The organism is Polaromonas sp. YR568, assembly GCF_943369415.1.
Classification (GTDB): Bacteria; Pseudomonadota; Gammaproteobacteria; order Burkholderiales; family Burkholderiaceae_C; genus Polaromonas.
Genome location: NZ_CALRNF020000011.1, coordinates 53,985 through 110,587, shown reverse-complemented (window position 1 = coordinate 110,587; position 56,603 = coordinate 53,985). Strand labels below are relative to the sequence as shown.

Here is a 56,603-nt window from a genome sequence, read left to right as displayed (position 1 = left end):
CCGCCGCGAAGATCTACCGGGATGCCGTGGAGGTGTATATCGCCACGTTTGAGGCGGACCATCGCCTGTGGCGCAGCGCGCGAAAAAACAGGCGCAATACATCCGGAACGGTAGGCGTGGCGCGTTACGTGCACCCTCCCAAAAAACCCGGCGGCCAACCCTTTCCCTTCTGGCAGGCTTTCTGGGTGGACATGCACGGCAAACGCCAGAGCAAAAGCTTTCTGGTCGGCGCACATGGAGAGCACGGAGCCAGGCGCCTTGCCCTGCAAGCCCATGCCCGGGGCCTGGCCGACGTGCACGCCGAACTCCAGCGCGCGGCCCCGGTCGGGTATGCGGACATCAAGCCCTGCAAAGAACTTGAGTCCATCCTTTTCGCCGCCGCATTTGTCGCCGAATCACTGCGGCCTTGAGACCCGGCATCTGGAATCACCCGCAAGGAAAATGCCTGGCGCGCATCGCGCTAGCGCCTTTGCGCGCTCCTTGAGCTGTTGCCCGCATGAACGCGCTTCGGGAGCGCCGTGGTTTTCCATCGCCCCTATTTGTACCAATAGGGTGCCTTCTGCGCCCACTCGCTCTTTTTATACAGAAGGTGCAGCTTGGCATGCGCCGTGCGTGAGAGCGTCTCGTTGTCACGGCCCACGCAGCCACCGCGCGTGGATTGCACAGTGACGTAAAGCAACCACGGCAAGTCGGGATCCGCGGGCCGCAGCTCCAGTCGTTTGAGCACGTGGGCCCCCACAAAACTGGTGGCCGGTGGAATTTTTCGAAGGGTGGCCATCTCGGCCGCCACTTCCTGCGCGCTGTCGGCTTGCGGCTGGGGGCCGTTCGGCTCACGCAGCGACCGGGCTGCCGCGTTGCCCGAAGCCTGCGGGCCGATGCCGCACCAGGCGCTGGCCGTAACGTCGTCCCGGGGCTGCGCCGAATTGCTCCTTGCCACCATGGGCATCGCGGACACCAGCGGCGACAGCGAATCCGTGAGAGACGCCATCACCAGCAGGTGGCGCTTGTCCTGTGGATCGGCCTCAGCCACGTAGTTTTTTGCCAGGCTGCCCAGGCGCGGCAGCAAGGCCGCGCTGCGCTCGGCGGCCGTATTGGCCAATGCGGGTTTTCCCAGCAAGTCCGCGCGCCACCAGGCGGCCGTCGCCAGGCTGATACGCAAAGGCCGCGAAAGCGTGCCGAGCTCGCTGAGCTTGAGCAACTCCGCCGCGCTCAGGCGTTCATTGAGCCAGCGGTCGCCGTCCTCGTCGATCTGGGCGAATGGCTCCTCAGCCGCGGATGACGGACGCGTTTGCCCGGTGTCGGGGTTGCTTTGGCCTGTCACGCGGCGCTCCACAAACCGGGCGGCATCTTCCAGCCCTGTCGCCATGGCGAAGCGCTCGCGGCGCAGCAGATTGACGGCGCTGGTGCTTTGCGGCGCCTTGGCCAGCAGGCTCTCCGCACGGCTGCGCGCCGGATCGGTTTGGCCGGCCGTTCGCTGCAGGCGAACCAGATGGTATTGCACCGTCAGGTACTCGGGCGCCGTCTGCGCAACACGTTCGGCTGCCTGCACGAGTTCGGGCGTGGGTTCGGCGGCGGTGGCCAGCGCGGCGACCAGCCACGCCGCGGCCTCGCCGCGCGCCGCCTTTCCCGCGGCCTCCCAGCGCGCCACCGCGTGCCCGTTCTCGACCTGGCAATTGACGGTGTCGCTGCGGACCAGCGTACCTTCACAACCCTGCAAGGTGCGCATCCAGTCAAACCACACATGCTTTGCCCGCATCGCTTCGATGGGCGGGGCGACGCCGTCCAGCAGGTCATTGGCCAGCCGCCGCCAATCCGCCAATGCGTCGTTGGCGTGCGGATCGGCCTGCACATCGTCAAGCTGGTCGCTGAGCTGGTCAAATCGCTGCACCGGCGTCAGCAGGAAGGCGGCGCGGCGCAGCGTGGCACGGACGGGCTCATGCACGGGCCGCAGCGCCGGCTTTGCCAGTATGCGGTTGCCGCGCGCGGTGAGCACGGCCAGTTGCACCTGCTGCCAGGCGTCCCGGTGGCTCTTGAAGACTTCATGGGCGATCTTCTTCTGCTCCGGCGTGCCCTGCCCGTCCAGCAGTTTGCGCAGCGCGGCGTCCCAGACCGTGTCGAGCGTCAAGCGGCGCAGGCTGGTGCGCAAGGCCAGGTATTCGCCCCAAGCCTGCATGGGATGGCCGGTTTGTGCGCCTATCTTCGTGAACAGCGCTTCCGCCTCTTCAAGGCGCCCGCCGTAGAAGTGGGCGGACGCGATCTGGTACTCGCGCCATTGACGCCACACGGGCGCTTCACTATCGGGCAGGGAGGCCGGAATCTCGGGCGGCGGAACAGGCGCTTTGGCGAACTTCGGCGCGGCGCCCGGCACATAGTCGCAAAACTCGAACACCGCGTCCTGCGCGGCGACCCAGGCCTGCAGCCGGGCCGGCGTGGCATCGCCGCGCGATTGCAGGGCCTTCAAGGTAGAGGCCGCGGCGGCCCACGCCGGATCAGGGCAGTTGCGGTAGCTGGTCCATGGGCTGCTGTATTCGGTACGCCAGATCGCGGGCGCCACGCGCGGCGGTGCGCCGGCAAGGGCAAGGCGCGCCGCCAGCCACTGGTTGGGGCCCGATGCCGGACTGGTGAGGCTCAGGTATTCTTCGGAGCTGTTGTCGCAGCAGGCTTTGTCCAGCGGGCCCATGGCAGAGGTGTCGGGCGAGGAAGCAGGCGTGGCGACCACCGGCGTGCCGCGGACAATGGCACGCCAGGCGGGATACAGAAACACGCGGGGATAGCTTGTGAGCACCACCCCCAGTGAACCCGCCTCATAGCGCTCCAGCCGGACGTCAGGTTGCGCGCGCGAAACAAAATAGTCGATTGGGTTTTCGGCGCCGCTGGCATGCGCGGCTGGCAGCATAAAACCCGACACGGCAATTGCCGCCAGGCCGCGTGCAACCGGTCTCATCAAGGTAGTTCCATGGGCCATAAATCGGTGTCTTTCCATCCTTTGTAATCAAACCAGTAGCGCCGGGCATAGCGCTGCGAGATGTCGTTCAGCTGCGGCTCCTGCCGCGCCAATCCTACCGCCGGCCCCCGGCAGCGCGGGTGGAGTTTCCCGGGCTGCTCACGCACCAAGGTGCGCAAACGCTGCGCATCGGGACCCATGCGAAACATCATGGGCACAACTTCATCGGCGGCGAGGGTGTCCAGCCAGGCACCGCCCTGGCACCACCAGGCCAGCGCCGTGACGCTCAAACGCATTTTTGCGGGCAAGGCCCGACGGATGTCGCGAACCAGCTGCAAATAGGCTTCGCGCCCGCGCGGCCTGGCTTCGTAGTCCAACTGCACCCAACCCGAAGTGGACATTTGCGCCGCCGACACCACTGCATCCCGGATCGCATCGTTGAAGGCAGCCGGCTGCACGGGAGTCTCCAGCAGGTTGAACTCCACGTGCACAACGGGCGTCACCCGCGTGGAAAGCGCCAGCACGGGGACCTGCAAACGCGGCCTTTCGCGCAAAGAGCTTCCGCGCAATTCGATGTTGTGCACCAACACGGCCAGCTCGGCAGACTGGAACCGGCTGGGCCAGGTCCTGTCCCACAGCCAGGGGATGTCGGTTCCTGTCGCGGAAAACGCGTTTGCGGACAAGCCGAATATAAAAATCCACACCCACCGGCTCATCATGAAAACCTTATTGGGTAAAACGGATGTAACGCAAGGTGCCCGCTGATGTATCGCGGCCAGGCCTTGAATACTCACCAAAGAGAGCCTCACATCGCGTCCAGCGCCCGGTCCCAGGCTTCGAGTTGGGCGGGCTTGGCGGCAAAATCTTGGTTGATGAGTTCAGCGGGCCGCACCGTGAGCGAACCCTTCTTGAATTTCATCTTGACCAGCACCTCCGCGTGCTCTTCAGCGCCCACAAACATCGCATGTGAAAACCAGGCGCATTTTTCATCGGCAAAGATGATGGCGGTTTCCACGCGCACGCGCTTGAACATCGCGATGGGCCGGCTGAACTTGACCAGTTGGGAGGCATTCACAAAACTCAGGCGGCGGCGCAGCAGCGTGCCCATCAGCCTTGTCCTGACCAGGTAGTCCAATTGAGCCGCCTCGGCAAGCTGCAGGTAGCGGTCGCTCTTGAGCACATGGGTTCCGGCATCAAAGGGCGTGACCCAAAACCAGCTTGTGACCCGCGCGCCCGTACCGGCCGCGCCCGCCGAAAAAAGCGCGCGCAGCAGCGTCAGAAAATTCCTCAAAAGGCCGGACATCGGGGCAAGCGCTAGGTGCTGACCGCGCTGGTAAACGTCAGCCGGTTGCCAAAGGGGTCGCTGATGGACATGTCCCGGCTGCCCCAGGGCATGTCCTCTATGCCGGGCCGCGCGTATTTGTACTGCCTGGCCAAAAGCTCCCGCTGGAAGGCCTCCAGTTCGTCCGTCTCGATCCGCATCGCCGCGCCCGGGCTGCAGTCGCCATGGTGGCCTGACAAATGCAGGACGCAGCCGCCTTTGGAGACCTGCATGTACAGCGGCATGCCTTCGCCGAAGCGGTGTTCCCAATCGACCTTGAAGTCCAGGAAGTCGACGTAGAACTCCCTGGCCTTGGCTTCGTCGAAGATGCGGAGTATGGGGGTGGTTTTTCCGAAGCTCATGAGTGCTATTTCCTCATCGGCGGAGCCATCCCTATTCATCACTGAGATGTGGAATGCGGCAATCTGTCATGACCACATACAGGTTTGACCGTTTTCCCTGGTTCGACTTCAGACGATCGATGCGGACCGGAGGATGCATAGGTCAGTACGACGTTGAAGTTTTTGGTTTTATCCCTGTTTGCCTCAAAAATTCGCTCATCAATTGTTCAATGCCTGGGTTCAGGCCTGACACATCCAGCTTGAACTTCCTTCGGCGATTTCCACTGCCGTCTTTCAGCCTGATGTGCAAGAACAGGAATGGGGAATTGCCACCATACCCCAACCAGTATGAATCGATATCTGCCCATTCTGTGCGAACAACCCCGAAAGGGCCCTTGTAAATAAACCCGCGGGGATAGGTCGTGATCCGCCGGCTCGAACCGAATATCCTGCGCAGGCAAAGAAAAACGATATAGCCGGAAAGGCCCAGAACCGGTCCTGAAATCAGCTTTATCGACCATGGCAAGGGTTGCTGAGGTGCGGGAGGATCAAGCAGAAACGGGAGTGCCACCATTGCGAACATGAACGACCCGGCAACTGCCATCGTCAAATACCCGAACCTGCCATACCAGGACGTTCGATATTCGGAAATTACGTGGGTTGTAGTCATTGATGGCGAAGCTATTGCTCTCCAGTTAGTGATCATGGTCAGGCCAACCTTCCGATGCCTCATCTGCTGGCGAAGGTGCGCTCAATAACAGCCCTCATGCGTGAGCCGCATGTGCAGCTGATCAGGCCGCGTTTTCTCGTCCGGTTCTTGCAGGCGAAAGTTGACGGACACGGATGTCTCCTGGCGCGATATTGGAAGGCACTGCGAAATTGGAGATTACCATCACCTTCTGCCTCCAGACCAACCAGGGCCGCCCCATCAAACACTCCGCCGTACTCACCGTCGAAGGCCTCAACTTCCATTACAGGGATCCGAGGGTCGAACTCTTCGCCAACCTGTCCCTCGCCATCCAGCCGGGCGTCACGCTGGTGCAAGGCGGCGACGGGCGCGGCAAGAGCAGCCTGCTTCGCCTGTTCGCGGGCGCCTTGCCCGCCGATGCGGGGGAGTTGCATCTGAACGGCGTATCGCTGAAAGCGCAGCCCGAGGCCTACCGCCGGCAGCTGTCCTGGATAGAGCCGCGTAGCACCAGCTTCGACCAGCTCACGTCGCTGCAATATTTCGAATCGCTGCGCGCCGGGTATGCGGGTTTTGATGCGGCCATGGCCAGGCAGCTGGCCGAAGGCATGGGCCTGGAGCCGCATCTGCACAAACAGCTCTTCATGCTGTCCACCGGGTCGAAGCGCAAGGTCTGGCTGGCTGCGGCGTTTGCCTCGGGCGCGCAGTTGTTGCTGCTCGATGAACCATTTGCCGCGCTGGATGCGCCCTCCATCGCCTTTATCAACCAGCTGCTTCAGGGCAGTTCAGCGCATCCCGGCCGGGCCGTGGTGATCGCGGACTATGAGGCGCCCGAGCATGTGGTGCTGGCAGGTTTGGTCGACCTGGGCAACTGAGGCGCCGGGTCTTGCTCCGGCTTGCGCGCTCTCTCTGTTATCTCTGCTGAAGGCTGCTGGCCGGGGGTAGCCCGGCCCCGGAACTCAAACCAACATCAACCCTCAACCCCCCAAAGAAGCTTGACCCCGCAGAGAGTCAAAGCGTCAAAAACTCATGCCGGGTAGAAAACGCCAACTGCTGCGCCACAAACCCGTCAAAAGCATTCCGAAGCGGCTGGTATTTTTCGGCATCGCCTTCCAGCTGCCCCAGCGCCGTGCAGGTAGCCTCAAGCGTGGACAGCTGGCCGGGCCTGGGGGCCTTGCGGATCACGTAGCGCGACGGAGACATGTCTTCCAGCGTCAGGCGCGGCAGTTGCCCCAGAAAAGGGTTGAGCTGCAGCATCTTGCGGCTCTTGCGCCAGGTGGCGTCCAGCACCACCATGCGCACGCCCACCGGGTCACTCAGCCGCTCCATGTCGATGGCCGGTGCCGGTTCGCGCAAGGTTTCGGGATAGAGCAAGACCGTGTACTGCGGCGCACGGCCCGCGGCCGCGCGCAGGTCGGGTTCTTCAAATGTTTCGCCGGTCAGCATGCGGCTGCCCGGCAGGCTCAGGTGCAGCAGGCGGCCGGTGTTTTTTGCATGGTCCATTTCCAGGGGGTGCTGCAGGATGAGCACGTCGACCTGGTGCACCACGGGCGTGACCCAGCGGCAGATGCAGGCGTTTTTCGGTCTCAGGCAAATGGTGCAGCAACTGCGTCTGGCGGCTGGGTCTTTATCACTCACGGGGCATGCCCGTCACCCTTTTTCGCTGCCGTGGTGGTTTTCCCGTCCGCAACGGCCGGCTTTCGCCGCATGCGGATGTTGAGCATCTCCACCGTGACCGAGAAGGCCATGGCGAAATACACATAACCCTTGGGCACATGGTGGTCCAGCCCTTCGGCGATCAGCACCACGCCGACCACCACCAGGAAGGACAGGGCCAGCATCTTGATGGTCGGGTGGTCGGACACGAAGCGGCCTATGGCCGGCGCGAACAGCATCATGAGGCCGACCGAGGCGATGACCGCGGCGATCATGACCACGAGGTTGTCGACCATGCCGACGGCGGTGATGATGGAGTCCAGCGAGAAGACCATGTCGACGACCATGATCTGCAGGATCACGGCGGTGAAGGTGGCCTTGACGGCGGTGGAGGCATGGCCTTCCTCGCCTTCCATGGACTGGTGGATTTCACCGGTGCTTTTCCAGATCAGGAACAGGCCGCCCGAAATCAGGATCAGGTCGCGCCCCGAGATTTCCTGCTTGAGCACGGTGAACAGCGGCTCCACCAGCCCGATGATCCACGACAGCACCAGCAAGAGGCCTATGCGCATGAACATGGCCATGAACAGGCCCAGACGGCGCGCCAGTTCCTGCTTCTCCTTGGGCAGTTTGTCGACCAGGATGGAGATGAAGATGATGTTGTCGATGCCCAGCACCAGTTCCAGCGCGGTCAGCGTGGCAAAGGCTATCCAGGCTTGCGGGTCGGTGAGCAGTTCCATCATGGCCTTACCTCTTTCTCTTTTTCATTGATCCAGCACGGCGATAGTAGCGCCCACAGGAGTTCTACACCAGCAGGGGCCGAGGAACCGGCTTTGCCGGGCCTCAGGCGCAGCGGCCCCCTCGGGGGGCAGGAAGCTACACGAAGTGAGCGACCGTGGGGGCCCTTCAAGACCCGAGGAATTCACCGACCGGCTTCAAGTCATCCACCCGGTCGCAGATCGCCTTGACGATCATCAGGATGGGAATGCCCAGCAGCAGGCCCCAGACGCCCCACAGCCAGCCCCAGGCCAGCAGGCCGACAAACACCGCCACCGGGTTCATGCGGCTGGCGCGGCTGGTGAGCCAAGGTGTCAGCAGGTTGCCCACCAGGGTGTGGATGACCAGCGAGGCGCCGCCCACGACCAGGGCCATGTTGAGCGAGCCGAACTGCATGAAACCCACCAGGGCCGAACCGGCCGCCGTGACCAGCGAACCGACATAAGGCACCATGTTCAGCACGGCGGCCGCGACGCCCCAGACGGCGGCGTTGTCCAGCCCGATGGCCAGCAGGGCCAGCCAGGTCAACACGCCCACCAGCGCGCTGGTCAGCAGCTGCACCTGCAGGTAGCGCTGGATCTGGCCGGTGATTTCGTTGAGCGCCTGCAGCGTGATCTTCTTGCTGCTGAGGCTGTCGCCCGCCAGCTTGAGCAGCTTGCGCCTGAATGTGTCGCCCGAGATCATCAGGAAATAGGTGAGGAAGACCACCACCGTGACCTGCCCGATCAATGCGATCAGGCCTATGGTGCCGGACCACAGGTAATGCCGGATGTCGAAGCGCGCGGGCTCTACCACCACGCGCATGGCGCCGCGCGTAGTGCCGGGCACGCTGTTGTCCTGCGCGGCCTGCTCGATCTGCGCGGCGGCTTTCTGCACGGTTTCCAGCGCGCTGTCGGAGCGCCCGCTGCGCGCCTTCATGGCCTCGCGGAATTTCTGCGCCGCCGCCGGCAAGGCCTGCACCAGTTGCGTGGCCTCATCGCTGAGCGACCAGGCGGTGGTGCCGATGCCGCCCAGGATGGCCAGCAGCAGCACGGCCGCGCTCAGCGCGCGCGGAATGCGCCGCGTCTCCAGCCAGTTGACCACCGGCGAGAGCGCATAACTGAACAGCACCCCCACCATCACCGGGATAAACACGGCCTTGGCCCAATGCAGCACGAAGAGGAAGGCCAGGCCGGCCAGCACCACCAGCGACATGTTGCGGATGTCGACCGGCATGTGAAGAAGCACGCGCTGCGCGTCGGCATTCGTATCGGCCGGCGGCGGCGGGGCTTCTTCTTGCGTCATGTATCCCTCGTGTGCGTGTTGGAGGCCGGGCGCGAATAGCGGAATTTTCGCGCCGGAAGGCCGAGATAGTACTTACGTAGATATTCGAACCGGGCTGCCCAGGAAAACGTGTAGGACGCTTTCGCCGGAACGTACCAGCTGTTCAAGCCGGTTCGCAGCAGCAGCTGCTAGCCGTTGACGCGCATCAAGTCGTGCTTGTGGTGATGGGTGACGTGGTCTTCGATCAGCACCAGGCGGGGCTGCCAGTGGCCGAAGTCAAAGCCCGACAGCGCGACCAGCTCGTGCCCCTCGATGTCGATGGACAGCAAATCAAAGCCCCGGGGCGCGCTGGCGTCCCGCAGCATGGCGTCCAGCGTCTCGCAGCGCACCAGCACCGTGGAGCGCACCACCGCGCCCAGCGCGATGGGCCGGTCTTCCAGTGTCGAATGCGGCCCGGCGCGGTTCAGCTGCAGCTGTTTGCCGGCGTTGCCGGGGCTGGAGCAGGCCATCTCTATCACCCTTCCCGTGCGGTTTTGGCGAAGCAGCTCGCAGCAATCCGGGTCGGGCTCGACCAGCAGGCCCGTCCAGCCCAGCGCCTCCAGGTGCTGGGACTGCGAATCGAGCACGGGGTCGTTGGCGCCCACGTCCACATAGAAGCCGGCTTTGCCGCCGAAAAAATCGCGCACCATCTGCTGCTCGACGGCGGGTTCGTTGCTGAAACGGCGGACGTGGCGCTGGGTGAAATCGGCGTGTTTGGGCATGGGAGAGTGGGTGAAGGGGAAAAAGAAAATGCAAGAGCGGGCCGGCCGGGCGGGGCCCGGGTCAGCCCGCGATGGCTTCGCGCACCGCGCTGAGCTGGCGGCGCGACACCGCCAGCAACTCGTCGATGCCGTTGAGCCGCACCGCCCAGCCTTCGCCTTCCTCGGGGTCGAAGTGTTTCTCCAGCGTGCGCACCGCGCGCCGAGCGATCAGCGCGTTGCGGTGTATGCGCATGAAGCGTCCGGCGTGGCGCTCTTCCAGCTCGCTCAGCGAGCCGTCCAGGATGTAACTGCGGCTGGCCGTGCGCACGGTGACGTACTTGAGCTCCGCCTTGAAGTACAGCACCTCAGCCAGCGGCACGCGCTCGGTGCGGCCGCGGTCCTGGATGATGAGCATCTCTTCGGCGGCCGGGGCCTGCGGGCTGCGCGCGGCCTGCTGCAGGCGTTCCACCTTCTGCAGCGCCTGCTGCAGGCGCTCCAGGCGAACCGGCTTGGTCAGGTAGTCGGCGGCTTCCAGCTCGAAGGCTTGCACGGCATGCTCGGTATGGGCCGTGACGAACACCACGGCCGGCCGCCGTGGCAGCGCGGCCATCATCTGGGCCAGCGCGATGCCGTCGGGGCCCGGCATGCGGATGTCGAGCAGCACCGCGTCAAAGGCTTCACGCTGCAGCGCCTTCATCGCCTGCGCGGCATCGGCGGCTTCCGCGCCCACCGCCGCCGCCGGCGCCGTGCAGTCGCCCAGCAGGGTGCGCAGGCGGGAACGCGCCAGCGCTTCGTCGTCAACCACCAGTATCTTGAGCGTCATACGGGAACCTCCAGCCGCACCTGAAACACACCGTCCTTGAACACGGTCTTGAATTTCGCCTCGACATCATGCAGCAGGGCCAGGCGCTCGCGCACGTTGGCCAGGGCCAGGCCGTGGCCGCGCTCACCTACGCCCGCGGGCGTGGAATTGGTGACCTTGACCACCACGCTGCTGCCGCGCCTGAGCGTGGAAATCTTCAGCTGCGCGCCGCTGGCGCTGGGCTCCACGCCGTGCTTGACGGCGTTTTCCACCAGCGGCTGCAGCAGCAGCGGCGGCAGCTTGGCGAGGTTGGCCGCCGGGTCCAGGCTCCACTGCACCTGAAGGCGCTCGCCGAAGCGCACCTGTTCTATGGCCAGGTAGTGCTGGGCCAGCGCGATTTCCTGCCCCAGCGTGACCGACTCGGCCGGGTCGGCCAGCGCATGGCGAAACAGCTCGCTGAGGTCTTCCAGCACGGCCTCGGCCTTGGCCGGCTCGGCGCGCACCAGGGCGATGGCGCTGTTGAGGGTGTTGAACAGGAAGTGGGGGCGGATGCGCGACTGCAGTTCGGCCAGGCGCGCCGCCGTGGCTGCCGGCGTGCGCGCCTTGGCACGCCAGAAGAGGCCGGCCAGCATCATGGCCGACAGCAGCGCGCCGGCCGCCGCGCTGGACCACAGGGGCGCCGGCTGCAACAGCCCCATCAGGACCAGCAGGCCGCAGCCGTACAGGCCCGACACCGCGCCCAGCGCCATGCCGCACAACCATTGGCGCGAGGCCTCAAGCCGGTTCAGGCGCGACTTGAGCACGCACACGACGACCAGCCAGGCCAGCACGGCCGGCAGCACCCCGCCGGTCAGCAGCGAAAACCGCAGCAGCCACTCGATGGGCCGGTTGGCGCTGAACATGGCGACCACGCCCACCACAGCCTCCACAAACAGCACCGCCCGCAGCACGACGCCGACATGGCAGGCGTCAAACATGTTGGTGCGTGTGCTGCTTCTGTACGCGAGCTCCTCGTCGCCGGGCATGAAGCTGCCCAGCGAAGTGGATTCACCGAAGTGCGACAGGTCAGGCGAAGGCTTCATGGTGTGCATTCATGGCTGAAAACAGGGCGGCGGGGATCATGGGGAAGGGTCCGGCACATGGATAAAATCACCGTGATGCCGAGTATTGCACCGGTCGCGCCCCGCGGCGACGGCCTGGACGACAATTAAAGCCATCGCCGGCCCCGGATTTGCCCAGAATAGCGCATACGGGGCCCTGAATCCACGGCCTGCCCACCGGCAGCGTGACCGCCTCCCAGAAGAAAGCCCGACGTGAACCAATTCGACAAAAAGTCCCAAGCCTGGTCTGCCCTCTTTTCCGAGCCCATGAGCGACCTGGTCAAACGCTACACGTCCAGCGTGTTCTTCGACAAGCGCCTGTGGCAGGCCGACATCGCCGGCTCCCTGGCCCACGCCGAAATGCTGGCCGCGCAAAAAATCATCCCCGCCGCCGATTACGCCGACATCCAGAAGGGCATGGCGCAGATCACCTCCGAGATCGAATCCGGCGCCTTCGAATGGAAGCTGGACCTCGAAGACGTGCACTTCAACATCGAAGCCCGCCTGACCCAGCTGGTGGGCGACGCCGGCAAGCGCCTGCACACCGGCCGCAGCCGCAACGACCAGGTCGCCACCGACGTGCGCCTGTGGCTGCGCGGCGAGATCGACCTGATAGACGGCCTGCTGACCGACCTGCAAAAAGCGCTGGTCGACATCGCCGAGAAAAACGTGGAAGTCATACTGCCGGGCTTCACCCACCTGCAGGTGGCCCAGCCCGTGAGCTTCGGCCACCACATGCTGGCCTATGTGGAGATGTTCAGCCGCGACGCCGAGCGCATGCAGGAGATCAGGAAACGCGTGAACCGCCTGCCGCTGGGCGCCGCCGCGCTGGCCGGCACCAGCTACCCGCTGGACCGCGAACGCGCGGCCACAACCCTGGGCATGGTCGACGAAAACGGCAAGCCGCAGGTCTGCCAGAACAGCCTGGACGCGGTCAGCGACCGCGACTTCGCGATTGAATTCACGGCGGCCGCCTCGCTGGCCATGGTGCACATCAGCCGCATGAGCGAGGAGCTGATTTTGTGGATGAGCCAGAACTTCAGCTTCATCCACATCCCCGACCGCTTCACCACCGGCTCGTCCATCATGCCGCAGAAGAAAAACCCCGACGTGCCGGAACTGGCGCGCGGCAAGACCGGCCGCGTGGTCGGCCACCTGATGGGCCTGATCACCCTGATGAAGGGCCAGCCCCTGGCCTACAACAAGGACAACCAGGAAGACAAGGAGCCGCTGTTCGACACCGTCGACACGCTCAAAGACACGCTGCGCATCTTTGCCGAGATGGTCGCCGGTATCACCGTGAAGCCCGAAGCCATGGAAAAAGCCGCCCTGCGCGGCTACGCCACCGCCACCGACCTGGCCGACTACCTGGTCAAAAAAGGCCTGCCCTTCCGCGACGCCCACGAAACCGTGGCCCACGCCGTGAAGGCCGCCACCACGCACGCGGTGGACCTGTCCGAGCTGCCCCTGGCCGTGCTGCAGGAGTTCAACCCCAGCATCGAAAAAGACGTCTACGATGCCTTAAGCCTGCGCGGCTCGCTCAACGCCCGCAACATCCTGGGCGGCACCGCGCCCGCGCAGGTGAAGGCGCAGATCGCGCGGCACCGCGCGCGGCTGGGCTGAGGACTTTTCCCCCTCTCCCCAGTATTCACTCCCTCTCCCTCTGGGAGAGGGCAGGGGTGAGGGCTAGCGGTCTCAACCATGCACAGCGGCATCAACCGCCGCCGGCCCTCATCCCAGCCTTCTCCCAGAGGGAGAAGGAGCTACCAAGGGCGACTAAGCTCCGCCTAAGCCAGACCATGCATACTGGCACCTTCCAGGTGAGGAAACCCCAATGCGACTATTACTGGTCGAAGACGACGCCATGATTGGCGAAACCGTTCTGCAGGTGCTGCGCGCCGAGCATTACGCGGTCGACTGGGTGCGCGACGGCCGTATGGCCGATGAGGCCTTGCGCAGCGAACACTACGACCTCGTGCTGCTGGACCTGGGCCTGCCGCAGCGCGACGGCCTCGAAGTGCTGCGCGCCCTGCGCGCCCGCCGCGACACCACCCCGGTGATGGTGGCCACGGCGCGCGACGCGGTCGGCGACCGCATCGCCGGGCTGGACGCCGGCGCCGACGACTACGTCGTCAAACCCTATGACACCGACGAGATGCTGGCCCGCATACGCGCGCTGATACGCCGCAGCGCAGGCCGGGCCGAGCCGGCCTTTGAACACAAGGGCGTGAGCCTGAACCCGGCCACCCGCGAAGCCAGCCTCAACGGCCAGCCGGTCACGCTGTCGGCGCGCGAGTGGGCCGTGCTCGAGCCTTTGCTAGCCCGCCCCGGCGTGGTGCTGTCGCGCGCGCAGCTCGAAGAAAAACTCTTCAGCTGGAAAGACGACGTCAGCAGCAATGCCGTCGAGGTCTACATCCACGGCGTCCGCAAAAAACTCGGCAACGACATCATTCAGACCGTGCGCGGCCTGGGTTATCTGGTGCCCAAGCAATGACAACAAAGAAGCCCGCGACACATTCCCTGAGAAAGAGATTGCTGTGGTTCGTGCTGGCCGCCATCCTGGGCGCCGCCGTGCTGCAGGCCGGCACCGCCTACCGCGGCGCGCTGCGCCAGGCCGACGCCATGTTCGACGAACACCTGCAGCAGATGGCGCGCTCGCTGCGCAGCGGCGTGCCGCTGAACCTGCCGCTCGATGAAGCCGACAGCGACGACCGCTTCGAGGTCTATGTGCAGATCTGGGGCCAGGACGGCACGCAGATTTTCCGCTCCACGCGCTCGGCGCTGCCGCCGCGCGCGGTGCTGGGTTTTTCCGACGTGGAGGCGCACGGCAACCGCTACCGCGTCTACACCCTGCAGACCGCGCTGCAGACCGTGCAGATCGCCCAGGACCTGGACGCGCGCGCGGCCCGCGCCCGCGCGCTGGCCGTGCGCGCCGTGCTGCCCTTTTTGCTGCTGACGCCGCTGCTGATGCTGGCCGTGTGGTGGGTCATCAGCCGCTCGCTGGCGCCCATAGAGCGCGCCACGCGCCAGGTGGCCGGCCGCCGCGCCGACGATCTCTCGCCGCTGGCCGACGAAGGCCTGCCCGACGAGGTGCGGCCGCTGGTCGACGAACTCAACCTGCTGTTCGGCCGCGTGCGCGGCGCCTTCGAGGCGCAAAAACATTTCGTGGCCGACGCGGCGCACGAGTTGCGCTCGCCGCTGACGGCCCTCAAGCTGCAGGCGCAGGCCCTGCGCCGCAACGGTGAAACACCGGCCGAGCGCGAGGCCGGCATTGCCCGGCTCAACCAGGGCATAGACCGCGCGATACGCCTGGTGGAACAGCTGCTGGTGCTGGCCCGCGAAGAGTCCGGCGAGGCCGGCCCGGGCCTGGTGTCCGCCGCCGCGCCCGTGGACCTGCAGGAAGTCGTCAAGCTCGCGGTGGCCGACGTGCTGCCGCACGCCCTGCACAAGCAGATAGACCTGGGCATGGTCGCGGGCGAGCGTTCGCCGCGGACGCCGCAGGTCACCGGCCAGGCCGAAGCCCTGCGCATCCTGCTGCGCAACCTGCTGGACAATGCCGTGAAGTACACGCCCCCCGGCGGCCGGGTCGACGTCTCGCTGGGGCTGCATGAGGGCCAGCCGGTGCTGGCCGTTGAAGACAGCGGCCCCGGTATCGCCGGCGAAGACCGCGAACGCGTGTTCGACCGTTTCTTCCGCGCGGGCCAGGAGGGTGGGCGAGCCGATGAAGCGCCACAAACCGGCAGCGGCCTGGGGCTGGCCATCGTCAAGGCGATCGCCGCGCGGCACGGCGCCACGCTGCAGCTGGGCCGCTCGGAGCGCCTGGGCGGGCTCAGGGTGGACGTGCAGTTTCCGGTGGCTTCGGAGTCGAACTCCGTTTAAGCCCCGCCTAAGACAGCGTCTCCATAGTTGTGGGTAACGGCACCGTTGTGTGCCATTAACCCAAGGAAGCACGCCATGTCATCCACCGCATTGAAGAACACCCGGCTCGTCGCCGCATTGCTGGCCGCGGGCGCCATTGGCGGCGCCGGCGTCAGCGCCATCAACGCCCTGCATTCCGCCGCCACCGCGGCCACGCAGCCCGCCATCACGGCGCCCGCCGCGGCCCCCGGCACCGCCTCCGTCCCCATGGCCCTGCCCGACTTCTCGCAGATCACCGAGCGCTACGGCCCGGCCGTTGTCAACATCAGCGTGACCGGCACGACCAAGGTGCGCAATGAAATCGCCCAGGGCGACGATGACGACGATAACGGCCCTTCTTCCGGCGACCCCTTCTTTGAATTCTTCAAGCGCTTCCAGCAGGGCCAGGGCCGTCCCGGCGGCCGCAACGGCGCGCCGCAGCAGGAAATGCCCACGCGCGGCCAGGGCTCGGGTTTTATCGTCAGCTCCGACGGCATCATCCTGACCAACGCCCACGTGGTGCGTGACGCCAAGGAAGTCACCGTCAAGCTGACCGACCGCCGCGAGTACCGCGCCAAGGTGCTGGGCGCCGACCCCAAGACCGACGTCGCCGTGCTGCGCATCGAAGCCAAGAACCTGCCCGTGGTCACACTCGGCAAGGTCAGCGACCTGAAGGTCGGCGAATGGGTGCTGGCCATAGGCTCGCCCTTCGGTTTTGAGAACACCGTCACCGCCGGCGTCGTCAGCGCCAAGGGGCGTTCGCTGCCCGACGACAGCGCCGTGCCCTTCATCCAGACCGACGTCGCCGTCAACCCCGGCAACTCCGGCGGCCCGCTGTTCAACACGCGCGGCGAAGTGGTCGGCATCAACTCGCAGATCTACACCCGCAGCGGCGGCTACCAGGGCGTGTCCTTCGCGATCCCGATCGACGTGGCGGCCCGCATCAAGAACCAGCTCGTGGCCACCGGCAAGGTCGAGCACGCGCGCCTGGGCGTGGCCGTGCAGGAAGTCAACCAGGCCTTTGCCGACTCCTTCAAGCTCGACAAGCCCGAAGGCGCGCTGGTCTCCAGCGTTGAAAAAGGCGGCCCTGCCGACAAGGCCGGCCTGCAGTCCGGCGACGTGATACGCGGCGTCAACGGCCAGCCCATCGTGTCCTCCGGCGACCTGCCCGCGCTGCTCGGCACGGCGGCGCCCGGCGACAGCATCAAGCTGGACGTCTGGCGCCAGGGCGCGGCCAAAGAGATCACGGCCAAACTCGGCAGCGCCGATGAAAAAACCGCCCAGGCCGCGGCCAAAAAAGACAGCCCCAACCAGGGCAAGCTGGGCCTGGCCCTGCGCCCGCTGCAACCCGATGAAAAGAAGGAAGCCGGCGTCGACAACGGCCTGGTCGTCGAACAGGCCAGCGGCCCCTCGGCCCTGGCCGGCGTGCAGCCCGGCGACGTTCTGCTGTCCATCAACGGCGTTCCCGTGAAGAACATCGACCAGGTCCGTGCCACCGTCGCCAAGGCCGAAAAATCCGTGGCCCTGCTGATTCAACGCGGGGACAGCAAGATTTTTGTGCCGGTCAACTTCGGTTAACGCGTTTAACCCGGGCGGTTTCCCGGACTCACGGTCCGGATATGCCCCTGGCGGGAAGGCGATCAAGCCCATGCCCGCCAGACAGTAGCCGCCTTTCCCTCAATGCGAATGGCGGTGATGCGCATCCGGGAAATGCGCGTGGCTGTGGGCAATCGGGGCATGCGTGTGCGAATGCATGTGCCTGGCGCCCTCTGCCACCGAAGCCCCGTGCGCATGGTCGTGGTGTTCGTCACCGGCGCCGTGCACATGCTCATGGCTGTGCTCAAGCGGCTCATGGGTGTGCGCGTGCCGGTGGCTTTCCGTCAGGTGCAGCCAGATGCCTGCCGCCATCAATGCACCGGCGATGAGCAGTGGCAATGTGACCGGCTCGCCCAGCACAAGCACCGCCAGGGCCGCACCCACAAAAGGCGCCACGGAAAAATAAGCCCCCGTGCGCGCCGTTCCCAAATGGCGCAAGCCCAGGACAAACAGCGCCAGGCTGGCCCCATAACTGGCAAAGCCCAGCACGGCGGCCGCCAGCACCACCGGAACATCCGGCCAGGTGGCGCCCAGCAGCAAGGCCAGCAGCAGGTTGGTCGTGCCGGCGGCAAGGCCCTTGACCATGGCGATAAAGGACGCGTCCGAAAGCGACACCTTGCGCGTCAGGTTGTTGTCCACGCCCCAGGCCAGGCAGGCCCCGACCACCGCCAGGGCCGGCCACAACGCTACCAAGCCGGCTTGCGCCGGCCATGACAAGACCACGCCGCCCGCCACAATCGCCAGCATCCCCAAGGCGATGCGGCCATCAAAATTTTCCCTGAATACAAACCACGCGATAAGGGCGGTCAGCACACCTTCCGCGTTCAACAGCAGCGAAGCGCCTGAAGCAGGCATGCCCGAGAGCCCCGCCATCAACAAGACGGGGCCCAGCATGCCACCCGCGACCACAGCGCCTGCCAGCCACTTCCATTCACCGCGGGGCAGCCGTACGGATGGCGATCCGCGCAGCCGGCGCAGCAGGAAAAGGCCAAGGCCGGAGCCGAGGTACAGCAGCGCCGCCAGCAGCCACGGACTGGTTTGCGCCAGCAGCAGCTTGGCCAGCGGGGTGCCCGCGCCAAACAGGACGGCTGCCAGCAAGGTGGCCAGAACACCGGGTTGTGTCAGGGATTTCAAGAGCTTCTCCTCGGATGAGCCGTTCGGGCAGCCTGGCGCTTTGCCGGAAGCCGCAAGGCATGCACAAGCTTAGCGCCTGAAGGCCAGCCGGGTCCAGGTGACGCCTGCCGCGCGGTTGCCCGGCTGCAATGATTCGGTGTGTGTGTTCAGGACGACGCCAAGCCCATGTTGCCGGGCAAGTTCCACAGTCTTCTCACCAGAAACCGCAAACATGCGCCGGCCTGCGGGCACAGGCCCATGGCGCAGCGACAAAACCATCACGCCATCCGGCGCCAGCAGTGAAGCCACCCGCGGCATGGCGATGCCGCGTTCCGTTGCGTCAAGATGCATCCACACCGCGCTCAGCATGACCACGTCAAAGCGCTGGCCGCGGCCCAGCACGACATCAAGGTTCGGCAAGGCATCGTCCAGCCATTCGATCAAGGGAGACGGGTGAAGCCGCATGGCCGCGTGACGAAATTCGGCGGTCGGCTCCACGGCCACCACGGAGTGGCCTTGCTCCGCGAACCAGGCCGCATCCAGGCCGGTTCCCGCCCCTATGTCCAGGATGCGGCTGGGAACCGTTGGCAAGAGGTGAAGCTCGGCCGCGTGATGCGCAACGAAGGAAATCGATTCGTACTGGGGAATCAGCTCCGCGGCTTGTTCGGCGTAGCCTTGCGTGCCCGGAGGTTGGGAGCTGTTTGGCATCATCTTTTCCTAAGGCCGAAGGGTGAGGTCAGCACCGGCGGCGGAGTCGGCGGCTATGCCGCATGCTTCTCCTCCTCGTGCACTGTCTCCCTTTCGCCGGCGACCGGATCACTGTAGTGATACCACGCTTCGTGGGGAGAGTAGGCCTCGCACGCCAAGCACGCAGTGCTTGGCCATTTGACGCCGCAGCCGGGACAGACGGCCCTGGTCCAGAACGTGTTCCAGACGGTGCCGCAAGAGGGAACACACACCCATCGGTCTTCAGCACGGGGACGCCACTCACACTTGGGACAATAGATTTCGACCTTTTCCATCTTTTCCCTCTCATTTCAAGCTAGGCACGGGCTTCATACGCCTCGACCAATGCATAGAGGCTTCTTAGCTCCTCGGCCAGCTCGGGCTCAACTTCAAGAACGTCGATCCTGTGCCTCACCAGATGGAACTCGGCCTCGGTCCTGATTTTCCCTCGTGCCATGACTTTCTCCAGTCGCGCAATTTCAAGGCGCAGGAATTCGGGATACTCGGCCGCGACCGCGTCGTGCAGCGCTTTTGAAACGGCCCCACGCCACTGAATGTCAACCTCGCCAATAAGATCCGGCATTTCCCGCAATCCCCGCTCCAGGCCGGTAGCGACCTGTGAGCTTGTCGGCCTGGGGTCGCGTGAACGAACCTCGGCGACAAAGGCCGGAACTCCGGCTGCGACCTGACACAGCGCCCAAGCCTTTTCATCCGGAATGGCGGAAATGGCCTGCGCGAATTGCGCATACGCCGCAAAGAGCCTTTCTGATTTTGACGCCAAGTTGTTTCCCTGTACGGCTTGATGTTTAACTTGGACCGGCCGCTGATGCACGCTGCGCGGGACGAACCATTTGGGATTTATTCATTGAACGAGGTCAGGTTCGGCGTTCAGACGTGGTGAATTCCACGTCTGATGCCTCGATGAGCCAACGACTGCCGCTGGAGCCCGCTTTGCCGGCCCACTCGATTTCATGAAGCAGATGGCCTTGAGGAGTCAGCCGGAATTCGTCGTACAGCCAGTCACCGTGGCCGGCATCACTTCGCTGGTTGGACATCTCATACGCAAACACTTTGGGGTAGAAGAACTCCAGCCATTGATCGTGGTATGCGCCCAGCAAGCGAAGCCTGAGGCTTAGATGGCGAACCTCGCTGCGCGCGCCCAACGCCGGCTCGGCAAATGTCGCTGACTCCAGCCACGCGTCATGCGGTGCGCGATGGTCTTCAAATCCAAAGTACCAATCACTGCTGACCAGCGTGTGTGCCCCCGGCGGGAACCGGGCCTGGTTCTCGCGCAAGTATTCGTGATAGGGATTCCAGAGCCTTCTGGCCTCGTCGGGGTTGTCGACGTCGCGCTGCGCTGAAAGAATGTAGCTCATACGGGTTGAATGATCTCGCGTTGAGAGGCATCGGAGACAGCGGAATCGCGCATCTGCTCAGTAGCGTACATGCTGCCCCAAAGTCCAGAGTTGGGAGAGCCTGAGCATGCCGGCAGTTTTGCACCTCGGGCAACTCTGATCGCGAACGAGGGGCTCAAACTCGTCTTCCATACGGAATAACCCCTTCTCATATGCCTCGGCGACAAGGTCCCGGTAGCCGGGGTGAGATTGCAGCACCTCGTCCAAAGGAAGGGCCTCAGGCACTTCAATCACTTTGGCATGCAACACGTGACTGGAATCTTGAGCTCGCGTCACTAATACAAGGGCACGTTTTCCGTCAGCGCAGCCAGAATGCGCGATGTTTCGAAACCAGCCGCAATTCCTGCAAAGAACTCGTACGGTATGAAAGTCCAGACCTTGGTGGAGCATTGCGAGAAGTCTATGTTGGACAGGACCGGCAGGCACACAAATCCATGTCTCCGTTTACGTTTATCTGTTGCAGACCCCGATGCGCGAACGTATTCGTGATCGTCACTATAGCGGTCAAACCCTAAATCCCATGCGTGCATCAACCGCTTTCCATCCCGCGGCACAGCCTTGCGGCATCCGCACAACAGAGAGGGAAGCCGAGAGCCGGGCTCACACCCCGCCCGCCCCAGCTGACGCATCCTTGACGTAGATCAAGCCCCGGCCTCCCTGCCCTCCTTAAACTTTTGACATCGGACAGCGCTTCGGGTGGAGCGGGGCTTTTGCAGCAGGCGGGCCAAGCCGTGATGATTCATAACGAGGACAAGCCATGCGCAGCAATCTCCCGGTCTCCGATGTGGAATACATCATGCAGGACGACAAGCCCATCGTCTCCAAGACCGACCTGAAGGGCCGGATCACCTACGTCAACCCCTACTTCATCGAGGTCAGCGGCTACACCCACGAAGAACTTCTGGGCGCGCCGCACAACCTGATCCGCCACCCCGACATGCCGCCCGAAGCCTTCGCCGACATGTGGGAGACGCTCAAGGCCGGGATTCCGTGGAACGGCACGGTCAAGAACCGGCGCAAGAACGGCGACTATTACTGGGTTCTCGCCAATGTCACGCCGCTGATGGAGAACGGCCAGGCCACCGGCTATATGTCGGTGCGCAACAAGCCCAGCCGGGCGCAGATCGAGGCCACGGACCGGCTCTATCGCCGCATCATGGCCGGGCAGGCGGACGGCATCGCCATACGCCAGGGCCAGGCGGTGCGCACCGGGATGGCCGGTATCTGGGACACGCTGACAAACGTGTCGATGCGCGTGCGCGTCGCTTCCGCACTCGCCGGCATGGGCGCGCTGTTTACCGGCATGGGCTGGGCCGGTTTCAGCGTATCAGGCAACAGTACCGCGGCCGGCTGGTTTGCCGCTGCCGCCGCGCTGGGCCTGGCGGGCGCGCTATGGCTCAGCTATTCGCTGCACGTCGGCATCGTGCTGCCGCTGCGCGCCGCGATCAAGGCCGCGCGCACCATTGCCGGCGGCGACCTGTCGGGCAAGCTGGACACGCAGCAAGGCGGCGACGTGGGCCAGCTGCTGCGCGCCCTGCAGCAGATGAATGTGAACCTGGTCGCCATCATCGGCGACGTGCGCGCCAACGTGGTGACCATGGGCGTGGCCACGAGCGAAATCGCCGCGGGCAATATGGATTTGTCCAGCCGCACCGAAACGCACGCCTCCAGCCTGGAGGAAACCGCCGCCAGCATGGAGCAGTTCTCCGCGACGGTGAAACAGAACGCCGACAGCGCGCTGGAGGCCAACCGCCTCGTGGTGTCGGCCTCCAGGGTGGCCGCCAAGGGCGGCGACGCGGTGGCCCGGGTGGGCGCGACCATGACCGACATCAGCGATTCGGCGAACAAGATCGCGGGCATCATCGCCGTGATCGACGGCATCGCCTTCCAGACCAACATCCTGGCCCTGAACGCGGCGGTCGAAGCCGCGCGCGCCGGGGAACAGGGCAAGGGCTTTGCCGTGGTGGCCTCGGAAGTGCGCAACCTGGCCCAGCGCTCGGCCGGCGCGGCCCGGGAAATCAAGACGCTCATCGGCGACTCGGTGAAGAAGGTCGAGCTGGGCAACTGCCTGGTGAGCGAGGCGCGCCAGACCATGACGGAGATCATGCAGTCGGTGCAGGGCGTGACCACCATCATGGGCGAGATCACCTCGGCCAGCCGCGAGCAGAGCAGCGGCATAGACCAGGTCAACCTGGCGGTGTCGCACATGGACAAGGCCACGCAGCAGAACGCCGCGCTGGTGGAGCAGGCCGCCGCGGCCGCGGCCAGCCTGGACGAGCAGTCGGTGCAGCTGTCGCGCGCGGTCTCGGTGTTTCAGTTGCACCGCGGCACGGCGCGCGCGGCCAGGCCGGCTTTGGCTGCCTGAGTGCCCGCCGGGTTATCGCCTCAAGATGCAGACAAACCGCCGCGGACATTCATGCGTGTTTCGCGAAGCGCTGAAGTGCCTCCAGGACACCGGCCTGTAGCGCAAAATTGACCAGACCAGCGGCGTCTTCTTCTCTCTGCAGGCAGAGCTTGTGCCCCTGGAAGTGCTGAAATAGCGAAAGATGCCCCGCATAAGACCGGCTATCACCGCGTGAGGGATAAGCCGATGCCCATTCGAGGAGCCTGGCAAGGCCGGTGTCCGACTGGGCCCTCTCCATATGAGCCTTGCTTTCCGATCCCCTGGCCAACAAGCGCTGCCGGCAGACCGCCCAATCAGGATTGAGCCAGACCAGCGCCTGCGCGTCCTCAAGAAAAGGCGCTGCCAGTTCACCAAAAACGCCTTCCACTACCCACCCCGGCGTGTTTCTGCTTTGCGCTATCAGCGATGCGGCTTCTTCGTCGGGCCGCTTTTTGTCGAAACCGCCGGGCAACCAGAACAACTCGTCCAGATGCACCACGGAAACCGAAGCCAGTGCGGCCAGCCTTGTCGCCAGCCATGTTTTGCCGCTTCCGCTGTTGCCGATGATCACGATTTTCATAAATGCCGGGTTTTCACAGTCATGAGGCCAGGATGGCCCAGCGTTCATGATCCCGCCACCGGCCGCCTATCTTCAGGTACCTCGGTGAATAGCCTTCCTGGGTGAACCCGCAGGATGCGACCAGGGCAAGAGAGGCCGCGTTCGCCGGCTGGATATTCGCCTCCAGCCGGTGGAGTTTGAGTTGCTTGAACGCGCGTCCGACGACGGCGCGCAAGCCCTGGCGCATGAGGCCTTGTCGCTCATGCCCCGCGAAAGCGTAGTAGCCAAGGTAGCCGCTGCGAAACTGCCCAAGAATCATGTTCGTGACGTTGATGACTCCGACAAAAGCGCCGGTGTCGCGGCGGCAGACAAGGAATGCGCTGTTGTGAGGCAGGGCCATGCGCTCGATGTAGGCGCGAAACAGGGCTGGCGTGCCGGGTGCGGCCGTCCACGGCTGGTGAAGCTTGCGGCTTGCGCGCACCGCGCTGAGGAAGGCGCGCTCGTCGGCAAGGACGGGAGGGCGAACATGGACGGCAGCGTTCAACGTAGGTGCATTCATGACGGTCAACGCCCCGGTGAGCGGGTTGGTATTCCCGTGAGCCAGTCGGGGGGCGTCACGGCAGCGATACAGACACAGGTAATCGCCGAGCATACCGCCCGGGCGCCTGCCCCACATGCCGGCTGAAGGCGGTGCTGAAGGTGCTGGCCGAACTGTAGCCGACGCGTTCGGCCACCTCGGCCAGGGCGACGCCGCTGCGGCCCAGCAAGTCCTTGGCCAGCGCCATGCGCCAGGCCAGCAGGTATTCCATGGGCGGCAGGCCCACGGCGCGCGAGAAGCGTTCGAAGAAGGCCGACCTTGAGAGCGCAGCCGTCTTTGCAAGCTCGGGCACCGTCCATGCGCGCGCGGGGTCGCCGTGCATCTGGCGCACCGCGGCGGCCAGCCGGGTGTCGGCCAATGCGCGCAGCATCCCCGGCGGCGCGCCTTCGGTGGGCGCGCCGCGCAGCGCTTCGATGAGCAGCAGCTCGACCAGCCGCGCGAGCACCAGCTCGCGGCCTTGCCGCTGTTCCAGCGACTCTTCCCGCACGAACTGCACCAGCAACGGCAGCCGCCCTATGCCGCGCAGGTGCAGCACGGAGGGCAGCAGCGAAACCATCAAGGCGGCGTCGGGCGAATCAAAGGCGAAGTAGCCGCCCAGCATGCGCACGTCGGGCGGGCCTTCGCGCCTGCCGTGGCGGATTTCGCCTTCGGGTGCGGGCATGGTTTTGGGGTCGAGGAAGACCGGAGGCGCGGGCGCGGCCCCGGACATGATGAAGCCCGGCGTGGCCGGCATCAACAAAAAGTCCCCGGCGGCCAGCGTGAGCGGCTGTTGCCCGTCAACGGCCAGCACACACTCGCCCTCCAGCATCGCGCAGAAGCTGGGCTGGCCGAAGGCCGAGTAGCGCACGGCCCAAGCGCCTGCGCCGCTGATCACCTTGGAGTACACGGCGCGCGGCCTGAGCAGCGCGATGACTTCGGCGAGTGGATCGACCATACAGGACTCCTGCAAACAAAATATGGACTCTTCATTGTAGTCAGTCCTGCCCCTGGGCAATATCGTTGGGCCGCTTCTTCAAACCACACAAGGACACACCATGAAAACCATTCTGATCACCGGCTGCTCATCGGGCTACGGCCAGGAAGCCGCGCGCCACTTCCACGCCCAGGGCTGGAATGTCATTGCCACGATGCGCACGCCAGACAACGATGCCCTTCCGCGCTCGGAGCGCCTGCGCGTGCTGGCGCTGGACGTGACCCAACCCGAGAGCATCGCCGCCGCCATCGAGGCAGCCGGACCCATCGACGTGCTCGTGAACAACGCCGGCCTGGGCCTCTTCGGCGCTTTCGAGGCCACGCCCATGGCCACCGTGCGCGAGATCTTTGAAACCAACACCTTCGGCATGATGGCCATGGCCCAGGCCGTGCTGCCGCAGTTCCGCGCCCGCCAGGCCGGCCTGCTGGTCAACGTCACGTCGACGGTGACGCTGGCGCCCATGCCGCTGGTGGCGGCCTACACGGCGAGCAAGACGGCGATCACCGGCTTCACCGAATCGCTCGCGCTGGAGCTCGCGCCCTTCAATGTGCAGGTGAAACTGGTCGAGCCGGGCTATGGGCCGGGCACACGCTTCACGGCCAATGGCGCGGAGCGCATGCAGGGCCTGATCCCCGAGGCCTATGCGCCGTTTGCGCAAGGCATTTTTGCGTCGCTGGGGTCCATGAGCGCCGTGACCACTGCGGCCGACGTGGCCGAAGCGGTGTGGCGCGCGGCGAATGATGGCAGCGCAAGGCTGCACTACCCGGCGGGCGCCGATGCAGTCGCGCTTGCCGGGTAGTCCTGCTTTTAATCTTCGTCATTTGCGGGGAATTTTTATCCGCAGATTTCGCAGATTTACACAGATCAAGAAGTCATGATGAGAGAGCTTGCGTTCGGCGTATGGAGACGATGACGAAGATCAATTTCAATCTTCAATCCAAAGTGCTTTGTCTTTAATCTGCGTAAATCTGCGAAATCTGCGGATGAATTTCTTTATCCCCAGATGACGCAGACGCAGACAGCCCGCCTTAATCGACCTGCGCACCCGAGCGCTTGACCAGCTCCGCCCACTTGCTGATCTCGCGCAGCGAGAAGCTGCCGAGGTCGGCGGGCTTGACGGTGCTCTTTTCAACGCCTTGTGCGGCGAGCTTGGAGGCTATCTCGGGGCTGGCGAGCACCGCATTGACCGTGTTGCGCAGCTTTTCGAGGACGGGCGTGGGCGTGCCGGACGGTGCGTACAGCATGAACCAGGCGACCAGGTCGAAGCCGCCGCCGGGCACCTGTTCGTTGATGGTCGGGACGTCGGGCGCGGCGCTGCTGCGCTGCGCGCCTGAAGAGCCGAGCGCGCGCATTTTGCCGGCCTTGATGTGCGGCATGACGGCGGCCGGGTGGTAGAACATGAAATGGGCCTGGCCGGACATGACGTCGGACATGGCCATGCCGCCCTCCTTGTAGGGGATGTGCACCATTTCGCCGCCCAGCTTGGACTTCAGCAGCTCACCGGCCAGGTGGCCCGAGGTGCCGTTGCCGGCCGAGGCGAAGCTGACGCCCGGCGGCTTGGCGGCTGCCGCCTTGAGGTCTTTCAGCGACTTCAGGGGCGAGTCGGCGCTCACCACCAGCAGGGTCGGCGTCTGCCCGATCAGCCCCAGCGGTGCGAAATCACGGATCGGGTCGTAGGGCAGCTTGCGGTACATGGTCTTGTTGATGGCATGGGTGCCCACCGTTCCCATCACCAGCGTGTAGCCGTCAGCCGGTGCGCGCGCGGAAAAGTCCGTGCCGATGGAGCCGCCGCCGCCGGCCTTGTTCTCCACGATGATGGGCTGCTTCAGGGACTTGCCCATGGCGTCCGCGAGGATGCGGGCCACCGTGTCGGTCGAGGTGCCCGCGCCGAAGGGGACGATCATCTTGATGGGCCGGCTCGGGTAATCGCCCTGCGCGGCGGCGGGCAGCGCCATCAGCATGGCGGCGCCGCATGCCAATGCGGTCAGTGTGTGCCAAAAAGTGCGGGTGGCTGTTTCTGCTCTCAATGTTTTCATGATGGCGTTTTCCCTCTTGGTGGTTGTAAAAAACTCGGCGTCCGTGTGTCTCGAAATCAGGAATGGCTTGCAGTGGCGGCAAAGCCGGCCGGCAATTCACCGTCGTATTCCAGCTCCCGCGTGGCCTGGTAGGACAGCGCGAAGCCTATCGACTGCTCCAGCTCTTCCGTCAGGTGGGCGATCAAGCCCGCCGTGCGGGCCAGGATGGGAACGCCCTTGAGCGCCGGCAGCGGAAAGCCTATGCCCAGCAGCACGGCGGGAATGGCGGCGGAGACGTTCAGGCGCAGGTCCTTGCCGATCACCTGCGGGATTTGCCGCTCGATGGCTTCCGCGATGGCGATGTAATGCAGGTTGGCGCCGTGCTCCCTGGCAACCGCGAACAGGCGCTCGACGCGCGGGTCGCGCGCCTTGTGCAGCGGGTGGCCGTAACCGGGAATCGCCTTGCGCGCCGCGCGGTATTCCTGCAGCACGGCCAGGGCCGCAGCATCGAGGTCGCCGCCGGCACCGGCGCGCTCCTCGACCTCGATGAACAGCCGGCCGGCGGTTTCCGACGCGCCCAGGATGACCGAGCCGCAGCCCAGGATGCCCGCCGCCACCGCGCCCTGCAGCGCGTCCGGCGCGGCGGCCAGCGTCATGCGGCTGGCCTGCACGCTGGGCACCAGGCCGTGCTCGGCGATGGCCACCAGGGTCGCGTCCAGCACTGCGGTGGCCGCCGGGGTCGGCCGCGATCCGGTGACCAGCAGATGGAAGTAGTCGGTGAAAGAGATTTTGCCGATCAGGTCCTTGCAGAGGTCTTCCCCGCGCACGACGATGGTGTCTTCGTTGGAGGTGCTGATGGCGGTGTGGGGCACGGTCGCTTTGCCGATTTTCATGGTGCTTTCTTCGGGTTGGTCAATGGAGTGAGAAAAATCAATGCCGGGCCGGCGCCAGGCGGAAGTCGTGCCGTGCCGACCACCAGGGCTTGTCCATGTCGCGGCCGTCGGGCGCCTTGCCCGCCTCGTGCCGTTCGAAATCGACCACCAGGCTGTCCCGCACGCCGAACACCACGTCGGAGTCGAGGTAGGGGCTGTTGGCCACGAACAGGTGTGTGGTCACGCCCGCATGGCCGGGCATGGAGAGCATGAAGTGGATGTGGCCCGGGCGGTTAGGGTGTTTTCCCATGCCTTCGATCATCTTGCCCACGGGGCCGTCCATGGGGATGGGATAAAAACTCGGCCGTATGGACCAGAAGGCGTAACGCCCCTGCGCGTCGGTGCGGAAACGCGCGCGCGCCAGCATCTCCGTCTGGCCCTCGACCTGCATGTCGTACACGCCCTCCCCGTCGCCGGACCACACGTCGAGCAGCGCGCCGGCCAGCGGCTTGCCCTCGGTGTCGGTGACTTGCCCGGTGTAGTACGCGGGCTCGCCGGCGACGCCTTCAGCGATGTTGCTGCCCAGTTCCCTGTCGGGCGCGCCCGGCCAGTAATACGGGCCCTGCACCGTCGCCTCGGTGGCGGCGGTGGCCGGCAGGCTGCCCGCCGCCTGCGCCGAGGCGCGCGCCTGCGCGAGCATGACCACCTGCATGGACGCGCCCAGCGTGTCCGACAGCAGGATGAATTCCTGGCGTTTGTCGGTGCAGGTCTTGCCGGTGGCCGTCAGGAATTCAATGGCGGCCATCCACTCTTCGGGCTTGAGGTCGACCTCGCGTATGAATTCGTGGAGCTTGACGATCAAGGCCGTCATGAGCTCCTTGAAGCGTGGGTCCCGCGTTTTGTCGATGCTGTCGACCACCGCCTGGGTGAGTTCGGTTTGTGGGTTGGACCTTGTCATTGCGCACGCGCTCCTGTCTGTCTGTTCGTGGAAATCAAAGCCGGCCGTCCTGCCGGGCCTGGGCCACCCAGCGCACGCGCATGGGCTTGAGCACGGCGATCGACAGCAGCGCGGCGGCGATGTCCATCGCCACGATGATGTAGATGATCAGGTCCCAGGACCGCGTCTTTTCATACAACAGCGCGGCCAGCGGGCCGCCCAGGATGGAGCCCACCGCGGTGGCGATCAGCAGGTAGCCGAAGTTTTTTGCGGCATGCCGCGCGCCGAACACGTCGGCCTGCAGCGAGGGGAACAGCGAATAGATTTCGCCCCAGCCGAAAAACACCACGGCCGACAGCACGACAAAGGCCACGGGGTTGGTGCCGAACATGAGCAGCATCAGGATGGCGAAGGCCTCCAGCATGAAAGCGATCAGCATGGTCGGCTCGCGGCCAATGCGGTCCGAGACCCAGCCGAAGAAAGGCCGCGTCAGGCCGTTGGCGATGCGGTCCAGCGTCAGGGCCAGCGGCAGCGCCGCCATGCCCATCACGGCGGTTTCGCTGCTGATACCGAAATGTTTGGCCAGCGCGCCGAGTTGCGAGATCGCCATCAGCCCGCCGGTAGCGACCATGGCCATGATGAGGAACATCAGCCAGAACAGCGGGGTTTTGAGCATCTCGCGCGGCGCGTAGCCGGGCGCCACCGGGATGGGCGCGGCGAGCCCGGCGTCCACCGGGTCTTGGGCCGCGACGACGCGTTTCATGCCCAGCGCGGCCAGCACGATGATCACGGCCAGCGCGATGCCGAACATCACCAATGTTTTCTGCAGGCCGTTGTCGCGGATGCTGGCCGCGATCGGGAAGGTCGTGACGATGGCGCCGAAGCCGTAGCAGCCCGCGACCATGCCGACGGCAAAACCGCGGCGCGCCGGGAACCACTGCACCATCAGCTCCACCACGGCAACGTAGACCCAGCCCGTGCCTATGCCCGAGAGCACGCCGTACGTGAGGTACAGCCAGGGCAGCGAGGTGACGTAGGCCGAGCTCACCCAGCTCAGGCCGACCAGCAGGCCGCCCATGGCGGCGAAAGTGCGGGAAGAAAAGCGGCTCGCCAGCTCGCCGTGCACCGGGCCTATGCCGCACTGGAAGATGCTGAACAGGGCAAAGGTGACCTGCAGCGCCGACAGCGAAACCCCCAGCGAGGCCTGCAGCGGCTGGACGAACAGCGCCCAGACATATTGCGGGCTGGAGATCGCCATCATGGCGACCATGCCCAGCACGAGTTGAACCCAGGGAGCGCTGCCGGCCGCCTTCCGGGGGACCATGTCGACGGCTTGCGCCGGTAGTGTTGATGCGTTCACGATTTGTCTCCTGTTATTTTTTAAACCATCGCTGAAACTCTTTGCGCTCGTGCCCTGTCTTTCCGGCTCACCGCCCCGTTCACGCCACCGGCTGAGCCGCGGCCAGCGAAGCCCGGATTTCGGCGTTGTGCTCCCCCAGCATGGGCGGCGGCACGACGTCCGTGGGGCGCACGCCGTCAAAGCTGACCGGTGACCGCACGGTGGTCCACTTGCCCAGCACCGGGTGTATGCCCTGGATTTCAAGCTGCATGTGTTTGGCCTGCGGGTCCTGCAGCGCCTCGCTGGTGTCGTACATGGGTGCATAGGGCACGTCCTGCGCCTCAAGCCGCTGGCACCATTCGGCGCGCGGGCGCGTGGCGAAGATGCTGCCGAGCAACTCAATCAGCTGGTCCTGGTGCGCGATGCGCGCCTCACGCGAGCTGAAGCGCGCATCGTCAAAAATGTCGGGCCGCTCTATGGCCTCGGCCAGGCCGCGCCAGAATTTCTCGGGCGAGGACATGTGCAGCGCCACCCACTTGCCGTCCGAACACTTGAGCGTGTAGGACTGCGAAACGCTGGGCCGGCTGTAAGGGCCCATGACTTCGCCCTCGGCGAAGAAGTGGGTAAAGGCGTCCAGGTTGAAGTGGCACATGGCTTCCAGCATGGACACCTCGACCGAGCGCCCCACGCCGGTCCGGCTGCGCTCGACCAGCGCGCCCAGGATGCCGTAGGCCGCGTAAAAACCGGTGAGCGCGTCGGCGATGGCCGGCCCCACGATGCGCGGGTTCTCGGGGTTGACCAGCAGGTTCAGGAAGCCGCTGGCGGCCTGCGCCACGGTGTCGTAAGCCGGCCGGCCCGCCGCGGGCCCGGTCTGGCCGAAGCCGCTGATCGCGCAATACACCAGCCGCGGGTTGAGCGCGCGCAGGCGGGCCTCGCCCGCGCCCAGGCGCTCGGCCGCGCCCGGCCGGAAGTTCTGGATGTAGACGTCGGCGTCGCGCACCAGCGCGTCAAACACCTTGGCGTCTTCCGCGTCCTTGGTGTTCAGCGTGATGCTGCGCTTGTTGCGGTTGTAGGTCTGGAAGTGCGGGCTGTAGAGGCCGCCCTTGAAGGCGCGGAAAGGGTCGCCGGTGCCCGGCTGCTCGATCTTGATGACGTTGGCGCCCAGGTCGGCCAGCAGCATGCCCGCCGCCGGCCCCGTGATGAAAGTGCCCTGTTCGAGCACGGTGATGCCTTCCAATACCTTGGGCATGGGTGTTTGTTCCTTAGCTGAGAGATTCGAAAGATGGGCGCACGGGGGACGCGGGCGGTGTGTCCGGGCGAAAGGCCCGGGCCCTGAAATTTCCTTGGTCGTGCATGCTTGTCTCCGCGGCTTCCTGGTGTCTGGGGCCCTGAAGAAGGCGGCTTGAAGCGCAATGGCGTGAGCGTAAGTGGCGCGCACCAAAGACCAAAATGATTAATTTATTTGGTTATCATTGATGCCATCGATCATTAATCGATCATTCGATCATTGACAGGGCGCCATGGAACTCAGACACCTCCGGTATTTCATTGCGCTGGCCGGCTCGCTGAACTTCACGCGCGCGGCCGAGCGTGTCCACGTCACGCAGTCCACGCTGTCGCACCAGATCCGCCAGCTCGAGGATGAGGTCGGGCAGCCGCTGTTCGACCGCGTCGGCAAGCGCGTCGTCATGACCGAAGCCGGCGGCGTGTTCCTGGCCTATGCCACGCGCGCCCTGCAGGAAATCGACCAGGGCCTGGGCGAGCTCAAGACCAGCCCGGTCTCCATGTCGGGCGTGGTGCGCATAGGCGCCACCCACACCTTCAACCTGGGCTTCATTCCCGAATGCATCGCGGTGTTCCTGTCCCGCAACGCCACCGTCAAGGTCGTGGTCGAGGAGCTGTCGGCCGACGCCATTGCCACCCGGCTTGACGCGGGCGACCTCGACCTGGGCGTGGCCTACAGGCCGGAGCAGCGCAGCGACCTGCGCTTCGAGCCGTTGTTCAATGAAGAGCTGGTGCTGGTCGTCGCGAATTCCCACACCCTGGCCCAACGCAAGCGCATCCGCATGATCGAACTGCACCGTGAGCCGCTGCTGCTGCTGCCGCAGAGCTTTTCCACCCGGCGCCTGCTGGACGAGTGTTTCGCCGCCGCGGGGGCCGAACCCAACGTCGTGGCGGAAATGAACACCATCGCGGCCATGCTGGGCGTGGTCGCAAGAATCCACGTCGGCGCCATCGTGGCGGCCAACGCGCTGGGGCAGACCACGGGCCTCACCGTGGTGCCCATGGAAAACCCCACCCCGCTGCGCACGCCCGGCCTGCTGTTCAAGGACGACCGTCCGCAAACGCGCGCGGTCCGCGCCTTCGCGGCGCTGCTGCGCAAAACCGCCATGGCCAGCACCTCGCGCCCCAAGACCTATTCAACGGAAACCGAGGCCGCGACAGAGCCGGTCACCAACGGCAAGCGGGCCAGGCCGGCCTCCGCCGCAGCCGCCAAGGCCGCGCCCAAACGGCCGCGGGCCCGCGCCAGGGCAGCTTAAGGCGCTGAAGCTGAAGCTGGAGCGCCGGCGTTCAGTTGCACCCAGCCGGCGAAGCGCTGCAGGTAGCTCAGCAAAAAGGCCTGGGTCTCGGTATCGGCAAACGCGCCATGCTCGTCAACACAGGAAGCGACGTCGGGGATGTAGGCCTCGGGCGTGGCCATCGTGACCACGTTCAGGCACATCAGCGACTGCCGCAAATGGTGGTTGGCGCCAAAGCCGCCCAGCCGTCCCGGCGAGATCGAGATGACGGCGCCGGGCTTGCCCTGCCACACGCTTTGGCCGTAGGGTCTTGACCCCACGTCGATCGCGTTTTTGAGCACGGCCGGCACCGAGCGGTTGTATTCCGGCGTGACGAAGAGCAGGGCGTCGGCCTCCAGGATGCGTTGGCGAAAATCTTTCCACGCTGCGGGCGCGTCATCGCCTTCCAGGTCCGGGTTGTAAAAAGGCATGTCGCCGATTTCCACGATGTCGAGTGCCAGCGGCTCCGGCACTATCGTGGCCAGCGCATGCACCAGGCTGCGGCTGAAAGAATGGGCGCGCAGGCTTCCCAGGAGGACGGCAACTTTTTTCACGGGGCGCGGAGGGTCTTGGGTCATGGTGTAGAGGTAGAGAGGGTGGGCCGGCAAAGCAGGCAAGCCTATGGCCTCGCGGCGAAAAACGGAAATGGTGAATTCCCCGCCCTGATCATTGATGCTGTCGATCATCGACACAACGCTCCAGGGCTGCCGGCTGCTGGAGATTGAACTCAAGCAGATGCCGGGCGAGGCGGAGCCACCCAGCCTGCTCAAGCCGAAGAACACATCGTTCTTGAACCGCACCGGAACCCGCCAGCGTGCATTCCGGCGGCGCGCCTCCCTGCACCATCGCCCGGCTTCCGCTTACAAAAAGGCGGTGCCGGCCCCTTGCTAATGGGCCTCATCGCCCAAAATGCTGCGATGCAACAAAAGGACTCACCATGCGGATATTTCACGATGCGATGCTCAAGGCCAGGGAATTGACGCTGGGGGGCAAATTGATGGAAGCGACCCTGGCAATCCAGCAAGGCCTGGGACTCACCCAAAACAAGACGGACAAGTCGTCTTCGGCAAGCGCATCGGCGGATGCCGGGCAAGTGGTGGACATGCCTCACGTGTCAGCGGCCCCCGATAAACAGCCGTTTCACACATCGGCGCCGGCGGATGTGGAGGATGTGGCCTTTCGTGAGTTCGGTGTTCCGCAAGAACCGGCCGGGCTCTCCGAGCCGGTGGATGCCCCGGTGTCAGCGCCGCCGCTGGCCTCCTCTTTCAGCGCCGGCACCTTTGAATCCGGCAAACACCGCTATGACTACAGAGTCTTTGTCCCCAGCAATCCCCGCCCGGACTTGCCGGTCGTCGTCATGCTGCACGGCTGCAAACAGGACGCCAGGGACTTCGCCGCCGGCACCACGATGAACGCCGTGGCCGAGCGGGAGAAGTTCATCGTGGTGTACCCGGAGCAACTGCGCCAGGCCAACAGCATGGGCTGCTGGAACTGGTTTGACCCGGCGCACCAAAGCCGCGGCGAAGGCGAGCCGGCGATGATCGCGGCTCTCGCGTCTCACGTCGCTGCGCTGCACCGGGCGGACCCGGCAAGGATTTACATCGCCGGGCTGTCCGCCGGCGGGGCCATGGCCGCTTTGGCCGGCAAGTTGTACCCCGAGGTGTTCGCGGCCGTTGGCGTTCACTCCGGCCTCGCGCCGGGCGCGGCCAGGGACGTTCCCTCCGCCTTCACCGCCATGCGCGCAGGGCCGGGCAAGTCGGCAACTGTGGATGCGATCGGGCTTCCGGTGATTGTGTTTCAGGGGTCGGCGGACAAAACGGTTTCACCCGTCAACGCCAGCGTCATCGCCCGGGAGGAAGTTGCCGCCTGGGCCCGCCACGGACTTCAGCTTTCCCCCACGCACGCTACCGCGCCATCCAGTGGTGGACGCGACTCGAGCATAGTCCGGTGGACAGACCCCGCCGGCAAAGCCTATGTGGAAATCTGGACCATCCAGTCCGCCCCTCATGCCTGGGCGGGAGGCGACCTTGCCGGTTCCTTCACGGACCCCAAAGGGCCGGGTGCCAGCGAGGCGATGTTCCGCTTTTTCGCGCGCCACTCGAACACCCGGCTACCCCGAAAATAGAGCGCACCTGCCGCGGCGCCATGTCTTTTGACATGGCAGGTTTTGATATCGCCTGCGCAAGGGATCGCATTCGGCCTACGTGCTTGTAGTGGGCGTTCCGACACACGCCAGGGCGCGGCCGGGCGAAATTCGGTTGCCAGCGATTCCGCTGGCGGGCCCAGGCCCCAACCACAAAAACCCACGCATCAAAAGGACAGCCCATGGCAACCGCAAAAAAGACCGCAGCGAAGAAAGCCCCCGCAAAAAAGAGCCCGGCCCGCACAGCAGCGCCGAAAGACGCCATCGCCCTGCTGCGCGCCGACCACAAGGTGGTCTCCGACTTGTTCGAACAGTTTGAGAAAACCCGTTCGGACGCCCGCAAGGCCGCCATCGTCGCCCAGATCTGCAAGGAACTCACGGTGCACACCCAAATCGAGGAAGAGATTTTCTACCCCGCCGTCAAAGCCGCCTTGAAGGACCACGAACTGGTCCCCGAAGCCAATGTGGAACACGCCTCGGTCAAGGACCTCATTGCCCAGGTTGAAGGCAAGACCCCCGACGGCGAAATGTATGACGCCAGGGTCAAGGTGATGGGCGAATTCGTGAAGCACCACGTCAAGGAGGAACAAAACGAGATGTTCCCCAAGGCCAAAAAGACCAGGCTTGACATGGTGGCGCTGGGCGAACAGATGACCGCGCGCAAGCAGGAACTGATGGCCGCCCGGGGCTGAAGTGCCCGCGCAAGCTGCCCCTATCGAGCTTCGCGAACGGGAGGCACCCCTTCGCCGGATCGCGGTCCCGGAGGGGCTGCTTGTCGCCAGGCTCAACGCCTGCCTGGCCCATGAGAGGCCCGACCTGGCCTGCGCCATCCTGGCACTTCGCCCCTGCCACCGTCAGGTGCGCAACTGGGAAGTCGCCAAATTCAGCCTGGGCGACAGCCCGGTTACTGATCTCGATGAGCGAATCAAGCAGATTGCGCAAATCCTTGTTCGAACTGCCTTTGGTATCGACGTCGACTGGCCCACCGTCGCGTTGCACTGAAGTCTCTCTCCAACAACCGGGCGGCCTTGTCGCGCGGCTCAAACTCGCGCGGCGCATGCCGGCCCGCGGCGCAACAAATCCATCCTTCTTCCATGACCACCAACGCGCAACTTCCCTCGACCTCCCCCGACATCCGGCTTTTCGGCAATGTGAACGAAGCCATGCTGGCCGAATTTTTCCGCCAGCAAGCCGAAGTGGAACCCGACAAACCCATCGTGATGGAACTCAGCACCTCGGGCGGCGACGCCGACGTGGGCCGGCGCATCGCGCAGGAAGTCCGCATGTGGAGGAATGCCGGTATCGAGGTGTTCTTCCTCGGCAAAACCTATGTGTTTTCCGCGGGCATCACCGTCATGTCGGCCTTCCCGGTCAGCCACCGGTTTTTGACGGCGGATTGCGAGTTGCTGATCCACGAACGCAAGATGTCAAAACACCTGCACCTGGAAGGCGCCCTGCGCGGATGCATGTCCACCATCAACGACGTGCTGGCCGAGATCGAATCCGGCCAACGCCTGGAGCGCCAGGGATTCGCGCAGCTTGCCGAAGGCTCGTCCCTCACGGCGCACGATGTGGGGAACAAGGTCTACAACAAGGACTGGTACCTCACCGCCGGGGAAGCGCTGGACCTGCGCCTCGTAGGCGGCGTGATATGAGCAACACCGGGCCTGGCCGCGCGCGCCGGTGTGGCGTTCAGCCGCGCCTGCACATGCGCTCGCGGCCTACACGCTGACGCACCAAAACAGGCGTGATTTCCGCAATCACAACCCTATCCTGTGGATTCCAACAATTCCACCAGAGGAGATTCACAATGAACGTTCCCCAGTATGCACAAGGCCCGCTCGTACAGGAAGACGGCCCTTATTACGGCGCGCAGGCAGCCGCCAAAGACGCGAGCGGCACCAGCTGGGGCGCGATCTTCGCCGGTGCCGCGGGCGCCGCGGCCCTCTCGCTGATCCTGCTGATCCTGGGCCTCGGCCTGGGCCTGTCCTCCGTCTCTCCCTGGGCGCAGGCCGGCATTTCCGCAGCCACTTTTGGCGTCTCGACCATTGTCTGGATCACCTTCACCCAATTGGCGGCATCGGGCATAGGCGGCTACATCGCGGGCAGGCTGCGCAGGAAGTGGGCCGGTGTGCATACCGATGAGGTCTACTTCCGCGACACCGCCCACGGCTTCCTGGCCTGGTCGATTGCAACGCTGGCAACGGCCGCGCTGCTGGCCGGCACCATAGGCAGCATCCTAGGCGGCGGCGTGCAGGCCGGCGCGTCGATTGCGGGCGGTGCCGCATCGACCGCGGCGGTCGCGGCGGCAACAGGTGCCGGCGGAGCGGCGGCCACGGCAAGCGACCCGGGCTCCGCGTATGCGGTGGACTCCCTGTTCCGCAGGGACCTGAGTGCGGCGCAGGCTGCCGGAACGGCGACCATGAATCCGGTGACGCCCGACATGTCGGCCGCGCAGAGTTCCCCGGCCGCCCCTACCGCCGAAGTCGGACGGATTTTCGCGAACGGTTTGCGCAGCGACGCGGCGCTGCCGCCCGAAGACGTCAAGTATGTGGGCCAGTTGGTGGCGCAGCGCACCGGCCTGAGCCAGCCCGATGCGGAAAAACGCGTGGCCGACACCTTTAACAAGGTGCAAGCCAAAGCCAGGGAGGTGCAGGTCAAAGCCAAGGAAGCCGCCGACCAGGCACGAAAGACATCCGCGTATGCCGCGCTGTGGCTGTTTATTTCCTTGCTGCTGGGCGCTTTTGTGGCCAGCCTGTTCGCCACCTTTGGCGGCCGGCATCGCGACCTCTGATCGCCAGATTCAACTCAAAGGAAAAACACCATGCGTTCACTTTTATTGCTTTTGCTCGGCATTCCCCTCCCCATCGTGATCCTGATTGCGCTTTTCGTGCACTGACGACTTGATGACGTGATGACGGCCAGGTGCCGGCGGCAACGCTCATGCGTGGGGCCGGCACCCTGCCCCAAGGGGCAATAGCGCTTGACGCAGCTTGATCGCGATCCGTACGGCAGGATGACTATTGAGGCGCTTTTGTTTTGCCTGCCACCACCGGCAGCTGTAAACGGCATCCCTGCGAACCACCCGTTTGCAGCGTAAAGAGCGGCGGGCGGCCGTGGGGAACCTGCATGAAATGCTCGGCGTCAGAACCCGAAAGGGACAGCTTCAGCCTGCTCCCGGCAGACAACTTCCAGCTGATCGGCAACATGGCGACCTGAACCACTTCAGTCAATCCTGCCGTCATGGGCCGTGCATTGCGCCGCGAATAATCGCGAAACGGCCATGCCGTCCGGTAGTTATCGGGCGCCTTGCTTGTCGCGCGATGTGCCAACCGGAGACAGCCTTCATTGATATAGATGAGCCTGCCGTCCGCGTCCAGTTCCGACAGGTAAGCGAAGATGGCGCCGTCTCCTTCACTGCAACTGAGCGCCAGCTCCAGCAGAACATGGCCCGCCAGTTCGAGATCCGAGGGCAAGGGGTCGGAGACAAAGGACAACATCTGCGCTTCGTGCTCCGGCCAGTCCTTGTAGTAGTCCACGATGGCCTGCGCCGCCAGGCGCTCGTACCGCGTATGGCGTCCGCTGGACACCGTGAACTTCGTCTGCAGAAGGTCCACCCCCGCTTGACCCGGCCGTTCAGGCAGCAGCTTGCCACCCTTGAGGTACAGGTCCGTGGCCTGTGCGGCCGGCGGCCAGGTCGCCGAACTTCTCCACTCTTCCGCATGGGTGCAGAAATAGTGGACAGGCTCTTCGGCCTCCAACCCTGTATCCATGCCGGCAAGATGTTGATCGAAAAACCGCAACACCTCGGACAGGATGGAGAACTCGGATGCACTCTGGCCGGCGGTGCGCCAGGGAGAGCCGTTCGTGCGGGCGCCGTGGTCCCAGGGGCCCAGCAAAAGACGATCCTTGGGGCCTTTTAATGTCATGAAACGCGATATGGCGCCCTGCACAAACGCGCTCCCGTCATACCAGCCGGACGTGGAATACACCGCAACCTTGCCGGCCACTTCGTTCAGGTACCAGTAAGGACTGCATGCGCCGCTGTGAAGCGAGGCGTCATACAGCACCGGCTCCTCCCGGTAAGCCATCTCCGGCGCCATGTCGCGCAGCATGAAGCTGTCCTTGTGCTCCTCGATGGCCTGCCGCACCAATACGCCGTCCGCATCGTCGTCGACGGGCGCAGGCCCGGCGTAGCGCGGATCAGCGAAGTAAGCGTAGGCTTTCAGTTCATCACGCAAATCCCAGTCCAGCGCGCGAATCAGGTCGTCGTAGTTGGACGTGACTGTCTTGCACATCACGCCGCCGGGGAAGACATGGTCGCTGTAAGTGTCGGACACGGCAAACAGCGGCGCAATGGCCTTGACCGCCTCGTGTCCCGTGCTCCCCAGGAAACAGGAGGCTGCGCCAAGGTAGGAGATTCCCGTTGCACCGATTGAGCCGTTGCACCAGGGTTGTTCCGCAATCCAGTTTGCAAATTCAAGATAGTCGCCGCGTTCCCTGGGCGAACGAAACGCGTCACGCCGGCCAAAACTGGAGCCGCTGCCCCGCACATCCAGCACCACGAGCACATAGCCGCGAGGTACAAAAAAGTCACGGTAGGTCGCGATATTGGGAGCAGCTTCAGCGCCCGGCGCGCTCACCTTGAAGCGCCGGTAATAGGGTGTCATGACGGCGATCACCGGCCATGCCGCGGGAGCCGCGCCGCCTTCGCCGCCTTCTGGCAAATAGACGTCCAGCGCGAGACGGCATCCATCCTGCATCGTCAGGTACCGGGAGCGCGGCGCGCCTACTTTCCACTGGGGGGGGCGCTTTTCCGCATACTGGCTGGGCGCCAGCTTCCATGCGCCACCATTCAAATCAAGATCGGACATGTTTCTGATCAATCCAGGCTGATGTTGAGGGTCTTGATCAGGTCGCCCCAGATCTTCGACTCTTGCTGGGCGCGGTTCTTGATCTGCTCACTGGTGCCGGGAATCGGGAACAGGAACTGCTCATTGAGTTTCTTCTTGTTCTGGTCATCGTCCAGGAAGGCGATCACGGCCGCTGAAAGTTTCTTGACGACATCCGCCGGCATGCCCGCAGGCCCCACCAGCGCGTACCAGCCGGGCAAGGCAGGCATTTGAGGCGCCAGCTCGTTGACAAGGGGAATGTTCGCCATACGGGCCGAACGTTTTTCTCCCGACTGCGCCAAGCCAATGACGGTTCCCGCATCAAATTGAGGCAAGGCTGAAACGGTCGTCACACACATGAGATCGGTTTCTCCCGCAACCACCGACATCAGTGCGGGGCCTGAGCCCTTGTAGGGGATATGGCGCAAGTCCAGTTTCAGATCCCTTGCGATCTTTTCCATGTAGAGATGCGTGGAATTGCCCAGGCCGCCACTGGCAAACGTCAGGCCGCCGGGTTCCGCGCGCGCCTTTTTCAAAAAGTCCGACCAGTTTTTGATGCCGCTTCGTTTACTGGCAATCACCATGAAGCTGGCGTCCACAACGGGAGCGATATAGGTGAAGTCGTTGATCGCGTCGTAGGGCACTTTTTTGTACAGGTGCTGATTGAAACTCGCGATGGACACGCTGCTGAGGAATACGGTGTAGCCGTCCGCCTTCTCCTTGGCGACGGTGGATGCGGCCAGAATCCCGTTGGCTCCGGGCTTGTTGTCGACAATGACCGAGGTGTTGAGGTACTTGGCCAAAAAGTCGGCAAACTGGCGGCCCGTGGCGTCGGCGCCTGAACCGGGGCCCTGGGGCACCACCAGTTTGATGGTCCGGGATGGATATTCCTGGGCCAGCGCGGATTGGGAACCCAATGCGGCCGCTGCGGCCAGCATCACGACAGAACGCCGCCGAATACCTGTGTTTTCCATAACTTTCTCACTCAAACCCGATTTGCACCGGAAATAACAGCCGCTGTTCGAAATGAAATCCAGCGGGTCGAAGCATGTAAAAAAACTTATGCCAGAATGAAATTCTCAGCTTCTGGCCTGGTTCTTTAGACGCGGAAATTCATTATTTCCACCAAATACATTTCCACGCCACTGAAATTAATCTATACAGCCATAAACAAACGCTTATGTCAGATCTGCCAAATGGCTACACATGGGCGCGCAAGTTGAGGGTGCGCCATCTTGAGTCGCTGCTCGTCCTGGAAGAAGCCGGCACGCTGACGGAAGCGGCAACCCGGCTGCATATGACCCAACCAGCGATGTCTCATTGGCTTGCTGAAATGGAAGCATTGGTCGAAGCACCGCTGATCATTCGGGGCCGGCGACTGGAACTGACCCTCGCGGGCGAACTGATGAAGCAGCTCGCCATCAGCGTGTTGGGTGATGTGGCCAAAACCGGCCAGGCATTGAACGCCGCCGCGCAAGGCAAATCATCTTGCCTGCGTATCGGAACGGTATGGGCGGGAGTCGCTTCACTGCTCCCCAGAACAGTGGCGTGTTTTCAGCAGGAGCACCCCGATGTCTCCATCACGGTCACCGAAGCGCCTTTCAGCAACCTGCTGGAGCAATTGGCCCGAAAGGAACTGGACATCGCCGTCGGCATGCTGGATGCCCGCGCCTACCAGGGCCAGCTGGTGCATGAGATTCTGTTTGAGGACGATATCTGTATCGTCGTGGGCCGCGGCAGCCCCCTGTGGGGAGACACATCCTTGCATACCTTGAAGTCCCTGGCCGACAGGCAATGGATCACACCGCAAAAGAGCACCGCGATGCGAAGCCAGCTGGACGCGGCCTTTGTCGATGCGGGCATTGCATGGATCACCCCGAAAGTCGAGACATCGGCCATCACCACACTGATTACCCTTTTGCACCATGGCGACTACATTGGCGCCTGCTCCGAAGCCATGACCCAGGTTCAAATGGTGCGCGGCACTTTGCACCGCATCAAAATTGACAGAAGAGTGAAATTCGGGGCCGTGGGAATCGTCTGGAACAAGGAAACGCCTTCCAGCACGGTGAACGAATTCATCATCACCGCAAAATTGATGGCCAACACGGCAGATGCATCGCTTGAGTCATGAATGCGAAGGCCAGAGGTGCGTTGCCGCACGCGTTCATCAGATGGCCTTTACGGGCGACACCAAGATAGGCCTCCAGGGCTTCTGAAGCGCTCTGCGCGTGATTGAGGATTAAGGGAAGTGCGCGGGCTTGGCGCGCAAAGTCCTCAGGCCTTGGTGTAGTGCCGACGCGACCAGTAGGCGGTCCACACCAGCAAACAAGCCACGCACAACCACATCATTCCGCCCAACACGCCTCCACCCGCCAGCATTGCTGTGTTGGTCACCTCGCATAAAGCCTTTTTGCTTCCGGTGCATGCCTGGGCAAGGTAAACGCTTTCACCCGTCAGATAACGAACCCCTGCAAGTGCGCTCAATGCGGCAAATGCGAGGAAGGACAAGGGAACCACCCATGCCCGCCACCGGTTGTTTTCGATAAAAACGGTGACAGCAAGGGCAAGAAGAACTGCGCCAGCAACAACGCCTTGCCAGCCGAGAACCGCCAAGCAGAACAACGCAACCAAGGTAAAAAGCACCGCGCTGAGAATCCTGGAGGTCATTGAGATTGGCATTGGAATGAATCAGTTGTTCACGAAATCTTATCAAGCGGCTCATCGCCTTTTTCGATGCTCCGCCGGTGGCGTACATGCCAGGCAATTCCCATGCCGAACCCCAAAACAAGAAGCGCAAGACTAAGGTATCCGGCGTTGGCCGAAACGACGTAACCCAATCCCCACCCCATGGCCAGCGCGAGGCCCAGCGCAAGCATGACTCTCCAGATCCAGACGCAAAGCACATAAAAAATGACGACAAGCAGGATCGAATTGGCATGGTCTTGAACGGGCCCAAGGGCAACAAAGACGCCCGCGAGCACAGCGAGTACCGGCAACAGAACCAGGATGAATGTTTTCGGTTTGCTTTTATTCACGTCTGTACTTTTGTTGCATTAATTTCCGGTTCTTGCCGATAGTTGTCACTGTTCAGTCGTTGGGAGCTCATACCGCGCAAATGAGGTAGCCCCTTTCTGGACGACGCTGTGCAGCGCGAAGCCGAAGCCTTCATAGAGCTTGCGCAGCCCATGCCGGTCCGCGACGCAGTCCAGCCGGAGGTGGGTACGCCCGAGCTGTTGGGCGCGAGTTCGGGCATACGCCAGGAGCGCAATCGAAACCCCTTTTTTTGCCCACGCCCGGCGAATGGCGAGCTTGTGGACAAAGGCCGAAGTGCCCGGCGGGACCTCGGGCCAGAAATAGGCGTCCTCCAGCTCGAACTTCATGACGCCCACTATCTGCTCGCCGTCACGGGCGACATGGAAAAGCCCCGCGCTGGTGTCCTGCAGGACACGTTCGTGGCCGATGGCGGTGGCTGACCAAAGCGCCCTCCCCCCGCCGGCGAGCCAGAGTTCGGCATCCTGCAGGACGGAGGCAATCACGGGTGCATCCGAGGGGAGCGCTTGCTGTATGTTCATCATCACTGCCTTGGGCCCGAAGGGTGGCTATCTTATGGAATCCCTGACCCCCGCCTGGGTTTGACCGATGCGGCGCCGGCGCATCAAGACAAACGCGGAGGCCAGCAGCGGACCAGACAGCGTGAGCAAGACGAAAGGAACATCTCCCAATGGCGTCATGGATCCCCTCGAACGCGGAGGCACGAGCTGTCCCCATAGTCGAAGATCGGTGAGTTGAACTTGCATGTATTGCCTGTACAACCAGAACACCGCGCCGCTCACGAGAACAGAAGACACAAAAAGAAGGACGGCCGTTCGTGCGTACTGCCTGTAGCCGGTGGATGCAAGCCAGGCTGCGGCCAAGGGAATGGCAATGAACAGGCTGCCTGCATGGAAGAGATCAAACCGGAAGCGGTAAATCGAGCCGGCACGCTCTGCAACTGCGGAGACAGTATTGCGTCCGGGATTGAGCAGCTGCATCATGATCGCAAAGCTAATTTCCTGCTCAAAAAAGACGAGTGTTCCCCCTGCCAGGCAGGCAGCCGCGGCGATTGCGATGACCAGCGCGACGGGCGGCTTTGGAATCCCTTGCGGGCGTGCGTTTTCAAGCATGGGACTTCCCACAAAGGTTGGAGACAATCAAAAGCACAGCACTCTCGCGATGCTAGTTGCGCGGCTCGACGCGGATTCCCGGTGCGTAGCAAACGCGCAGCACACCGGCGACCAGTTCGGACGCCCCCTTCTGGAGCTGGTCGATGGCAATGCGCGCCGTGACGTACGCCTGCAAATTGCCCAGCGCTTTACCTGCGCTTGCCCAGATCGGAGCGAAATCCTCCTCCAGCTTCTGCAGCCGGGCGCGCTGTTGCGCGTTGCTGACCGCAGGTATCTTGAGCTGGGCGTCTCCAGCGATCAGCGCACGCGTCAATGTCCTGATGTCATTGAGGTTGCGCCCGAAATCGAAAACGGCATCCTGGGACATTTCTGTGGCGGCAAACTTTCCGGCATTCCTGGCGAGGCTGTCGAGCAGTATGGGCAATTGCTGCGCTGCCGCGACGCGCGCGGGCGTCTGGCGGCCCTTGCGTTCATTCGCCGCCACCTCCTGGGCCTGGCTGACCAGGACCAGTGACTCGCGAATCACATCGTGCAGGCCGTTCTGCACCGTCGGCAGGACATGGGGCTTTTCAAGAAGAATGTTCGCCGAATACGCCATTCCGCCCACAAGAGGCCCGAGACGGTCGAGAGACGGCGGCAGATTGCCGCCCGTCAGCGTTCGCAGCGCGTCCATGTGCTGCCGGAGTTTCGGAAAGGCTTCGGCGTCGCCGGCCTGCGCGGATGCGAGTACCGGCCGCATTCCGCTGGCCTGGTCAAACACCTGGCAGGCCAGCTGCGCCTCAGGGCCCGTCTGCCTGATTTGGCCGCGAGCCGGTGCGGCGAGAAATGCGCATGCTGCCATGCCGGCGGCCACCCAGCGCACTGCAATTCGTGAACATGTCCGCATCGAGACCTCCCCCGCGTTGTATTTGTGGCCACTATAGCCGCGACCAGCAGTCCCTGTGCCGGACGCGTTCCGGGAGCATCCAAGCCCTGGCTTGGGAGATTTTTCCCCGCGCCCGCAGCATCTTGTTACATGCAAATCGGCTACCCTTGGCCTTCCGAAGGAGAAGGAAACGTGAGCCAAACAATGAAAAAAGCCGCCCTGTTACTGATCGCGGCGGTATCGCTGCATGCCCAGGCCCTGCAAATCACCAGCCTTTCGCCCCAGGGCGAGGTTGCGCGGGTGCGGCAGGTGGTCGCCAAGTTCGATGAGGGGGCCGTCAATTTCGGCGACCCCAAGGCGCCGGCGCCGCTGTCGCTGAGCTGCAGCGACGCGCAGGCCACCAAGGGCTCCGGCCGCTGGATCAGCGAGCGTGAATGGGCTTTTGAGTTTGAAAACGACCTGCCGCCCGGCGTGAGCTGCGCGCTCAACGTGGTCGGCACCTTCAAGTCGCCCAAAAGCCAGCCCGTGGCCGGCACCACTTCCTACAAGTTCAACACCGGCGGGCCTTTCATCCAGAACCTGCGCCCCGGCACCTACGAGCGCATCGACGAGGAACAGTACTTCCTGCTGCAGCTCAACGGCGCGGCCACGGCGCAAAGCATCCGCGACAACGTCTGGTGCAATGCCGAAGGCCTGGGCGAGCGTGTGCCCGTCAAGCTGATCGAGGGCAAGGAACGCGACGAGCTGCTCAAGTCGCAAGGCCTGGACAAGGCCGCGGCCAAGGACCCGCTGCGTTACGTCACGCTGGCCTGCAACCGGCGCCTGACGCCGGCCACCAAGGTGCAGCTGGTTTACGGCAAGGGCGTGAGCACACCCAGCGGCGTGGCCAGCTCGGTGGAAAAACGCTACAACTTCCAGGTGCGCGAGCCTTTTTCGGCCAGCTTCAACTGCGAGCGCGAAAACGCCCAGGCCGCCTGCCTGCCGATGCGGCCCATGAGCCTGAACTTCAACGCCCCCGTGCCGCGCAAGCTGGCCGAGGCGATTCGCCTCAAGGGCGACAAGGACACCAAACCCTCCTTCGACGAAGGTAACAGCGACGGCGACAACGTGGTCACCACCGTCACCTTCAAGCCGATGTTCGCCGAGCAGGCCCAGTTCACGCTGGAACTGCCCAGAGGCTTCAAGGACGCCTCGGGCCGCGAGCTGCGCAATGCCGACAGCTTTCCGCTGAAAGTGGCGACGGGCGCGATGCCGCCGCTGGCGAAATTCGCCGCCTCGCCCTTCGGCATCGTTGAACGTTATGCCGAGCCCAACACCAAGCCCGGCGACCCGGCCCTGTTGCCGGTGACGCTGCGCAATGTGGAAGCGGCCCTGCAGGTCAAGGGCCTGGCGCCGGCCGCCGCGGCAGCGCCTGCCGGCAAGGTCAGCGACCTGCAGCCGCGCACCGACGCAGACATCATTGCCTGGTTCCGCAAGGTGCAGCGCTACGACGAATATGAAGTGTCGCGCAAGACGGCCGCCGCCGACGTCAAGGGCCCGCTGCCCAAGGTGCTGGACGCGCAGGGCAAGGATTATGTGCAATCGCGCATGCTGTCGCTGCTGGGCGGCCAGCCCGGCGTGAAGACGCTGGACCTGCCCAAGCCCGTGACCGGCGGCGACCCGCGCCCGTTTGAAGTCGTCGGCATCCCGCTGGCGCCTGGTTTCCACGTGGTGGAGATCGCCTCGCAAAAACTCGGCAGCTCGCTGCTGGACGAACGCCACGGCGACAGCCGGACCATGTATGTGCGCACCTCAGCACTTGTGACCAACCTGGGCGTGCATTTCAAGCTGGGCCGCGAGAACTCGCTGGCCTGGGTCACCACGCTCGACAAGGGCGCGCCGGTGGTGGGCGCCACGGTGCGCGTGTCGGGCTGCAACGGCACCGAAGTCGCCAAGGCCGTGACCAACGCGCAAGGCATCGCCAATTTCGCGGGCCTTTCTTCCGAGCCGCCGCGCTGCCCCGGCAACGACGGCAGCAATGCCTATTTCGTGAGCGCGCGCAGCACCGTGGCCGGCATTGAAGACCTGGCCTTTACCTGGAGCGACTGGCACAAGGGCATAGAGCCCTGGCGCTTCAACGTGCCGACCAGCCGCGACCCGATGCCCGACGAACGGGCCCACACAATATTCGACCGCACGCTGCTGCGCGCCGGCGAAACGGTGTCGATGAAACATTTGCTGCGCACCGAGACCAGCAAGGGCTTCGGCCTGCCCGAGGGCACGCCGGCCACGCTGGTCGTCACCCACGTGGGCAGCGGCCAGCAATACACCCAGCCCATCAGCTGGCGCAAGACGGCGACCGGCGGCCTGAGCGCCGAAAACACCTTTGCGATACCGCCCGCGGCCAAGCTGGGCGTGTACGAAGTGCAGCTCAAGGGCCAGAACGACAGCGGCAACGGCCGCGGCAACCGCGCCCGCAGCTTCCCCACCGGGCAGTTCCGCGTCGAGGAATTCCGCCTGCCGGTTCTGGAAGGCCGCATCAACCCGGTCGAGAAGAAGGCGTTGGTCAACGTGCAGTCGGTGCCCACCGACGTGCAGATCAACTACGTTTCGGGCGGCGGCGCCGTGAACCTGCCGGTGCGCGTCTCGGCGCTGGTGCGCGCCAAGTCGCTGAGCTACAGCGACTATGAAGAGTTCAACTTCATGCCGCCGCGCATCAACCGCGACCAGGCCGCCAGCGCGGAGAACGAAGAAGCCACGGCCTCGCAGGACCAGCGCGTGATCGCCGACAAGCTGCCGCTGACGCTGGACCGCAACGGCGCGGGCAAGCTCACCATCAACGACATCCCGGTTCACAAGCAGCCGCAGGAGCTGCTGATGGAAGCCACCTACGCCGACCCCAACGGCGAGGTGCAGACCATACGCAGCGTCTCCACCGTCTGGCCGGCCGCCGTGGTGGCGGGCATCAAGACCGAGGGCTGGGTGTCCTCCAGCCAGAAAATCAAATTCCAGGCGCTGGCGCTGGACCTCACGGGCAAGCCGGCGACCGGCGTGTCGCTGGAAGTGAACGCCGTGGCGCGCATCACCACCACCAGCCGCAAGCGCATGGTGGGCGGTTTCTACACCTACGACAACAAGACCGAGACCAAAGACCTCGGCAGCGTCTGCAGCGGCAAGAGCGATTCGCGCGGCCTGCTGCTGTGCGAGACCAAGCTCGGCGAGCCGGGCGAGGTCGAACTCATCGTGACGGCCACGGACAAGGACGGCAACACCATCAAGGCCGCCAGCAATGTCTACGTCACGCGCCAGGGCGAACTGTGGTTCGGCGGCGAAGACCACGACCGCATGGACGTGCTGCCCGAGAAGAAAAGCTACCAGCCCGGCGAGATGGCCAAGTTCCAGGTGCGCATGCCCTTCCGCTTCGCCACCGCGCTGGTCGCGATTGAACGCGAAGGCGTGATCGAAACCCAGGTGGTGCAGCTCAACGGCCAGGACCCGACCGTGAACCTGCAGATCAAGGAAGGCTGGGGCCCGAATGTGTACGTCAGCGTGCTGGCCCTGCGCGGCCGGTTGCGCGAGGTGCCCTGGTACAGCTTCTTCACCTGGGGCTACAAGGCGCCGCGTGAATGGTGGACCTCCTTCTGGTACGAAGGCCGCGAATACGTGGCGCCGACCGCGCTGGTGGACCTGAGCAAGCCGGCGTTCCGCCTGGGCCTGGCGGAAATCCGCGTGGGCACCAAGGCGCACCAGCTCGACGTGAGCGTGAAGGCCGACAAGGAAAGCTATGCCGTGCGCGGCCAGGCCAAGGTCACCATCACCGCCAGGCTGCCCAACGGCCAGCCGGCCGCCAATGCCGAAGTGGCGCTGGCCGCGGTGGACCAGGCGCTGCTGGAGCTGATGCCCAACGACAGCTGGGACCTGCTGGGCGCGATGTTGCAGCGCCGTTCGTGGGGCGTGGAGACCTCGACCGCACAGATGGAAATCATAGGCCGCAGGCATTACGGCCGCAAAGCCGTGGCGGCCGGCGGCGGCGGCGGGCGCAGCAACACGCGCGAGCTGCTGGAAACCCTGCTGCTGTGGAACCCCAGCATCGTGCTGGACGCCAAGGGCCAGGCCGTGGTGACGGTGCCGCTCAATGACGCGCTGACGACCTTCAAGATCGTCGCCGTGGCCGACGCCGGCACCGGCCTCTTCGGCACCGGCCAGACCAGCATCAAGGCGACGCAAGACCTGCAGATCATCAGCGGCCTGCCGCCGCTGGTGCGCGAGGACGACCAGTTCCGCGCGCAGCTGACCTTGCGCAACACCACCAAGGCCGTGATGAAGGTGGAAGTCAGCCCGCGCGCCACGCTGCTGGATTTGAAGCCGCAGACGGTGGACATCCCCGCCGGTGAAGCGCGTGAAGTGGCCTGGATGGTCACCGCGCCCGCGCAGCTGGCGCTCACGCGCGCCGAAGCCATCCTCTGGGAAATCGAGGCGAAAGACACGATCACCGGCGCGCGCGACGGCCTGAAGGCGCGCCAGCGCATCATCCCGGCCGTGCCGTTGACGGTGCAGCAGGCCACGCTGGTGCAGGTGGACGGAAGCTTCACACTGGACGTGAACCCGCCGGCCGACGCCCTGCCCGGCCGCGGCGGCCTGAAGATGTCGCTGCAACCCAGGCTGGCGGAAGGCATGGACGGCGTGCGCGATTATTTCGCCAACTACCCCTTCATCTGCCTGGAGCAAAAAACCAGCAAGGCCGTGGGCCTGCGCGACGGCAAGCTCTGGCAGACGGTGCTGGCGCAACTGCCCAGCTACCTGGACAGCGACGGCCTGGCCAGCTACTTCCCGCCGCGCGACGGCGAAGCCAACCGCGGCAGCGATGCGCTGACGGCCTACCTGCTGGCCGCCACGCATGAGGCCTCCGGCATCAACCCGGCCTTCGCCCTGCCCGACGACGCCCGCGCACCCATGGAGCGCGGCCTGATCGCTTTCGTTGAAGGCCGCATCCAGCGCGAGTTCTGGAGCCCGCGCAAGGACCTGGACGTGCGCAAGCTGGCCGCGCTGGAGGCGCTGTCGCGCTACGGCAAGGCCCAGGGCCGCATGCTGGGCAGCATCACCATCGCGCCCAACCAGTGGCCCACCCACGCGGTGATCGACTGGCTCAACATCCTCAAACGCGTGGCCGACGTGCCGCAGCGCGAGCAGCGTTTGGCCGAGGCCAACCAGGTGCTGCGTTCGCGCCTGTCCTTCCAGGGCACCAAGCTGGTCTTCAGCACCGAGAAGGACGATTACTGGTGGTGGCTGATGGCCAACGGCGACGTCAACACCGCGCGCCTGATGCTGGCCGTGATGGACGACCCGACGTGGAAGGACGACATGGGCCGCCTGGCCAACGGCTTTATCGCACGCCAGCAAAAAGGCGCCTGGCACACCACCACGGCCAACCTCTGGGGCGGCCTGGCACTGGACAAGTTCTCGGCCAAGTTTGAAGCCACGCCCGTGGCCGGCGTGACCAAGGCGACGCTGGCGGCTGCGGCCGCGAGTGTGGCCAGCGTGGACTGGGCCAAGGTCGACCGCGTCAAGACCACCGACGCGGCCGGCGCGCCCAACCAGACCACCTTCTTCGGCGCGCCGGCCTCGCCCGGCAACCTGCGCAACAACAGCATGTTCCTGCCCTGGGGCGGCGCGGCCAAAGACACGCTCACCGTGACCCACCAGGGCCCCGGCAAACCGTGGCTCACGCTGCAGTCCATCGCGGCCATCCAGTTGAAGGAACCCTTTAACGCCGGCTACCAGATCAAGAAGACCATCACGCCCGTGGAGCAGGCCGTCAAGGGCGTGTACACGCGCGGCGACGTGATCCGCATCTCGCTGGAAGTCAACGCGAGTGCCGACATGACCTGGGTGGTGATCAGTGACCCGGTGCCCGGCGGCGCGACCATCCTGGGCGGCGGCCTGGGCCGCGACTCCGAAATCGCGACCAGCGGCGAGAAAAAAACCGGCGCAGGCTGGCCCGCCTTTGAAGAGCGCAGCTTCGAGGCCTTCCGCAGCTACTACGAATACCTGCCCAAGGGCGTGGTGAAGATGGAATACACCGTGCGCCTGAACAACGTCGGCGACTTCGCGCTGCCGCCAAGCCGGGTGGAGGCCATGTATGCGCCCGAGATGTTTGGCGAGTCGCCGAATGCGCGGGTGAAGGTGGAGGCGGCGAAGTGAAGCTTTCCGCTTATGCCGTTTACGCCGTCCTGCTGCTGGGCGCCAACCTGGCCCTGGCGCAGGTCGGCACGCCCGCTGAAGGTGAGTACGTCATCAGCGACGGTGCCTGGGGAACACTGGAGGTTCAGGTCCGTGGAAAGTTCATGATAGAGACGGTTGGGGCCAATGCGCACATCTGCGGCGTGGAGGGCGTGATCGTCGATGGAAAATCGAAAATAGGAAAGTCAGCCTGCCAGTTGAGCTTTAAAGCCGAGGGCCAGGACGTCAGGGTCGCGACCAACGGCTCCGACGCCTGCAGGGATTTTTGCGGCATGCGGGCCTGGTTTGAAGGGCTTTACCGCAAGCCCTCGCCGCTTTGTGTGCGCAAGAGCATTGACGACGCGAAGAAAAAATTCAAGAAAAGCTATGTGGCGAAAGATTACGCCGCCGCGCTGGCCGTCATCAACCCCGTTGCCACGCAATGCAAGCCTTTCCTGAATTGGGTGGAGTCGGCCTGGGTCCTGAACGACCTGGCATTAACGCAATTCAAACTGGGTGACCGCGCGGCCTGCATCAAGACCTTGCAAGGCCTCGCGCCTGATGCCGCCAAGTCTGACGATGAAATCAAAGGGAGCTATCCTCCGGCCGACTCGGACGCCTATCTGCCGGTGGTGCAAGCCACCCGGACCAACCTGCGGCTGTGCACAAAGCCATGAATTACCCCCAGCGCGTTTACGCAGGCTTGGCACTTGCCTTTCTACTGGCCAGCGGCGTCCATTCGCCCGCACGGGCCGAAACCACAGCAGAGTCTCAGGAATTGGCTTTGCAATTGGTCCAGCGCGCAGAGCTGAAGAAACTGGCCATGCTTTCCATGCGCGCCCACCTCTGGGACCGGGTGGAAGGGGAACCCGTGGATCCCGGGCCCAGCACCATCAAGGATCAATACTTTTCTCAATACGAATGCCTCCGGCACAAAGACGGCTCTCCCTTCGAAGCCCCACTGGCGAAGCTGCTTGCGGAAAGTTTGACGCCGGAAGACATGCGTGGCCTGCTTGAGTTTTATGCCGGCCCAGCGGGAGATGAGGCCATCAAGCTGGTTTTCTGGAAGCAGCTGGAAAGCAAGGGACTTCCAAGGACGGGCGAGTACTCGGCCTTCTTTTCTCCTCCACGCATTTCATCGATGCAACAGGCTGCCATTACCCAGTTCATCGGCTCGGAGCGTTTCATCAGGATGATGAAGCCCTTGACGCAACCCGGTCAGGACTATTCCAGCGCCATGGGTGAGTTGGTTCGCCAGTGCAATGAGGTTTTTGTCCCCACGGCCCTGAACACATCATCCAGACCATCTTATCCGGCTATCGGAACAGGAGGGACTCTGGATCCCGCGTTGATCAATCAGGTTGTTGTTCCCGCGACTGTGAAGACATCCACCAGTCCCGCTTACCCGCCAATCGCCAGAAGAGCGGGCATCCAGGGCGCCATGGTGATAGGGGTTTACGTCGATGCATCCGGCGAAGCAAAGCAAGCGTGGGTGTTCAGGCAATGGTTCAACTCTCGCGTGATGCCGGGGCCGCCAGGCAAGACAAGCACGGCCGAGGTGTTCAACGAGATTGGCCTGGCCTACGCCATGAACAGTACCTATGCGCCGGCGACGCGAAACGGCGTTGCGGTGGAATCCGTGCTCAGTATTCCGCTGCGATTCCGTCTCGAAAAATAAGCCATGCTCCGAACAAGCCCATCCGCCATGCGCCGCACTGCCGCTGTTTTTTTTGCGGCAGTTTGCATGCATCCCGCCTGGGCCGTCGCCACCTTCGACGAAGTCAAACGCGACTTCCGCCCCTCCGACACGCTCATCCTGGACCGCACAGGCGAAATCCTCCAGCGCCTGCGCACCGACGCTGCCGTGCGGCGCGGCCAGTGGGTCGCCTTGCCGGATGTGTCGCCTGCCCTGCGCACGGCGCTTGTACTCAGTGAAGACAAGCGCTTTTACGAGCACAGCGGCGTGGACTGGCGGGCTGTGTCGGCCGCGGCCTGGGGCAATTTGTGGAACACCAAAACCCGCGGCGCGTCCACCATCAGCATGCAGCTGGCCGGCCTGATGGACGAAGACTGGCGCGCCGGCGCGGGCGGGCGCAGCCTGGCGCAAAAAGTCGGCCAGACCGTGTCGGCCCAGATCCTGGAAGCGCGCTGGCGCAAGGACCAGATCCTGGAGGCTTACCTCAACCTCGTGCCCTTTCGCGGCGAGATGGTGGGGATCGACGCGTTAAGCCGCACGCTGTTCGGCAAGGCCGCGCACGGGCTGGATGAACGCGAGGCGGCACTCGCGGCGGCGCTGGTGCGCGCGCCCAATGCCAAAGTGGCGCAGGTGTCGCAGCGGGCTTGCGGAGTTTTGAGGACGATGCAGGCGCCGGCCAAAGTGGATTGCGAAGGGCTGGACTTGTTTGCGGCAGCCGCGTTGCAGCGCAAGGCCTTTGATGCGAGTGAAGGCGTGGCGCCGCATGTGGCGCGCAGGCTGCTGGCGCTTCGCGCGCCCTCACCCCTGCCCTCTCCCAGGGGGAGAGGGAGCAATACCGTTGAGCGCAGCGACCCCGCTCTGCTCCCTCTCCCTCCGGGAGAGGGCGGGGGTGAGGGCTCCCCGAATTCAAAGAGCCCATCCATACGCTCCACCCTGCGCGCCCCGCTGCAACGCTTCGCCGTGCAAACCCTGACGCAGCAACTGCGCGAGCTGCGCGGCCGCCACGTCGAGGACGGCGCCGTCGTGGTGCTGGACAACGCCACCGGCGAGGTGCTGGTCTGGGTGGGCTCTTCGGGCGAACTGAGCGGCGCGGCCGAGGTCGACGGCGTGATGGCGCTGCGCCAGCCGGGTTCCACGCTCAAGCCGTTCTTGTATGCCGAGGCGATTGCCGAGCGCCGCATCACGGCGGCATCGCTGCTGGAAGACTCGTCCTCGCAGATCCAGACGGCCGGCGGCCTCTACATTCCGCAGAACTACGACAGGCAGTTCAAGGGACTGGTGTCGGCGCGCACGGCGCTGGGCGCTTCGCTCAACGTGCCGGCGGTGCGCACGCTGGTGATGGTGTCGCCCGACGCCTTCCACAAGCAGCTCAGGGCCGTGGGCCTGCCGCTGAAAGAATCGGGCGACTACTACGGCTACAGCCTGGCGCTGGGCAGCAGCGAGGTCTCGTTGCTGTCATTGACCAACGCCTACCGCACGCTGGCCAACGGCGGGCGCTACAGCACGCCCTCGCTGGCGAAGAACCCCAAACCCGTGTTCAGGCCGGCGCTGGATGCGCGCGCCGCCTTTATCGCGACCGACATCATGGCCGACCCGCTGGCGCGCGCGCGCACCTTCGGCACCGACAGCATCCTCGCCACGCGCTTCTGGACGGCCGTGAAAACCGGCACCAGCAAGGACATGCGCGACAACTGGGCCATGGGCTTTTCGCAGCGCTACACCGTGGGCGTGTGGGTGGGCAACGCCAGCGGCGCGCCCATGTGGGACGTGAGCGGCACCAGCGGCGCGGCGCCCATCTGGGCGGCGCTGATGAACTACCTGCACAAGACTGAACGCAGCCGCGCGCCCGCGCCGCCTGCCGGCCTGGTGCAAAGCCGCGCGCAGTTCGGCAAGCAGGGCGGCACGCCGCTGGAGGCGGCGCGCAGCGAGTGGTTTATCCAGGGCACGGAGCAGGCGGTGTTTGCCATGAGTTCAGGCACGGATGCGCCGCGGCCCGCCCGGGGCGGCCGCAAACCTGCCAACACCGAACCCGACGCCCCCGCGCGCATCACCGCGCCGGCCTCCGGCACCATCATCGCGCTGGACCCGGACATTCCGCCCAAAAACCAGCGCATCAGCTTCAGCGCCCAGGGCCGCGGCACACGCTGGCTCATGGACGGCAAGGAATTCGCGCGCGGCGCGCAGGCACAGTGGTTGCCCTGGCCGGGCCGGCACGTGGTGCAGCTGGTCGACGCGGGCGGCAAGGTGGCCGACGAAATCAAATTTGAAGTGCGCGGCGCGGGTGTGCGCGAGGCCAGCGCGCGTGGCGCCACGACGGCGGCACGATGAGTTTCACAGTACCGGCAACACGGCCCCTCTACAAAACACCGGCCGTGCTCTGGACGGTGCTGTGCGTGCTGGCGGCCTGTGCGCTGGCTACGCCGGCCGCCGCCGCGCAAGTGCCCGTGCCGCCCTACAGCGCGCGCGTGCTCGACACCACCGCCACGCTGGACACCGCACAGATCGCGGCCCTGAACGCGCAGATCCTGGCGCTGGAGGCAGACACCCAGGCGGCAATCGTCGTCTACATGCTGCCGACCACGGGCGAAGAAGCCATCGAGGAATACGCCACGCGCGTATTCGAGGCATGGAAATTGGGCGACGCCAAGCGTGACGACGGCATCCTGGTCCTGGTCGCGCTACAGGACAGGCGCATGCGCATTGAAGTCGGCCAGGGCCTTGAAGGCACTGTGCCCGACGTGCTGGCGGGCCGCATCATAGCCCAGCAGATGAAGCCGCATTTCCAGGACAAGGACTACGCGGGTGGGCTGGAAGCGGCCATCAACAGCCTGGGCGCGCTGGTGCGCGGCGATGCGCCGGCCCCGGCCGACGCGCCTCCCGGCGGTGTCACGCCCTTTGGCTGGGCATTTATTGCCGCGCTGCTGTGGGGTTTCGCCGTGGGCGTGGCTCGCGCGCTCCGCGCCTGGAAATGGCCGGTGACTATCGGCGTGCTCGCCGCCGTACCGGTGGTGGCAGCGGCCGTCCTGACGGATGCCGGCATGGCGGCCATCCTGCTGTCTTTCCCGGCGCCGCTGGCGTTTGCGCTGGGTTTCGGCTGTGGCCGCTCCGGCATTGTGCGTTGGATAGCCGGCGGTTTTGTGGGGGTGATAGGCCTGCTGGTCGGCATCGGTTATGCGGTGGGCGCCGACAGGTTCTGGTGGGGATTTCTGTACGCCATGGCGGGCGGTGTCGCCTGCCTGCTGCTTACCCTGATCGTCATGGGTATGCGCATGGCCTGGCAGCGCAGCCTGCTGGAGTTCGGCGTGCGCTGCGCCGTGGTGGCCGGCATCGTGGGTTATGTGGCCTTCGAAAACCCGCCGGGTTCGCTGTGGACGGACTGGGAATCCTGGCTGCCCACGGCGGCCGCGGCCGGCCTGTCAATGCTGTTTGGTTTTTTCCCGGGCAGCATGGGTGGCGGCAGTGGAAGCGACAGTAGCAGTTCATCGGGCAGCAGTTCCAGCTCAAGCTCCGGTTCCAGCAGCCGCAGTTCGTCGGGCGGCTCCAGCAGCGGCGGCGGCGCGTCTGGCAGCTGGTAGAAGGTCGGCGCCGGGCGCCCCGTATTGAAATAATTTGCAGCCCGCCAAAATTTATTCAATCGCCGGGCGCCCCAAGCCTTTAGCATTGGGCGACTGAGGAGACAACCCTGTGCCCGTGATCACCAACATTGAAGACCTGCGCGTCCTGGCCAAAAAGCGCGTGCCGCGCATGTTCTACGACTACGCCGATTCCGGCTCCTGGACCGAAAGCACCTACCGCGCCAACGAAAGCGACTTCCAGAAGATCAAGCTGCGCCAGCGCGTGGCCGTCAACATGGAAAACCGCAGCACGGCCACCACCATGATCGGCCAGCCCGTGGCCATGCCGGTCGCCATCGCGCCCACGGGCCTCACGGGCATGCAGCACGCCGACGGTGAAATACTCGGGGCGCGCGCCGCCAAAAAATTCGGCATCCCCTTCACGCTGTCGACCATGAGCATCTGCTCCATCGAGGACG

53 protein-coding genes (2 of these 53 cut by a window edge) are annotated in these 56,603 nt (G+C 64.5%); 22 read left to right on the top strand and 31 right to left on the bottom strand.

Annotation, left to right across the window (positions count from 1 at the left end):
* Positions 1-410, top strand: the 3' portion of a protein-coding gene (locus tag ACLV74_RS09605) for a hypothetical protein (RefSeq protein WP_411879165.1). The gene continues 214 nt to the left of window position 1, outside the view; 410 of the gene's 624 nt are visible here — the last part of the coding sequence; its start codon lies off the left edge, out of view; it ends in the stop codon at positions 408-410.
* A gap of 125 nt (positions 411-535) precedes the next feature.
* On the opposite strand, the gene ACLV74_RS09600 is transcribed toward ACLV74_RS09605, so the two are convergent.
* The 5 genes from ACLV74_RS09600 to ACLV74_RS09580 form a co-directional block, all read right to left on the bottom strand.
* Positions 536-2,944, bottom strand: coding sequence for a hypothetical protein (locus ACLV74_RS09600; RefSeq protein ID WP_411879164.1), 2,409 nt, complete (start codon positions 2,942-2,944; stop codon positions 536-538).
* Positions 2,944-3,663, bottom strand: a complete 720-nt coding sequence (locus ACLV74_RS09595) for a hypothetical protein (RefSeq protein WP_411879163.1) — start codon at positions 3,661-3,663, stop codon at positions 2,944-2,946. Before ACLV74_RS09595 ends, ACLV74_RS09600 begins: the two co-directional genes overlap by 1 nt.
* An 86-nt stretch (positions 3,664-3,749) precedes the next feature.
* Complete coding sequence (locus ACLV74_RS09590) at positions 3,750-4,247, bottom strand: thioesterase family protein (RefSeq protein ID WP_411879162.1); 498 nt, start codon at positions 4,245-4,247, stop codon at positions 3,750-3,752.
* Between the two features lie 11 nt (positions 4,248-4,258).
* Positions 4,259-4,627 carry a glyoxalase superfamily protein gene (locus ACLV74_RS09585; RefSeq protein WP_411879161.1) on the bottom strand — a complete coding sequence of 123 codons (369 nt, stop codon included), beginning with the start codon at positions 4,625-4,627 and terminating at the stop codon, positions 4,259-4,261.
* A gap of 142 nt (positions 4,628-4,769) precedes the next feature.
* Positions 4,770-5,312 (bottom strand): hypothetical protein, encoded by a 543-nt coding sequence (locus tag ACLV74_RS09580; RefSeq protein ID WP_411879160.1) that lies wholly within the window; start codon positions 5,310-5,312, stop codon positions 4,770-4,772.
* A 173-nt stretch (positions 5,313-5,485) separates the two neighbouring features.
* Here ACLV74_RS09580 and ACLV74_RS09575 point away from each other — a divergent pair, with 173 nt between their 5' ends.
* On the top strand, positions 5,486-6,166 hold the full coding sequence (locus tag ACLV74_RS09575; RefSeq protein WP_411879159.1) for an ATP-binding cassette domain-containing protein: 681 nt from the start codon (positions 5,486-5,488) through the stop codon (positions 6,164-6,166).
* A 136-nt stretch (positions 6,167-6,302) separates the two neighbouring features.
* Here the strand turns inward: ACLV74_RS09575 and ACLV74_RS09570 are convergent, their stop codons facing one another.
* The 6 genes from ACLV74_RS09570 to ACLV74_RS09545 all read right to left on the bottom strand — a co-directional run bounded on the left by ACLV74_RS09570 (position 6,303) and on the right by ACLV74_RS09545 (position 11,611).
* A complete protein-coding gene (locus tag ACLV74_RS09570) occupies positions 6,303-6,929 on the bottom strand; it encodes a tRNA-uridine aminocarboxypropyltransferase (protein WP_411879158.1) in 627 nt (208 codons plus the stop codon).
* A complete protein-coding gene (locus ACLV74_RS09565) occupies positions 6,926-7,690 on the bottom strand; it encodes a TerC family protein (RefSeq protein WP_411879157.1) in 765 nt (254 codons plus the stop codon). The genes ACLV74_RS09570 and ACLV74_RS09565 overlap by 4 nt, the downstream gene beginning before the upstream one ends.
* 163 nt (positions 7,691-7,853) lie before the next feature.
* Positions 7,854-9,008 (bottom strand): AI-2E family transporter, encoded by a 1,155-nt coding sequence (locus ACLV74_RS09560; RefSeq protein WP_411879156.1) that lies wholly within the window; start codon positions 9,006-9,008, stop codon positions 7,854-7,856.
* 167 nt (positions 9,009-9,175) lie between these two features.
* Positions 9,176-9,748, bottom strand: a complete 573-nt coding sequence (locus ACLV74_RS09555; RefSeq protein WP_411879155.1) for an FkbM family methyltransferase — start codon at positions 9,746-9,748, stop codon at positions 9,176-9,178.
* A 61-nt stretch (positions 9,749-9,809) separates the two neighbouring features.
* Positions 9,810-10,550, bottom strand: coding sequence for a LytR/AlgR family response regulator transcription factor (locus ACLV74_RS09550; protein WP_411879154.1), 741 nt, complete (start codon positions 10,548-10,550; stop codon positions 9,810-9,812).
* Complete coding sequence (locus ACLV74_RS09545; RefSeq protein WP_411879153.1) at positions 10,547-11,611, bottom strand: sensor histidine kinase; 1,065 nt, start codon at positions 11,609-11,611, stop codon at positions 10,547-10,549. Before ACLV74_RS09545 ends, ACLV74_RS09550 begins: the two co-directional genes overlap by 4 nt.
* 231 nt (positions 11,612-11,842) lie before the next feature.
* On the opposite strand from ACLV74_RS09545, the gene argH reads away from it, so the two are divergent.
* From argH to ACLV74_RS09525, 4 genes are all read left to right on the top strand, one after another.
* The gene (argH, locus tag ACLV74_RS09540) at positions 11,843-13,252 is read left to right on the top strand and encodes an argininosuccinate lyase (protein WP_411879152.1); all 1,410 of its coding nucleotides are present in this window, start codon (positions 11,843-11,845) and stop codon (positions 13,250-13,252) included.
* A gap of 211 nt (positions 13,253-13,463) precedes the next feature.
* Positions 13,464-14,123: a response regulator gene (locus tag ACLV74_RS09535; RefSeq protein ID WP_411879151.1), complete on the top strand. Its 660-nt coding sequence runs from the start codon at positions 13,464-13,466 to the stop codon at positions 14,121-14,123.
* On the top strand, positions 14,120-15,508 hold the full coding sequence (locus ACLV74_RS09530; RefSeq protein WP_411879150.1) for an ATP-binding protein: 1,389 nt from the start codon (positions 14,120-14,122) through the stop codon (positions 15,506-15,508). Before ACLV74_RS09535 ends, ACLV74_RS09530 begins: the two co-directional genes overlap by 4 nt.
* Positions 15,509-15,583: 75 nt before the next feature.
* Entirely contained in the window at positions 15,584-17,104 is a 1,521-nt protein-coding gene (locus tag ACLV74_RS09525) for a DegQ family serine endoprotease (protein ID WP_411879149.1), read from the top strand.
* Positions 17,105-17,203: 99 nt separating this feature from the next.
* Here the strand turns inward: ACLV74_RS09525 and ACLV74_RS09520 are convergent, their stop codons facing one another.
* The 4 genes from ACLV74_RS09520 to ACLV74_RS09505 form a co-directional block, all read right to left on the bottom strand.
* Positions 17,204-18,256, bottom strand: a complete 1,053-nt coding sequence (locus ACLV74_RS09520; protein WP_411879148.1) for an EamA family transporter — start codon at positions 18,254-18,256, stop codon at positions 17,204-17,206.
* 69 nt (positions 18,257-18,325) lie between these two features.
* The gene (locus tag ACLV74_RS09515) at positions 18,326-18,943 is read right to left on the bottom strand and encodes a class I SAM-dependent methyltransferase (RefSeq protein ID WP_411879147.1); all 618 of its coding nucleotides are present in this window, start codon (positions 18,941-18,943) and stop codon (positions 18,326-18,328) included.
* Between the two features lie 334 nt (positions 18,944-19,277).
* Positions 19,278-19,742 carry a hypothetical protein gene (locus tag ACLV74_RS09510; RefSeq protein ID WP_411879146.1) on the bottom strand — a complete coding sequence of 155 codons (465 nt, stop codon included), beginning with the start codon at positions 19,740-19,742 and terminating at the stop codon, positions 19,278-19,280.
* Positions 19,743-19,836: 94 nt separating this feature from the next.
* The gene (locus ACLV74_RS09505; protein ID WP_411879145.1) at positions 19,837-20,337 is read right to left on the bottom strand and encodes a hypothetical protein; all 501 of its coding nucleotides are present in this window, start codon (positions 20,335-20,337) and stop codon (positions 19,837-19,839) included.
* A gap of 796 nt (positions 20,338-21,133) precedes the next feature.
* Between ACLV74_RS09505 and ACLV74_RS09500 the strand changes: the two genes are divergently transcribed.
* Complete coding sequence (locus ACLV74_RS09500) at positions 21,134-22,741, top strand: methyl-accepting chemotaxis protein (protein WP_411879144.1); 1,608 nt, start codon at positions 21,134-21,136, stop codon at positions 22,739-22,741.
* Positions 22,742-22,790: 49 nt separating this feature from the next.
* On the opposite strand, the gene ACLV74_RS09495 is transcribed toward ACLV74_RS09500, so the two are convergent.
* From ACLV74_RS09495 to ACLV74_RS09485, 3 genes are all read right to left on the bottom strand, one after another.
* The gene (locus ACLV74_RS09495) at positions 22,791-23,339 is read right to left on the bottom strand and encodes an AAA family ATPase (protein ID WP_411879143.1); all 549 of its coding nucleotides are present in this window, start codon (positions 23,337-23,339) and stop codon (positions 22,791-22,793) included.
* A 19-nt stretch (positions 23,340-23,358) separates the two neighbouring features.
* Positions 23,359-23,862 (bottom strand): GNAT family N-acetyltransferase, encoded by a 504-nt coding sequence (locus ACLV74_RS09490; RefSeq protein ID WP_411879142.1) that lies wholly within the window; start codon positions 23,860-23,862, stop codon positions 23,359-23,361.
* A gap of 70 nt (positions 23,863-23,932) precedes the next feature.
* Positions 23,933-24,850, bottom strand: a complete 918-nt coding sequence (locus ACLV74_RS09485) for an AraC family transcriptional regulator (RefSeq protein WP_411879141.1) — start codon at positions 24,848-24,850, stop codon at positions 23,933-23,935.
* Between the two features lie 100 nt (positions 24,851-24,950).
* Between ACLV74_RS09485 and ACLV74_RS09480 the strand changes: the two genes are divergently transcribed.
* Complete coding sequence (locus tag ACLV74_RS09480; protein ID WP_411879140.1) at positions 24,951-25,688, top strand: SDR family oxidoreductase; 738 nt, start codon at positions 24,951-24,953, stop codon at positions 25,686-25,688.
* Between the two features lie 229 nt (positions 25,689-25,917).
* Here the strand turns inward: ACLV74_RS09480 and ACLV74_RS09475 are convergent, their stop codons facing one another.
* The 5 genes from ACLV74_RS09475 to ACLV74_RS09455 form a co-directional block, all read right to left on the bottom strand.
* On the bottom strand, positions 25,918-26,925 hold the full coding sequence (locus ACLV74_RS09475; protein WP_411879139.1) for a Bug family tripartite tricarboxylate transporter substrate binding protein: 1,008 nt from the start codon (positions 26,923-26,925) through the stop codon (positions 25,918-25,920).
* Between the two features lie 56 nt (positions 26,926-26,981).
* A complete protein-coding gene (locus tag ACLV74_RS09470) occupies positions 26,982-27,797 on the bottom strand; it encodes a citryl-CoA lyase (RefSeq protein WP_411879138.1) in 816 nt (271 codons plus the stop codon).
* Between the two features lie 37 nt (positions 27,798-27,834).
* The gene (locus ACLV74_RS09465) at positions 27,835-28,734 is read right to left on the bottom strand and encodes a dioxygenase (RefSeq protein WP_411879137.1); all 900 of its coding nucleotides are present in this window, start codon (positions 28,732-28,734) and stop codon (positions 27,835-27,837) included.
* Between the two features lie 34 nt (positions 28,735-28,768).
* Positions 28,769-30,073, bottom strand: a complete 1,305-nt coding sequence (oxlT, locus tag ACLV74_RS09460) for an oxalate/formate MFS antiporter (protein ID WP_411879136.1) — start codon at positions 30,071-30,073, stop codon at positions 28,769-28,771.
* A gap of 79 nt (positions 30,074-30,152) precedes the next feature.
* Positions 30,153-31,301, bottom strand: a complete 1,149-nt coding sequence (locus ACLV74_RS09455) for a CaiB/BaiF CoA transferase family protein (protein WP_411879135.1) — start codon at positions 31,299-31,301, stop codon at positions 30,153-30,155.
* A 271-nt stretch (positions 31,302-31,572) separates the two neighbouring features.
* On the opposite strand from ACLV74_RS09455, the gene ACLV74_RS09450 reads away from it, so the two are divergent.
* Positions 31,573-32,592 carry a LysR substrate-binding domain-containing protein gene (locus ACLV74_RS09450; RefSeq protein ID WP_411879134.1) on the top strand — a complete coding sequence of 340 codons (1,020 nt, stop codon included), beginning with the start codon at positions 31,573-31,575 and terminating at the stop codon, positions 32,590-32,592.
* Here the strand turns inward: ACLV74_RS09450 and ACLV74_RS09445 are convergent.
* Positions 32,589-33,188: an NADPH-dependent FMN reductase gene (locus ACLV74_RS09445; protein ID WP_411879133.1), complete on the bottom strand. Its 600-nt coding sequence runs from the start codon at positions 33,186-33,188 to the stop codon at positions 32,589-32,591. The genes ACLV74_RS09450 and ACLV74_RS09445 overlap by 4 nt on opposite strands.
* A 94-nt stretch (positions 33,189-33,282) precedes the next feature.
* Here ACLV74_RS09445 and ACLV74_RS09440 point away from each other — a divergent pair, with 94 nt between their 5' ends.
* The 6 genes from ACLV74_RS09440 to ACLV74_RS09415 all read left to right on the top strand — a co-directional run bounded on the left by ACLV74_RS09440 (position 33,283) and on the right by ACLV74_RS09415 (position 37,547).
* Positions 33,283-33,501, top strand: a complete 219-nt coding sequence (locus ACLV74_RS09440; protein ID WP_411879132.1) for a hypothetical protein — start codon at positions 33,283-33,285, stop codon at positions 33,499-33,501.
* Positions 33,502-33,547: 46 nt separating this feature from the next.
* A complete protein-coding gene (locus tag ACLV74_RS09435; RefSeq protein ID WP_411879131.1) occupies positions 33,548-34,735 on the top strand; it encodes an alpha/beta hydrolase family esterase in 1,188 nt (395 codons plus the stop codon).
* Positions 34,736-34,935: 200 nt separating this feature from the next.
* Positions 34,936-35,445 carry a hemerythrin domain-containing protein gene (locus ACLV74_RS09430; RefSeq protein WP_411879130.1) on the top strand — a complete coding sequence of 170 codons (510 nt, stop codon included), beginning with the start codon at positions 34,936-34,938 and terminating at the stop codon, positions 35,443-35,445.
* Position 35,446: 1 nt separating this feature from the next.
* The gene (locus ACLV74_RS09425) at positions 35,447-35,755 is read left to right on the top strand and encodes a hypothetical protein (RefSeq protein WP_411879129.1); all 309 of its coding nucleotides are present in this window, start codon (positions 35,447-35,449) and stop codon (positions 35,753-35,755) included.
* 92 nt (positions 35,756-35,847) lie between these two features.
* Positions 35,848-36,408 carry an ATP-dependent Clp protease proteolytic subunit gene (locus ACLV74_RS09420; protein WP_411879128.1) on the top strand — a complete coding sequence of 187 codons (561 nt, stop codon included), beginning with the start codon at positions 35,848-35,850 and terminating at the stop codon, positions 36,406-36,408.
* Positions 36,409-36,563: 155 nt separating this feature from the next.
* The gene (locus ACLV74_RS09415; protein ID WP_411879127.1) at positions 36,564-37,547 is read left to right on the top strand and encodes a hypothetical protein; all 984 of its coding nucleotides are present in this window, start codon (positions 36,564-36,566) and stop codon (positions 37,545-37,547) included.
* A 226-nt stretch (positions 37,548-37,773) separates the two neighbouring features.
* Here ACLV74_RS09415 and ACLV74_RS09410 read toward each other — a convergent pair whose 3' ends face one another.
* Together ACLV74_RS09410 and ACLV74_RS09405 are read right to left on the bottom strand one after the other, a co-directional pair.
* A complete protein-coding gene (locus ACLV74_RS09410) occupies positions 37,774-39,627 on the bottom strand; it encodes a CocE/NonD family hydrolase (RefSeq protein ID WP_411879126.1) in 1,854 nt (617 codons plus the stop codon).
* A gap of 8 nt (positions 39,628-39,635) precedes the next feature.
* Positions 39,636-40,619, bottom strand: coding sequence for a Bug family tripartite tricarboxylate transporter substrate binding protein (locus ACLV74_RS09405; protein ID WP_411879125.1), 984 nt, complete (start codon positions 40,617-40,619; stop codon positions 39,636-39,638).
* 206 nt (positions 40,620-40,825) lie between these two features.
* On the opposite strand from ACLV74_RS09405, the gene ACLV74_RS09400 reads away from it, so the two are divergent.
* Positions 40,826-41,779 (top strand): LysR family transcriptional regulator, encoded by a 954-nt coding sequence (locus ACLV74_RS09400; protein ID WP_411879124.1) that lies wholly within the window; start codon positions 40,826-40,828, stop codon positions 41,777-41,779.
* A gap of 143 nt (positions 41,780-41,922) precedes the next feature.
* Here ACLV74_RS09400 and ACLV74_RS09395 read toward each other — a convergent pair whose 3' ends face one another.
* From ACLV74_RS09395 to ACLV74_RS09375, 5 genes are all read right to left on the bottom strand, one after another.
* Positions 41,923-42,327, bottom strand: coding sequence for a hypothetical protein (locus tag ACLV74_RS09395; protein WP_411879123.1), 405 nt, complete (start codon positions 42,325-42,327; stop codon positions 41,923-41,925).
* A 17-nt stretch (positions 42,328-42,344) separates the two neighbouring features.
* On the bottom strand, positions 42,345-42,683 hold the full coding sequence (locus tag ACLV74_RS09390; protein WP_411879122.1) for a hypothetical protein: 339 nt from the start codon (positions 42,681-42,683) through the stop codon (positions 42,345-42,347).
* Positions 42,684-42,728: 45 nt separating this feature from the next.
* Positions 42,729-43,184 carry a GNAT family N-acetyltransferase gene (locus ACLV74_RS09385; RefSeq protein WP_411879121.1) on the bottom strand — a complete coding sequence of 152 codons (456 nt, stop codon included), beginning with the start codon at positions 43,182-43,184 and terminating at the stop codon, positions 42,729-42,731.
* Positions 43,185-43,247: 63 nt separating this feature from the next.
* On the bottom strand, positions 43,248-43,811 hold the full coding sequence (locus ACLV74_RS09380; RefSeq protein WP_411879120.1) for a hypothetical protein: 564 nt from the start codon (positions 43,809-43,811) through the stop codon (positions 43,248-43,250).
* Between the two features lie 52 nt (positions 43,812-43,863).
* The gene (locus ACLV74_RS09375) at positions 43,864-44,673 is read right to left on the bottom strand and encodes a hypothetical protein (protein ID WP_411879119.1); all 810 of its coding nucleotides are present in this window, start codon (positions 44,671-44,673) and stop codon (positions 43,864-43,866) included.
* 207 nt (positions 44,674-44,880) lie between these two features.
* On the opposite strand from ACLV74_RS09375, the gene ACLV74_RS09370 reads away from it, so the two are divergent.
* The 6 genes from ACLV74_RS09370 to ACLV74_RS09345 form a co-directional block, all read left to right on the top strand.
* On the top strand, positions 44,881-50,856 hold the full coding sequence (locus ACLV74_RS09370) for an alpha-2-macroglobulin family protein (protein ID WP_411879169.1): 5,976 nt from the start codon (positions 44,881-44,883) through the stop codon (positions 50,854-50,856).
* The gene (locus ACLV74_RS09365; RefSeq protein ID WP_411879118.1) at positions 50,853-51,551 is read left to right on the top strand and encodes a hypothetical protein; all 699 of its coding nucleotides are present in this window, start codon (positions 50,853-50,855) and stop codon (positions 51,549-51,551) included. Before ACLV74_RS09370 ends, ACLV74_RS09365 begins: the two co-directional genes overlap by 4 nt.
* Positions 51,548-52,552, top strand: a complete 1,005-nt coding sequence (locus ACLV74_RS09360; RefSeq protein WP_411879117.1) for a hypothetical protein — start codon at positions 51,548-51,550, stop codon at positions 52,550-52,552. Before ACLV74_RS09365 ends, ACLV74_RS09360 begins: the two co-directional genes overlap by 4 nt.
* Positions 52,553-52,555: 3 nt before the next feature.
* Positions 52,556-54,898: a transglycosylase domain-containing protein gene (locus tag ACLV74_RS09355; RefSeq protein ID WP_411879116.1), complete on the top strand. Its 2,343-nt coding sequence runs from the start codon at positions 52,556-52,558 to the stop codon at positions 54,896-54,898.
* Positions 54,895-56,145 (top strand): TPM domain-containing protein, encoded by a 1,251-nt coding sequence (locus ACLV74_RS09350; RefSeq protein WP_411879115.1) that lies wholly within the window; start codon positions 54,895-54,897, stop codon positions 56,143-56,145. Before ACLV74_RS09355 ends, ACLV74_RS09350 begins: the two co-directional genes overlap by 4 nt.
* A gap of 109 nt (positions 56,146-56,254) precedes the next feature.
* A protein-coding gene (locus tag ACLV74_RS09345; RefSeq protein ID WP_411879114.1) for an L-lactate dehydrogenase crosses the window boundary here: on the top strand, positions 56,255-56,603 show its beginning. 800 nt of this gene lie beyond the right edge of the window; the window shows 349 of its 1,149 coding nt (coding positions 1-349); the start codon lies at positions 56,255-56,257; its stop codon lies off the right edge, out of view.

Excerpts from the sequence above, each read along its gene's own strand:
- ACLV74_RS09465 (WP_411879137.1), bottom strand. The coding sequence starts at position 28,734 with ATGACAAGGTCCAACCCACAAACCGAACTCACCCAGGCGGTGGTCGAC.
- ACLV74_RS09500 (WP_411879144.1), top strand. The coding sequence starts at position 21,134 with ATGCGCAGCAATCTCCCGGTCTCCGATGTGGAATACATCATGCAGGAC.
- ACLV74_RS09355 (WP_411879116.1), top strand. The coding sequence starts at position 52,556 with ATGCTCCGAACAAGCCCATCCGCCATGCGCCGCACTGCCGCTGTTTTT.
- ACLV74_RS09360 (WP_411879117.1), top strand. The coding sequence starts at position 51,548 with ATGAATTACCCCCAGCGCGTTTACGCAGGCTTGGCACTTGCCTTTCTA.
- ACLV74_RS09380 (WP_411879120.1), bottom strand. The coding sequence starts at position 43,811 with ATGCTTGAAAACGCACGCCCGCAAGGGATTCCAAAGCCGCCCGTCGCG.
- ACLV74_RS09395 (WP_411879123.1), bottom strand. The coding sequence starts at position 42,327 with ATGCCAATCTCAATGACCTCCAGGATTCTCAGCGCGGTGCTTTTTACC.
- ACLV74_RS09470 (WP_411879138.1), bottom strand. The coding sequence starts at position 27,797 with ATGAAAATCGGCAAAGCGACCGTGCCCCACACCGCCATCAGCACCTCC.
- ACLV74_RS09545 (WP_411879153.1), bottom strand. The coding sequence starts at position 11,611 with ATGAAGCCTTCGCCTGACCTGTCGCACTTCGGTGAATCCACTTCGCTG.
- ACLV74_RS09455 (WP_411879135.1), bottom strand. The coding sequence starts at position 31,301 with ATGCCCAAGGTATTGGAAGGCATCACCGTGCTCGAACAGGGCACTTTC.
- ACLV74_RS09535 (WP_411879151.1), top strand. The coding sequence starts at position 13,464 with ATGCGACTATTACTGGTCGAAGACGACGCCATGATTGGCGAAACCGTT.
- ACLV74_RS09600 (WP_411879164.1), bottom strand. The coding sequence starts at position 2,944 with ATGAGACCGGTTGCACGCGGCCTGGCGGCAATTGCCGTGTCGGGTTTT.
- ACLV74_RS09530 (WP_411879150.1), top strand. The coding sequence starts at position 14,120 with ATGACAACAAAGAAGCCCGCGACACATTCCCTGAGAAAGAGATTGCTG.
- ACLV74_RS09505 (WP_411879145.1), bottom strand. The coding sequence starts at position 20,337 with ATGAGCTACATTCTTTCAGCGCAGCGCGACGTCGACAACCCCGACGAG.
- ACLV74_RS09430 (WP_411879130.1), top strand. The coding sequence starts at position 34,936 with ATGGCAACCGCAAAAAAGACCGCAGCGAAGAAAGCCCCCGCAAAAAAG.
- ACLV74_RS09420 (WP_411879128.1), top strand. The coding sequence starts at position 35,848 with ATGACCACCAACGCGCAACTTCCCTCGACCTCCCCCGACATCCGGCTT.
- ACLV74_RS09410 (WP_411879126.1), bottom strand. The coding sequence starts at position 39,627 with ATGTCCGATCTTGATTTGAATGGTGGCGCATGGAAGCTGGCGCCCAGC.
- ACLV74_RS09475 (WP_411879139.1), bottom strand. The coding sequence starts at position 26,925 with ATGAAAACATTGAGAGCAGAAACAGCCACCCGCACTTTTTGGCACACA.
- ACLV74_RS09350 (WP_411879115.1), top strand. The coding sequence starts at position 54,895 with ATGAGTTTCACAGTACCGGCAACACGGCCCCTCTACAAAACACCGGCC.
- ACLV74_RS09370 (WP_411879169.1), top strand. The coding sequence starts at position 44,881 with ATGAAAAAAGCCGCCCTGTTACTGATCGCGGCGGTATCGCTGCATGCC.
- ACLV74_RS09405 (WP_411879125.1), bottom strand. The coding sequence starts at position 40,619 with ATGGAAAACACAGGTATTCGGCGGCGTTCTGTCGTGATGCTGGCCGCA.
- ACLV74_RS09415 (WP_411879127.1), top strand. The coding sequence starts at position 36,564 with ATGAACGTTCCCCAGTATGCACAAGGCCCGCTCGTACAGGAAGACGGC.
- ACLV74_RS09515 (WP_411879147.1), bottom strand. The coding sequence starts at position 18,943 with ATGCCAAACAGCTCCCAACCTCCGGGCACGCAAGGCTACGCCGAACAA.
- ACLV74_RS09595 (WP_411879163.1), bottom strand. The coding sequence starts at position 3,663 with ATGATGAGCCGGTGGGTGTGGATTTTTATATTCGGCTTGTCCGCAAAC.
- ACLV74_RS09440 (WP_411879132.1), top strand. The coding sequence starts at position 33,283 with ATGCTGTCGATCATCGACACAACGCTCCAGGGCTGCCGGCTGCTGGAG.
- ACLV74_RS09485 (WP_411879141.1), bottom strand. The coding sequence starts at position 24,850 with ATGGTCGATCCACTCGCCGAAGTCATCGCGCTGCTCAGGCCGCGCGCC.
- ACLV74_RS09565 (WP_411879157.1), bottom strand. The coding sequence starts at position 7,690 with ATGATGGAACTGCTCACCGACCCGCAAGCCTGGATAGCCTTTGCCACG.
- ACLV74_RS09400 (WP_411879124.1), top strand. The coding sequence starts at position 40,826 with ATGTCAGATCTGCCAAATGGCTACACATGGGCGCGCAAGTTGAGGGTG.
- ACLV74_RS09435 (WP_411879131.1), top strand. The coding sequence starts at position 33,548 with ATGCGGATATTTCACGATGCGATGCTCAAGGCCAGGGAATTGACGCTG.
- ACLV74_RS09495 (WP_411879143.1), bottom strand. The coding sequence starts at position 23,339 with ATGAAAATCGTGATCATCGGCAACAGCGGAAGCGGCAAAACATGGCTG.
- ACLV74_RS09560 (WP_411879156.1), bottom strand. The coding sequence starts at position 9,008 with ATGACGCAAGAAGAAGCCCCGCCGCCGCCGGCCGATACGAATGCCGAC.
- ACLV74_RS09450 (WP_411879134.1), top strand. The coding sequence starts at position 31,573 with ATGGAACTCAGACACCTCCGGTATTTCATTGCGCTGGCCGGCTCGCTG.
- ACLV74_RS09525 (WP_411879149.1), top strand. The coding sequence starts at position 15,584 with ATGTCATCCACCGCATTGAAGAACACCCGGCTCGTCGCCGCATTGCTG.
- ACLV74_RS09555 (WP_411879155.1), bottom strand. The coding sequence starts at position 9,748 with ATGCCCAAACACGCCGATTTCACCCAGCGCCACGTCCGCCGTTTCAGC.
- ACLV74_RS09480 (WP_411879140.1), top strand. The coding sequence starts at position 24,951 with ATGAAAACCATTCTGATCACCGGCTGCTCATCGGGCTACGGCCAGGAA.
- ACLV74_RS09550 (WP_411879154.1), bottom strand. The coding sequence starts at position 10,550 with ATGACGCTCAAGATACTGGTGGTTGACGACGAAGCGCTGGCGCGTTCC.
- ACLV74_RS09580 (WP_411879160.1), bottom strand. The coding sequence starts at position 5,312 with ATGATCACTAACTGGAGAGCAATAGCTTCGCCATCAATGACTACAACC.
- ACLV74_RS09590 (WP_411879162.1), bottom strand. The coding sequence starts at position 4,247 with ATGTCCGGCCTTTTGAGGAATTTTCTGACGCTGCTGCGCGCGCTTTTT.
- ACLV74_RS09585 (WP_411879161.1), bottom strand. The coding sequence starts at position 4,627 with ATGAGCTTCGGAAAAACCACCCCCATACTCCGCATCTTCGACGAAGCC.
- ACLV74_RS09445 (WP_411879133.1), bottom strand. The coding sequence starts at position 33,188 with ATGACCCAAGACCCTCCGCGCCCCGTGAAAAAAGTTGCCGTCCTCCTG.